Origin of the sequence: Avibacterium gallinarum (assembly GCF_002921135.1) — a bacterium.
Taxonomy (GTDB): Bacteria; Pseudomonadota; Gammaproteobacteria; order Enterobacterales; family Pasteurellaceae; genus Avibacterium; species Avibacterium gallinarum.
Genome location: NZ_PQVJ01000013.1, coordinates 1 through 45,522 on the forward strand (window position 1 = coordinate 1; position 45,522 = coordinate 45,522).

Sequence of the window (45,522 nt, forward strand, 5' to 3'; positions counted from 1 at the left end):
GGTTATCTTAATTTATCTTCTCTTTCGTTTTCTAGCTTATTGAATATCGCATTTTTTTATCATTTATTTTAATAATGATGTAAGTGAATTTGTAAGTAAGAGTAAAATTAAATAAGACAGAAAACATATAAAAACTTAGCAAAATTACACCGCACTTTGGTTTTATGTTTTTTCAGTAAAAGCCTTATAACTGGCTTGAAATTAATTTTTGAAAAGTTAAAGTAAAATCTCTATTTTTCTTAAGAAGAACGAAAAAGATTTTATCAGAGCGATTTTGTTATTTTTTACTAGGTGTGTCTTTATAGATAGATATAGCGATTAAATTATCCCTTATACCCACTCAAAACCTCATCCCAATCCTGTTCTGTAAATTTTATTGCCAGCTTATTTACTTCTTTAATGAAAGAGCGGTGTAATCTGGCGAGATTTTGGGCTTTCCAGTTATTACCTGATTTTTCGGCGCATTTGTCAAAATCAATCAACCAGTATTTTTGTTCTGGTGTGGCGAAATGTTGGACTAAAATATTATGCGCGTTAAGGTCGGTGTGGCAGATTTGTCGATCGTGTAATTGGCGGATTAAACGGCCGATTTGCTGCCAATTTTCAGCGGATAAAGAATGATGTTGTAAAAGTGCGGTGAGATCTTGCGCATTTTCGATTTTTTCACTCAGTAAATCCGCTTGATAGCAAATGCCCGCTTTGCCTTTAATCACTCTTGCCCCAATAGGTTTTGGCACGGGGAGTCCATCTTTATGTAATTTATTTAACAAATGAAATTCGGCGAAACTGCGCGTGTGCTGAAGATTACGGAACCCATAACGATCTTTATTCAACTTACCAAATAAACCACCGCGATAATAATGGCGTAAGGCACAATTTACGCCAAAAAGATCCGCACTTTGCACAAACCAAGTTGTCCCCCTCCCTTTGGCTGAACCAAGAATACGGCTTTGTTGCTGCCAAAATTGCGGATCAAAATAAGCGCAGGGATCAACAGGTTGTGTTTCCAGATTAAAAATAAAATATTGGTTTTGCTGTTGCAGTTCAAGCATATTCGGCAGATTTCTTATAGAATAGATCAATGAAAATATTCTACTGAAAATAAAAAAGAATGCTACATTAAGCAGAAAAAGTAAGGTAAATCTATGGCACTTTTTTCCACGCCCCCTAAATCTATTTGTATTTTACGCCTTTCCGCCATTGGTGATGTGTGTAATGCGCTGTCAGCGGTACAACAAATTCAGCGTTATTGGGAAGATACCCAAATCACTTGGATTGTGGGCAAAACCGAAATGCAGTTATTGCAAAATGTGAAAGGAATTCGCTTTATTCCTTATGACAAAAAAACCGGCTGGAAAGGTATCTTAGCTTTATGGAAAACCTTGCGTGGTGAGCATTTTGATGTGCTATTAAATATGCAAACGGCCTTGCGTGCTTCAATGATTTCCTTAGGCATCAAAGCCACTTATAAAGTGGGTTTTAGCAAAAATCGTGCGCGAGAAGGGCAATGGTTGTTTACCAATCGTAAAATTAATGAACCAACTAATCAGCACGTTTTAGCGGGATTTTGGGCATTTGTGGAATATTTAGGCTTGCCTGTGGAAGCGCCCAAATGGGATTTAGCCATTGGCGAAAAAGAAATTTCCGCAGTTAGGCAATTTATTGATCCGACAAGAAAAAATCTGCTCATTTCCCCTTGCTCAAGCAAATCAGAAAAAGATTGGTTGGCTGAACGCTATGCAGAAATTGCCAATATCGCCCATAGTCAAAATATTAATGTGATTTTGTGTGGCTCGCCTGCGCCAAGAGAGCAAGCAATGATCGAAAAAATCATCGCATTGTGTGATTTTCAGCCTGTGAATGCGAGTGGCAAAACCTCACTGTTAGAATTAAGTGCCTTAATCGGAATGGCGGATTTACTGCTCGCTCCCGACAGCGGCCCTGCACATATTGCCACAGCTCAAGGCACACCTGTGATCGGTTTGTATGCCTATCATAACCCGCTGCGCACAGGGCCTTATAACAATTTGCCCGAAGTGGTTTCCGTGTATGAACAAAATGCCCTGCAAGAATTTGGCAAACCGTCTCGCCAATTACCTTGGGCAACCAAATTGAAAGGCAAAGATTTAATGGCGCAAATTTCTGTGGCAGACGTATTAGAGAAAATGCGCCAGATGGGCTTTATTCAATAAAACTGTTAAAAAATAGCCAAGCATTCGCTATAATACGCCGATTTTTGTGTTCGCGAATCGACAAAAATAAAGTGCGGTGGAAAATTCTGTAATTTTTCACCGCACTTATCCTTTTATTTTACCTTGCGAACCTTTCTTTTTATTTCTAGGAAAAACAATGTTTAATAAAATTTTTGAATGGTTTGAAAGCCGCCTAAATGCCTATCCAGAGCAATCACCGAAAACGCCCGAAAAAGGTTTAATCCGCTTTATTTGGTCGAATATGGAAGGAATGCGTGGCTGGATTTTGCTACTTGCATTGCTCACTGTGGGAACGGGGGTGATGGAAGCCGTGTTGTTCCAGTTTATGGGGATTGTGGTGGATTGGCTTGGCAAGTACACGCCAGCCACCTTATGGCAAGAAAAAGGCCATTGGCTTTTGGCGATGGCAGCTTTGCTGGTGTTTAGCATATTTTGGTCGTTTACTGCCTCTGCGGTACGTTTGCAAACCTTGCAAGGTGTATTTCCAATGCGTTTGCGTTGGAATTTCCACCGTTTGATGCTAGGGCAAAGCCTGAGTTTCTATCAAGATGAATTTGCTGGACGCGTATCGGCGAAAGTTATGCAAACCGCCCTTGCGGTGCGTGATACCGTGCTGACCATTGCGGATATTATGGTCTATGTGGTGGTGTATTTCATCACCTCGGGCATTGTGCTTGCCGCGTTAGATGCGTGGTTCTTGCTACCTTTTGCCTTGTGGATTGTGGCGTTTATCACGATTTTACGCATTATCATTCCCAAATTAGCTAAAACGGCAGAACGTCAAGCAGATGCGCGTTCTTTAATGACGGGGCGAATTACCGATTCTTACGCCAATATCGCCACCGTGAAATTATTTTCCCACGGTTCAAGAGAAGCCAGTTACGCCAAGCGTTCAATGGAAGAATTTATGGTTACCGTACACGCCCAAATGCGTTTAGCGACCTCTTTAGATACCATCACTTACGCCACTAACATCACCTTAACACTCAGCACGGCAATCCTTGGCATTGTGCTATGGAAGCAAGGCAGCGTTGGCGTGGGAGCGATTGCCACCGCCATTGCAATGGCATTGCGGGTGAATTTTATTTCCCGTTGGATTATGTGGGAATCAGCACGTTTATTTGAAAATATCGGTACGGTGAATGACGGAATGAACACGCTCACTAAACCGCATACTATTGTGGATAAACCGCAAGCCTTGCCATTAAAAGTAAGCAAAGGGGAAATTCGTTTTAATGACGTGAGTTTTTCTTATGATCCACAAAAGCCGTTGCTAAGCCACTTTAACCTCACCATTAAACCGGGGGAAAAAGTGGGCTTGATCGGTCGTTCAGGGGCGGGGAAATCCACCATTGTAAACTTGCTATTACGTTTTTATGAAGCGAATCACGGCGACATCACCATTGACGGACAAAACGTGTGTGATGTTACGCAAGAAAGTTTACGCAGCCAAATTGGCTTAGTGACACAAGATACCTCATTGCTGCACCGTTCCGTGCGCGAAAACATTATTTACGGCCGCCCAACTGCCAGCGATGAAGAAATGATCTCCGCTGCACAGCGTGCTGAAGCATCAGAATTTATTCCTTATTTGAGCGATTCAGAAGGCCGAACAGGCTATGATGCTCACGTTGGTGAGCGGGGTGTGAAACTTTCTGGCGGACAACGTCAGCGTATCGCTATTGCCCGCGTGATGCTAAAAGATGCGCCAATTCTGCTGTTAGATGAAGCCACCAGCGCGCTGGATTCCGAAGTGGAAGTGGCGATTCAAGAAAGCCTCGATAAAATGATGGAAGGCAAAACCGTGATTGCTATCGCCCACCGCCTTTCTACCATTGCCGCAATGGATCGCTTAATTGTGCTAGATAAAGGTCATATTGTGGAACAAGGCACACACAATGAATTGCTTGCTCAAAATGGGCTTTACGCCAAACTCTGGCATCACCAAAGCGGTGGTTTTTTGAGTGAAGAATAGATAGCATTAAATATCAAAGCAAGATTGCCGAACAATCTTGCTTTTTTTGTATTTATATTATTCCAACACTTTCCACGTGCGATAACCATAAATTGCAATGGCGACAAAGCAGATAAGTGGTAGTACGAAAGAAACATTGACTGCTGGCATTCCAAAAATTTCGCCTTGGTCAATAAGAATGCCTTGCAATGGTGGCATTAACGCGCCGCCGACAATTGCCATTACTAAACCAGCTGCACCTAAGGTGGCTTCTTCTTTTAATCCATAAAGTGCGATGCCGTAAATGGTTGGGAACATTAGGGACATAAAGGCTGAAGTGAGAATTAAGCAATATAAACCGCCCACGCCGTCAATAAAGATAACACCAAGGATACTGAAGAAACCGCCTAATGCGAAAAGGTATAACATTAGTTCCGCTTTGAGATATTTCATAATACTGGTGCTAATAAAGCGGCTTACGATAAAAATACCCATTGCGATAATGTTGTAGTTTTGTGCTTCTGCTTTGGTAAAGCCCAAACGTTCAGCATATTGAATAATGAAAGTCCAGCACATAATTTGCACACCAACATAGAACACTTGCGCAATCACCCCTTCGCGATATTTTGCTTTTGCAATTAAGCGGTTAAAGGCTTCACGGAAAGAAAGTTTCGTGCCTTGTTCAATTTTGGTTGCAGGCATTTTGTATAAACCAATCACTAACATAATCACGACTACCACAAATCCCACAACTAAATAAGGATTGCGGATAATTTCTAAATCATGAGTACGCACGGCGGCTTTTTCTGCTGCGGATAAAGTGTTGAAAATCAGATTACCTGCTGCATCACGTTTGTCAGATTCCAAATTTACTAACACGATTTGTGAGGCAACAAACATTCCTGTAATCGAACCGAGCGGATTAAAAGATTGCGCTAAATTCAAACGGCGAGTTGCAGTTTGTGGATCACCCATTGAAAGGATATAAGGATTCGCTGTGGTTTCCAAAAATGCTAAGCCAAAAGTTAAAATGTAAAGCGAGAATAAAAAGAAGGTAAATTGTTCATAGCGTGCCGCAGGATAGAACAAAAATGCGCCCACAGCATAAAGGGCTAAACCCAGTAATACCCCCGATTTATAGTTATAACGGCTAACAAATAATGCGGCAGGAATGGCCATTGTGCCGTAACCACCATAGAAAGCAAATTGCACTAATGCCGCTTCTGAGGCGGGAATTTCCATCACAGTTTGGAATACCGCAACCATTGGATTGGTAATATCATTGGCAAATCCCCATAGCGCAAATAGCGTGGTAATGAGGATAAATGGAACAACAAATTGCTTTTCAAGAATTTTTGCACTCATAATGTTCTCCTTGTTTGAGGTGCAAACTCACCGCGAGTTTCTTTTTGCGGTAAGAAAATAAGTTTGCTTAATCATCAACTTTATGTGAAGCAACTGCGCGATAAACTCGCTACTCCTCAATGCGTAATCCATAGGATTTGAATTTTTCTAATACCACTGCCATATCTTGTTCTGATAACAATGGGATAGGTTGTTGGGTTGAGAGTAATTGGATATACCATTTCGCTAACACTTCCACTTCCTGTGCTAACCATAAGGCTTTATCTAAATTTTCTTCAGCCGCGATTAAACCGTGGTGGGCAAGTAAAATCGCCTTGCTTTGCTTAATTCCTTCCCCCACATATTGGGCTAATTTTGCCGTGCCGAAAGTGGCATAAGGGACGCAAGGAATATGATCCGTGCCACCTACGGCAATCATATAGTGAATGGGTGGAATCGGTTTTTCCAAGATTGACACTGCTGCGCAATAAGTCGCGTGGTTATGCACCACTGCATTTACATCAGGACGTGCTTGATAAACGGCCAAATGGAAATGCCACTCGCTCGAAGGCAATTTGCCTTCTTCGTGTTGCCCTTGATTGCTAACAAACACAATATCTTGTTCTGTCATTTGCTCATAAGGCGTTCCTGTTGGGGTAATCAACATTCCATCTTGGTAACGCACACTGATATTGCCCGCAGTGCCTTGATTTAAACCTAATCTTGTCATTTCAAGGCAAGTATCAATAATTTTTTGTGAGAGCTGTTGTCTGTTCATTTTATTCTTCTCCTTACTACAATTTTTTAGGGAAATACTGGGGTTACCCCTTTTTTCAAAATAATATTGCCGTATTTTGCACATTCGCCTGTAACCACCACGGCATAGGCTTGTTTGGCCCGATCGTAAAAATCAAAACGGTCAATACGGGCTAATTTCGGCAAATTTTGCACCGCACTTTGAGTTTGTGCAGATTTCTGTAATGCCGTTTCAATCGCGTTGAGATAACGAGCTTCCACGCTGGGGTCAAGGCTATCCCCTTGCACGGCTTGCATCATAATCAGTGGCGCATCTACATAGCTATCAAATTCAAATAACGGTGTGATCCCTGCTAATAACGTATCAATACCAATGCCATCAGCACGCAAAATACGATGGTGGACTTGGTGTGCGGGGAAATGCGCATCAGCAAGTACAATTTCTTCGCCGTGCCCCATTTCAGCAAGCACCTTCAATAATTCTGGGGAAAGGGCTGGGTGAATACCTTTTAACATTGTTTATCCTCCATCAGTTGTTGATAAAGTGCGGTGTGATTGGTAGGAAAAATTCGCTGTTTGCTTGGTTGCATTTCGGTTTGTGCTTGTTGTACGTTGTCATAGATGCCGACGGCCGCCAGGGTAAACATTGCCGCGCCTAACACGGTGCTTTCTGCCACATCTACAATATCAATAGGCAAATTCAGCACATCAGCACGAATTTGATTCCACAGACGATTTTTAGAACCGCCACCCACGCAAATTAAGCTCTCCGCTTTGAAATGGCTGACTTGTTGCAGAATATCTAAGCCTGCTTTAAGTTGATAAGCCATATATTCCAACGCCGCACGATAAATTTGCCCACGCGAGCTGTGCATTGAAAGCCCGACAATTTGCCCGAAACCTTGTCCGTTATCCGCAGGGTTAAACTTGCCACCAAAGCGAATGCCCTGTGATCCCACCGGCGCTGCTGAGCCTTCTGCGATCATTGTTGGGTAATATTCTTCAGTATCTTTTACATCGGCAAAGAAAGTTTTGCCCACCCATTCCATCACGCCAGAGCCAATCCATTGCACTGCAGGATTAAAGCAACGAGATAGTGCGTCAAATTCCGTGGTTAAGCCTTGTGGCACAAATTCAATGTGTGGCTCGGCTTTTTCGGTGCGCGCCATTAAAATCTCCCAAGTGCCTGAACTTAGCACCGGTTGATTTAGCCCTGCGCCTGAGCCAAAAACCGCAAATTGGGTATCGTGTCCGCAAGAAATCACCGGAATAGGATTTAACCCTAGCTGCTGACAAAGTGCGGTGGATAACACGCCAATTTTTTCACCTGCACTCACCATTGGTGGAAAATGTGTTTCTTGTAGCCCTAATACATTTAGCACTTCCGTATCCCAAGTTTGGCTTTGCAAATCGGTCATCATTGAGGTGCCAGCCATTGTGCGATCGGTGCTAAAAACGCCTGTTAAACGTTGGTTAAGCATTGATGAAATGAACACAAATTTATCCATTTTTTGCAAAATTTCAGGTTCATTTTCTTTTAGCCATAACAGTTTAAATAGGGTGTTAAAACTGTATTGCCCAATTCCGTTCCGTTGATAAAGTGCGTTCACATCAAGGTATTGCGCAAGATTTTCCATAATGGAAATGGTGCGTGGACATTGCCAAGAAATAATCGGGTAAAGCTGATTTCCAGCCTTATCGAAAGGTGCGCCATCCACCCCAAAGGTGGTAACGCCAATCCCTACAATGTCTTGTAAAGAATGGGATTGTTTGAGCTGAGTTAAGGTTTTTTCGGCACAAATTAACAACTTCTGCCAGATTTCTTCAATATCCCAAATATAAAAATGCGGATACTGCGGATCAGGTTGAGCGCGATTTGGCTGATGATGAGAAGCCAAAATCTTGCCCTTTTGATCAATAGCAATAGTGCGTAAATTGGTTGCGCCACAATCAAAAATCAGTGCGATTGCCATAAAACCTCCGAGAGTTCTATTTCAAAAGTGCGGTCAAAAACACCGCACTTTTCCTTTAGCGATTATTTATAAAGTGGCCCAAAGTTTGCGCAAGCGCGGTAATCTTGCCCTTCTTTGTCTTGACCAAAGCTATTCCACGCACTTGGGCGGAAAATATCTTGTTCAGCCACATTGTGCATACACACAGGAATGCGCAACATTGAAGCAAGGGTGATGAGATCCGCACCAATATGACCATAAGTGGCAACGCAGTGATTTGCGCCCCAGTTCGCCATAACAGAATACACATCAGTGAATGCACCTGTGCCTGTTAAGCACGGTACGAACCAAGTGCAAGGCCAAGTTTCGTTGGTGCGTTTCATTAGGGTGTCGTGAACCTCAGCAGGTAAATCAATTGACCAACCTTCCGCAATTTGTAGTACAGGGCCAATGCCTCGAATAATATTTAAACGGTGCATCGTAAATGGCATTCCGCCTTTAGTGAGATATTGTGATGAGTAACCGCCGCCACGGAAATATTCATACACCGCAGGACACCAACGGGTGTTTTCCACACAGCGTTTGCCATCTTCTTCCGTTACCTCCCAAGCAGGCTTAATGACAGGATTGCCTTTGTCATCTGTATGCTGACCTGTGCCGTCTAAGGCGGCAGAACCGGAGTTAATCAAATGGATAAAGCCACTTTCTGGGCGGAAGCCAGTGGCACGTTCCACTGCATCAGGACTCCAATAGGTACGCACATCGGCAAAGATTTGAGCTTGCCCAGTAAGCTGATTACCAAACAGCATACATACGCCATTGAGGGAGTCATTTTCCGTAGCAAGAATGTAAGGTGGGCGAACACCATTCCAGTCGAAGGTAGAGTTAAGAATGGCTTCCATAAAATCGCCATTTGGCATATGGTCTGTCCAATGACGTTGTCCTTGGAAACCTGCTGCAATCGCGTTATGTCCAAGGGCTTCTTCACCATAATTGAGCTGCGCTAATTTTTCATTGCCTGCCATCAGATCACGTGTGATGATTGCCATTTTCACCACATTTTCCCAAAGCTGCGCTTTTTGTTCTGGGCTATCTTGATGATCTGGGTGATTGACATCAACGCCTTCTTTGCAATAGGTTTTCACCCATTGAAGTGCCAATTCCACTTCTTCCTCATCATAAATTTTGCGGTCAAGACGGCGTTTAATTTCGCTCATATCCACATATTCATTGCGCATTCCTAAATATTCTTGGAAGAATTTTTGATCCACGATAGAGCCCGCAATTCCCATAGAAACAGAACCGATAGAAAGATAGGATTTGCCGCGAATGGTTGCCACAGTCAGTGCGGCGCGAGCAAAGCGTAGGAGTTTTTCTTTAACATCTTCAGGAATACTGGTATCAGAGGCTTCTTGCACTTCTGTGCCATAAATAGAAAAGGCAGGTAAGCCCATTTGTGAATGGCCGGCTAATGCGGCCGCTAAATAAACAGCACCAGGGCGTTCTGTGCCATTGAATCCCCAAATGGCTTTTGGCATATGCGGATCCATATCAATGGTTTCTGAACCATAGCACCAGCAAGGGGTAACGGTAATCACTGCGCCTACATTGGCGAGTTTAAATTTTTCTGCACAAGCAGCGGCTTCGGCCACGCCACCAATACAAGTATCTGCGATAACACATTCCACAAATGAACCGTCCGTATGGCGAATATGGCTTTCTAATAAATTGGCAACGGATTTAGCCATATTCATCGTTTGATCTTCGAGCGATTCACGCACGCCCATACGGCGGCCATCAATGGTTGGGCGAATACCAATTCTAATTGGGGCTGATTTTAATACTGTCATTGTGTTTTCCCTCTATACTAAGCCGAGCTTTATTCCGCTATGGGTATTGTGTTGAATAAAGTCAGCAAGATTTATTGAAAAAGTACGACTTGGGTAAAATGAATTGCTTTCATCGCGCATACGGCAAGAATGGAACGGTGGAGCAATATCGTTATGCAATGTGCTGCATCAACTTTATTGTTCAATAAATCAGAAAAAGAGAATAGTTTTTTAGCAAGTTTGTGTGATTTTTGCGGAATAGATCACAAAAAATGACCGTTTATAGCAAAATAAAATGCCCGATTTAATATTTTATTATTAAATCGGGCATTTTTGCTTTAAAGAGCAGTCAAAAAGCGAGATGAATTTCTTGTTCTTTACAATAATTTTGTAAACTTTCATTCGGCGCTTGATCGGTGAATAAAATGTCTAACTGAGAAAGCTCACCTAATTTTATAAGATTTTTACGCTCAAATTTAGAGCTATCCAATAATAAGAATTTCTGCGCTGAGGCATCAATTAATTTGCGTTTGATGGACGCATTCAGTTCATTAGACTCCCAAATTGCCCCACTGCTATCCACCCCAGTACAAGAAAAAACACATAAATCAATATGCAAACGAAGCAAAAGCTGTTCCGAAAGTGGACCATAAAAAGCAGCATATTTTGCCGAATAAACACCACCTGTGGCAATGGTTGTAACATTAGGTTTATTAACTAAGGCATTGATATTATGCATAGAATTAGTAACAACAGTGCAAGGAATATCAGGAATCAGCTGCGCAAAGTGCCAGCTACTGGAACTCGCATCTAAGCCGATTACTGCCCCCTCAAACACATAATCCACCACCTGCTGTGCAATATACTTTTTAGCTTCAGAATTTAAACGTTGTCTTGCTTGAAATGAGCGACCAATATCCTTTGATTGGCTGCTCATTGCACCTCCGTGTACACGATGTAACAAGCCTTTTTGATTTAATGCTCGCAAATCTCGGCGAATGGTTTCCACCGACACGCCAAACTGCTGAGCAAGCTCATTAACATTCACTTTCCCTACTGAATTGACAAGCTGTAAAATTTGCGACGTTCTTGTTGGCATTATTCCTCCAAACGGTCAAAACAGTCATTCGGGCATTGTAAATTAATACCCATTCCCCTGCGCATTTATTCCTTTCACAATGGCAACGCCAGCGCTTACGCCTAGACGGGTTGCGCCAGCATTGAGCATTGCTAGTGCGGTGGCGGTGTCGCGGATGCCGCCTGAGGCTTTTACTTCCACCTTGTCGCCGACGGTTTGCTTCATCAGTGCAACGTCTTCAACCGTTGCGCCGCTAGTGCTAAAACCTGTGGAAGTTTTGACAAATGCCACGTTGAGTGCTTTGCAGATTTCGCAAGCCTTGATGATTTCTTCTTTGGTTAGTAGGCAGGTTTCTAAAATCACTTTTAGGGTTTTGCCTTGGCAAGCTGCAAGCACGGTGGCAATATCTTGTTCCACCGCTTGCCATTGATGGGCTTTGGCAAGGCCAATGTTGATCACCATATCAATTTCATCAGCCCCTGCATTAATGGCTTGTTTCGCTTCAAAGGCTTTCACTTGGCTTAAATTTGCCCCTAAGGGAAAGCCAACAACGGTGCAAATTTTCACCGCACTTTTCTCTTGGCCATTTTGTGTGAGTGCCTGCTTAGCCAGTGGAATATAGGCGGAGTTTATGCACACGGAACAAAATTGGTGTTCAATCGCTTCTTGGCATAAGTTAAGAATATCTTGTGGGGTTTTATCTGCGCCAAGGGCAGTGTGGTCAATGTATTTGGCAATATCTTGTGGTTGCATTGTGTGTCCTTAATCTTGTCTGGATTTGTGCTATATCATAACCTAAAAGCGGTGGTGAGCGCGAAATTTCTTTAGCCCTTATGCGCAAAATCCTTTAGAATAAACAGCAATATTGAAATCAAATGAGGATTGAAAAATGATTATTGTAACTGGCGGCGCAGGCTTTATTGGCAGTAACATCGTAAAAGCGTTAAACGAGATTGGACGCACAGATATTTTAGTGGTGGACGATTTAAAAGACGGCACAAAATTCGTCAATTTAGTGGATTTGGATATTGCGGATTATTGCGATAAAGACGACTTTATTGCGTCCATTATAGCTGGCGATGATTTAGGCGATATTGATGTGATCTTCCACGAGGGCGCTTGCTCGGCCACCACCGAGTGGGACGGCAAATTTGTGATGGAAAACAATTACGAATATTCCAAAGAGCTATTACATTATTGTTTAGATCGCCAAATTCCGTTCTATTATGCGTCCAGTGCCGCCACCTATGGCGACAGCGATACCTTTGTCGAAGCGCGAGAATTTGAAAAACCGTTAAATGTATATGGTTATTCTAAATTCTTATTTGATGAATATGTGCGTAAAATTCTGCCAGAAGCTCAATCACCTGTGTGCGGCTTTAAATATTTCAACGTTTATGGCCCAAGAGAACAACACAAAGGCAGTATGGCCAGTGTAGCTTTCCACCTGAATAACCAAATTTTGAAAGGGGAAAATCCAAAATTATTCGCCGGCAGCGAACATTTCTTGCGTGATTTTGTCTATGTTGGCGATGTGGCGGCGGTAAATATTTGGTGCTGGCAACACGGCATTTCGGGCATTTACAACTGCGGAACGGGCAAAGCGGAAAGTTTCGAGGCAGTCGCGCAAGCGGTATTAAAATTCCACGGCAAAGGGCAAATTGAAACCATTCCATTCCCAGAGCATTTAAAAAGCCGTTACCAAGAATACACCCAAGCGGATCTCACCAAACTGCGCGCCACAGGTTATGACAAACCATTCAAAAGCGTTGCCGAAGGTGTCAGCGAGTATATGGCGTGGTTGAATAAATAACATAACTGCGTAATTAAATCAGATGTAAGGGCGAACCTGCGTGTTCGCCCAAAATAAACAGGATTAGTCGTAAAAATTAACAAAATTTTCACCGCACTTTTATTTTTAGCCAAATAAGTATGGTGGAAAAAGCGTAATTTTTGAGTGGGCGGACACATAGGTCCGCCCCTACGATATGAAATTATTCCGCGATTAAATAAATAATTTTGACTATTTTTGCAGATAAACATAGCAAATTGTAGGGGCGAACCTGCGTGTTCGCCCGAAATAACAGGATTAGTCGTAAAAAATTAGCAAAAATTTCACCGCACTTTTATTTTTAGCCAAATAAGTGTGGTGGGAAAATCGTAATTTTTGAGTGGGCGGACACATAGGTCCGCCCCTACGATATGAAATTATTTCGTGATTAAATAAATAATTTTGATTATTTTGGTAGATAAACAAAGTAAATTGTAGGGGCGAACCTGTGTGTTCGCCCGAAATAAACAGGATTAGTCGTAAAAAATTAGCAAAAATCCCACCGCACTTTTATTTTTAGCCAAATAATAAGTGCGGTGGGGAAAAGCATAATTTTTGAGTGGGTGGACACATAGGTCCGCTCCTACAATATGAAATTATTTCGTGATTAAACAAATAATTTTGACTATTTTTGCAGATAAACATAGCAAATTGTAAGGGCGAACCTGTGTGTTCGCCCAAAATAAACAGGATTAGTCATAAAAATTAGCAAAATTTTCACCGCACTTTTCTTTTTAGCTAAATATAAGTGCGATGGGAAATTGGCGATTTTTGAGTGAGCGAACATAGCGTTCCCCCGACAATTGATATAATTCACACATTAATGAGAACCGCAGAATGAACATCTTAATAATTGGCCCATCTTGGGTTGGCGATATGATGATGTCGCACAGTTTATATCAATGCTTAAAACAGCAATATCCTGATTGCCAAATTGATGTGCTTGCGCCCAATTGGTGTAAACCCTTGTTGGAAAGAATGCCAGAAGTCAGACGCGCGCTCACAATGCCCATCGGACACGGCACCTTTGGTTTGAAACAGCGTTATGAAATTGGGAAAAGTTTAAGAAATCAATATGATATGGCGATTGTATTGCCAAACTCGCTCAAATCTGCGTTTATTCCTGTGTTTGCCAAAATTGCCCGCCGCCGTGGTTGGAAAGGGGAAAGCCGTTATTTCTTTTTGAATGATTTACGCGCCAATAAAAATGATTACCCAATGATGGTGCAGCGCTATGTGGCATTGGCTTATGAAAAAAACGCCGTGCCAACGGCAGCACAAATGACCTTTCCTTACCCTTATTTACAGGTGAGCAGCCAACAAATCGAGCAAACCAAAAGCCATTTCCACGCACAACTTGCACAGGCAGAAAATCGCCCTGCGATTGGTTTTTGTCCGGGCGCGGAGTTTGGCCCTGCCAAGTGCTGGCCGCATTATCATTATGCTGCGCTTGCTCAAATGCTAATTGAAAAAGGTTACAGCATTCGTCTGTTTGGTTCAGCAAAAGATGAACAAGTGGGCGATGAAATTCGTGCCAGTCTGCCAGAAAATTTACAGCCGTACTGCTTAAATTTAGCGGGGCAAACCAGCCTTAATCAAGCGGTAGATTTAATCGCAGATTGCCAAGGCGTGGTTACCAACGATAGCGGATTAATGCACGTTGCGGCGGCAGTCCAGCGTCCACTTGTGGCACTTTATGGCCCAACTAGCCCACAATACACGCCACCATTATCCCATCAAGCGGTAATTATTCGCTTGCAAAAAGGCGGATTAGAAAAAATTCGTCAAGGCAAAGATAGCGCCGAAGGCTATCATCAAAGCCTTATCGACATCACGCCTGCGATGGTAATGGAAAAATTAAGCGAAATTTTACCGCACTTTAATCAGGCATAAATAAGGCAGAACGATGCGAATTTGCTTAGTAAAAACTTCTTCAATGGGCGATGTGATCCACACCTTGCCTGCATTGACCGATGCGCAAAAAGCTTTGCCTAATTTACAAGTGGATTGGGTGGTGGAAGAAAATTTCGCGGAAATTCCTACTTGGCATTCGGCAGTGAAACAAGTTATCCCCGTTGCCATTCGCCGCTGGCGCAAACAGCTTTTACAACGCAAAACTTGGCAAGAATGGCAAACCTATCGTCAATTATTACAACAAAATCAATATGATGCGGTGATTGATGCGCAAGGCTTAGTGAAAAGTTCATTGTTCGCCGTGCGTCTAGCGCAAGGGGTAAAACACGGCTATGATAAACATTCTGCACGCGAGCCTTTGGCAGCCTTATTTTATGATGAGCGCTATGCCATTGATTATCAGCAACACGCCGTAGAACGCATTCGCCAGTTATTTGCACAAGCCTTGGGTTATGCGCTTCCGAACCAACAAGGGGATTATGGCATTGCACAGCATTTTCCCGTGCAACAAAGCCTGCCGCCTTATGTGTTGTTGATTCACGCCACCACGCGCGCGGATAAACATTGGTGTAATCAAGAATGGAAAAAATTAGTGCAAAATCTCACCGCACTTGGGCTTGCCGTGCATTTGCCTTGGGGAAATGAGAAAGAAAAACAGGCAGCAGAATGGATCGCACAAGGCATTAAAAATGCCGTTGTTCTGCCGAAAATGGATCTCACCGCCTTAGCCCAGCATATCGCCAATGCCCAAGCGGTGGTTTCCGTGGATACTGGGTTGGCGCATCTCACCGCCGCCTTGGATAAACCGAACATCACCCTTTATGGCGCAACCAACCCAGATTTAATCGGCACTTACGGCAAAAATCAATATCACTTACAAGCGCCTACAATGGCACAGATTTCTGCCGAAGCGGTGTTGCAGCGCTTGCGCCCTTTGCTCTAATTTGATTTTAACGCCCCTTGCAAGCGCCCTTGATTTTCACGCAATAATTGCACCGCACTTGGATAATCCAAATCCGCCAGTAACATTAAGATGGCCACTTTTGCATTGTTGTGCGCGGCGTTAAGGGTCTGTTCTGCTTGTTCAGCGGTGCAATCTGTCGCCTGCATTACGATACGCACAGCGCGCGCCACTAATTTTTGATTGCTGGCTTGCACGTCCACCATTAAATTTTGGTAGCATTTCCCTATTAGCACCATACTGGCAGTGGTGAGCATATTCAGCACCAGTTTTTGCGCCGTGCCAGATTTTAAGCGGCTTGAGCCAGTTAGCACTTCCGCGCCTACCGCTGTGATGATGGCAATTTCCGCCGCCTGCGCCATCGGTGAATTGGCGTTGCTAGCAATGGCTACCGTGGTCGCGCCTAAGGATTTCGCATAATCCAAGCCGCCTAGCACATAAGGCGTGCGCCCGCTGGCAGCAATGCCAACCAAAATATCTTTCTCATTAAAATCAATTTCTTGCAAATTTTCTACCGCACTTTGTGGATTATCTTCCGCCCCTTCAATAGGGTGACGCAAAGCACGTTCGCCCCCTGCGATAATGCCTTTTACCATTTCATTGGAAACGCCAAATGTAGGCGGACATTCTGACGCATCAAGCACGCCCAAGCGCCCACTTGTGCCAGCCCCGAGATACACCAAACGCCCCCCTTGCTGAAACGCCTGCACGATTTTTTCCACCGCTGCGGCAATTTGTGGCAAGCATTTTTCAATAGCCAATGGCACGTTTTTGTCTTCCGCATTCATTAATTGCACGATTTCCAACGCCAAAAGCTCGTCCAAATTCATTGAGTTCGGATTACGCTGTTCCGTGCTAAGTTGCGAAAGTTGATTGAGTAATGGGTTGTTTTTCATTTTTTGTCTCTTTGGTTTTTTGAGAGGATTTGCGTAGGGTGGGCTTTAGCCCACCAATGGGAAAATCACATTAAATGGTGGGCTAAAGCCCACCCTACACTGTAATGGCGTATTATCTCGTAGGGGCGGACCGATGTGTCCGCCTATTTAAAATCGCGATTTATTCTATTAAAAATAAAAGTGCGGTGAAATTTTGCCAGTTTTTCCTACGATTAATTCTGTCCATTTCGGGCGAACACATAGGTTCGCCCCTACGAAAATTATTCTTTATAAAATAATGTGTTACAGTTACTTCTAGGTTCTAGCCCTATTTATTATTTAACAATCCTTAGGATAAATCACCCCTAAACTCACCGCTTTTGTTGCGCCGGTAACGCTCGGTTCGTTGGAGGGTAAATGTTCCATTCGACGGTAAGCTAGCCACGCAAAGGCAGCGGCTTCTAAATAATCTGCGTCTAAGCCATAATCTGTGGTGGTGGCGATTTGCCAATGGGGTAATAAATGTTGCAAGTGAGCCATAATAACAGGGTTTTTCGCGCCGCCGCCGCAGACTAATAATAAACAAGGAAGCGTGTTGTGTTGGCTTAAATGTTGCAGATCTTGCGCGCTGCATTGTGCGGTAAATTCCGCCAGCGTTGCTTGCACATCTTGGGGGAGAAGTGCGGTGTGTTTTTGCAGAATTTTTTCTAGCCAAGCCAAGTTGAATAACTCTCGCCCCGTGCTTTTCGGCGCAGGCAAGGAAAAATAAGGATCTGCCAACAAATCTTGCAATAATGCAGGATTGCTTTGCCCAGACGCTGCCCATTCGCCATTTTTATCATAGCTTTTCCCCTGATGTTTGGCGATCCAACTATCTAGCAACGCATTGCCCACTCCTGTGTCGTAACCTAGCACAGGTTGGTTTGGGAGCAGCACAGAAATATTGCTAATCCCACCAATATTCAGCACCACGGTGTTTCGCGTAGGATCAGCAAACACATTGTGGTGGAAAGCAGGCACGAGTGGTGCGCCCTGTCCGCCATAAGCCATATCTTTACGGCGAAAATCAGCCACGGTAGTAATGCCTGTACGAGCAGCGATAATATTGGCATCGCCTAATTGCCAAGTGAAAGGGAATTGCCCTTGCGGTGCGTGCCAAATGGTTTGTCCGTGGCAGCCTACCGCCTGAATTTGTTCTGCGCGAAGAGAATGTTTCGCCAAAAATCGGTTGATACTTTCTGCATAAAGTACGCCAAGTTGATGATCCAGCTCACCAATTTGCTGTAACGTGCCTTGCCCTTGCTGGCAAAGTGCGGTGAGATTTTGACGCAAATTTTGTGGCATTGGCACAAAATCTGTGGCGACCACTTGCGCAGGCTGAGTGGAAAAATCCATTAGCGCGAGATCCACGCCGTCAAGGCTCGTGCCAGACATCACGCCAAGGTAATAATGGGGTTGCATAAACATTTCCATAGAAAATTTGAATTGGCGATATTCTATTATAAAATAGGACAGATTTTTATCTTAAACCGACAGAACAAGGATTTTTATGAAAAATTTAAGCGTAGTGATTTTGGCCGCGGGCAAAGGCACAAGAATGTATTCCGACTTGCCAAAAGTGTTGCATAAAGTTGCAGGCAAGCCAATGGTGAAGCACGTTATTGATACAGCCAAACAGCTCAATGCCGATAATATTCATTTAATTTATGGCCACGGCGCAGAATTATTACAACAACACCTTGCCGATGAAAATGTAAACTGGGTGCTACAACCTGTGCAACTTGGCACAGGACACGCAATGCAACAGGCTGCACCATTTTTCGCTGATGATGAAAATATCGTAATGCTGTATGGCGATGCACCGCTTATCACCGCGCAAACCTTGCAAAAACTGATTGATGCCAAACCAGAAAACGGTATTGCCTTATTGACTGCACATTTGGAGGATCCAACAGGCTACGGACGGATTATTCGTCAAGACGGCAATGTGGTTGCCATTGTAGAGCAAAAAGATGCCACGCCAGAACAATTAGCCATTCAAGAAGTAAATACAGGCGTAATGGTTTCCAGTGGTGCAAGTTTTAGAAAATGGCTAGCAAAATTGGATAACAACAATGCGCAAGGCGAATATTATATGACCGATGTGATTAAATTCGCCAACCAAGACGGCTGCAAAGTGGCTGCTGTGCAAGCGCAAGATTTAATGGAGGTTGAAGGCGCAAATAACCGCTTACAACTGGCTGAGCTTGAGCGTTATTATCAACGTAAACAAGCGGAAAAATTATTGCTAGCGGGCGTAAGTTTGCGTGATCCAAACCGTTTTGATTTGCGTGGTGAAATCACCCACGGTAAAGATGTGGAAATTGACGTGAATGTAATTATCGAAGGCGCCGTCAAATTGGGTAATCGCGTCAAAATTGGCGCAGGTTGCGTGATCAAAAACTGCGTGATTGGCGATGATGTAGAAATCAAACCTTATTCTGTATTTGAAGATGCCGTGATTGGCGAAGAAGCGAAAATTGGGCCTTTTGCCCGCCTTCGCCCCGGTACAGAACTTGCCGCACAAACTCATATTGGCAACTTTGTCGAAGTGAAAAAATCGCAAATTGGTAAAGGCTCGAAAGTGAACCACCTAAGCTATGTAGGCGATAGCGAAATTGGTGCAAATTGTAATATTGGTGCCGGGGTGATCACCTGTAATTATGACGGTGCGAACAAATTTAAAACTATTATTGGCGATGACGTGTTTGTTGGCTCAGACAGCCAGCTTGTTGCCCCTGTTACCATTGCACAAGGCGCAACCATCGGCGCAGGCACAACAGTTACTAAGGATATTGCCGAAAACGAACTGGTGATCTCACGGGTTCCACAACGTAATATCCAAGGTTGGAAACGCCCAGAAAAACTCGAGAAAAAATAACGTGGTTACTATCATTGCTGGTTATGATGATTTTTTAGCCAAAAGTGAAGGTGAACGGAACATCTTGCCAATCTTTTTGACTAAGTAGCGATGCCGTTATGCAATGTGCATAAATAATAAGCAATGATGCCCTGCGATAAAGTGCGGTGCATTTTGTCGCAGTTTTTTATTTTTAATGATCTAAAGGAAAGTTTATGACAACTGAAAATGTTCAAACCGCTGAAAATACAGTGGATATTCAAGCGCAAACTTCAGCGTTGATTGAGAAAGTTCATTCAACGGATATGAACACGCTCTTGAATGATTATGTGATCCCTTATGGCACAAAAATTCTGCTTGCGATTGCCATTTATGTGATTGGTAAAAGTATTGCGCGCTTGCTTAGTCGCCTGCTTGGCAAAGCCGTGTTGCATTCCAGCAAAGATGAAATGCTACAAAGTTTCGTTTCCTCGATCAGCTATTTTTTATTTCTCTTAATGGTGATTATTGCCTCGCTGTCCCAACTTGGCATTAATACTTCTTCACTGGTCGCCCTAATCGGTGCGGCGGGTTTAGCGATCGGCTTGGCATTACAAAATTCATTACAAAATTTTGCTGGGGGGGTGATGATTTTGATTTTTAAACCTTTCCGTAAAGATGATGTAATTGAATCTAGCGGAATAGTGGGAAAAGTAGAGAAAATCGGGATATTATTTTTGGAATTACGCACTGGTGATAACAAAACCATCTTAATCCCAAACGGCAAAGTGTTTGGCGACAGCATTACCAACTATTCCAGCAACGCCACACGCCGAATCGACTTTATTTTCGATATCGCCTACAAATCTAACATTGAACAAGCGAAAGCCATTGTAGCCGACATCTTGGCGCAAGATCCACGCGTATTGAAAGACCCAGAACCCACCATTGCAGTGGGCGCACTTGCCGCAAACAGCGTACAGCTGGTGGTTCGCCCTTGGGTAAACACCGCGGATTATTGGGCAGTGCATTTTGATGTCACGGAAAAAGTCAAACTCGCCTTTGACCAAGCTGGCATCGAAATCCCATTCCCACAAATGAATATTCACTTACCTGAAAACGCGGAATTGAAATTGGGGCAGAAGTAATTTCCTTATATCCCTTATATAAAGAAAAAACGTATTTGGGGTTTGCTCAAATACGTTTTTTATTTCCTTGGTATTCTACATTAGCATTCCACATTTTTTGCCAGCGTAAATCTTGCCACTTTAGGCATTCTTAATTGAATGCGTTCGCGGTTGAGTGTTAAGGCGTTTTCTGTGGGCTGGTAATCTTGCCATAGGCTAGGATCTTGCGGTAAATCTTCTGGCCAGAAATATTGCACGTTAAAGCCGCGCGCTTTACATTCTTGGTGGAGAAGATCGTAACGGTTTTTGAGAAATTGCAGTTTGTTGAAAAAGAATCGGACGTGTCCTTCGCCTAATTTGTAATCCGCAGGTTGCCCAGCAAGATTGTATTTTCCTTTGGCAACCGCGTTGGGAATGCGAGTGAGTTCGCGATGTTCGGCGAGCAGGTGTTGATCACAAAGTTCTTGTGGCGGGACAACATTAATCCTTGTCATTATTTTTCCTTATTTATGAAAAGGTTAGCCCTAAATCTAATTCTTTTAATAATTTGTTTTCTGCGATGAGATCATTGCGCACTAAGGGGTTATGCGCTAAATAACTTGGCTCAAATTGGATTGTCCATTGCGCTAAAGTGCGGTCGATTTTTAATGAAATTTTTTCACTCCATACGGTGGCTTGGCGCGATTTATTCAGCAAAATGGCTAAGCGCAGCAAACGCACAAGGGCGAGAATATCTTGCTCGGTATAACGAGAAAATTTCGCAAAATCAGTCTGTTTAATATTGTTGATTTGGTAACGTACCAAGGTGGTGAGCAGGCGTTGTTGCTCTTTATCAAAGCCCGGCAATTCCATATTTTGCAGAATGTAGGCGGAGTGCTTTTGCAAGCCTTTATGATTGATCACGATGCCCACTTCGTGCAGCCGTGCTGCCCAAAGGAGAATGTCCATCATTTCATCTTGTAGTTGGCTGTTTTGCCAAGCGCTGTATTGTGCGGCAAGGCGTTGAGCGCTTTGATAGACTCGCTCAGATTGCGCCATATCAAGGTTAAATTGTTCGGCCAGGGCAAGGGCGGTGCGTTGGCGGATATTGCTCACTTGGAAGTTTTTTTCTAGGCTGTACATCACGCCTTCACGCAATGCGCCGTCTGAATAACGCATTTGTTCAATGCCGAACACCTCAAATACCGCGCTGAGAATAGCCAGCCCCGGCACGAAAACATCGGCGCGATCTTCGTTTAAACCCTCCAAATGCAGATCGTCAAAATGGCTGACTTGTAGCACTTTTTCACTGAGTTGCGTTAAACGGGCTGCGGTGATAATGCCATTAGGATCAAGATTTGCCGCAATCACTTGATAGACGGTTTTGATCGTGCCTGATGAACCCAGCACCGATTGCCAGCCTAATTTACGGTATTCAAAGGCTAAATCTTCAATTTTATTCACCGCACTTTGTTTGGCGCGCTGAAAATTTTCGGCAGAAATTTCACCTTGCGGGAAGAATTTTTTGGCGAAGCTCACGCAGCCCATATGACGGCTTTCTGCAATGAGCGGATGAAAATCATCACCGATGATCATTTCTGTTGAGCCGCCACCAATGTCCACCACAAATTTTCGTCCTGTTTCAGGCTGAGTGTGAGAAACGCCGGCGTAAATGGTTTTGGCTTCCATTTGCCCGCTGATAATGTTAATCGGGTAAGGGAAAACCTGTTCCGCTTGGCGTAAAAATGCTTCATTGTTTACCGCGGTTCGTAGGGTAAATGTTCCGACCACATTGACATTTTCGGCAGGAAATCCTTGTAGCCGTTCCGCAAACAGCGCTAAACAATTTACTCCGCGCTGAATGGCTTCTTGGCTTAGCTGGTTGTTCTCATCTAAGCCTTCAGCCAGTTGCACTTTCTGTTTTAGGCGTGAAAGCACTTGGATTGAGCCATTGATAATGCGGGCGATGATCATATGAAAGCTGTTTGAGCCCAAATCAATGGCGGCGATTTCACGCGCTTCGCCACGCTGATGTAAATAATCAGAGGCTTTGGCTAGAAGGTTTTCGTTATTCATAAAATTGCCCTAAAAATCAAAGTGATAAAGTAGGTCAAAGGCCTGATTTACGCCCGAAACCGATTGTAAATAAAGTTGTGGTAACAATTTGTAGCGTACCGTAAATTCGGCTAAGCCGTCAAATAAGCCTACGCCGTATTTGAGCTGCAAGCGTGGTGTAATGTTGCCGCTCACCGTAACTTTGGAACTGTCTCCCACCCCTTGCGTGCCTAGGCTGAGATCTTGCACACCAAAGGCTTCGCCAATACCGCCGACTAATTTACCGCTTTTCGCTAAGCCCATTCCAAGCAGTGCCGCCCCGATTGAACCGCCTGAGCCTGCTTCACCGCTATTTTCCAGTGAACGCCCTGTTAGCAAGTAGGAAAGGGCTTCATCTTGCGAGCTAGCAGGATCGGAGAACACCGTAACTTGTGGGGCAGTGGCAATGCCGATCACTTTCACCCCAGCGGTAATATTGCTGTTTTCCATTGCCGTTGGGTTGCGAATGGCTTCAATATTCAGCATTGGTTGAGATGGCAAGCCAGAAAAACTGATTTGCCCTTTGCGAATTAGCAAGTCTTGTCCATAAGCGGCATAGCGCCCATTTTTCAAGTAAATTTGCCCAAATAAACCCAGTTTGCCTTTGTCTTGTTTGACTGAAAGCAAGCCGTTTAAGCTGGTGTTTAAGCCGTAAGCGTTGAGAGTAACATCATCACCAATATTAATTTTCAGATCGGAACGAATTTCCATACCGCTTTTCGTACGCGCTTTAATTTCACCGTTTTTTACCCCCACTTTGGTTTTGTCTGGGCCGTCTAAAATCACTTCATCACCGCTTACGGCAACGGCACTGTCTGGCAATTCTTCAATGGCAATTCTTGCCCAAGGAATATCTACCGTACCAGAAATATCAAGCAGTTTTGGATTGGCTGTGAGTTCCACATTTGGGCTAATTTTTAATTTCGCCATTGACGGAATATTCACATTAAAGCGATCTGCTTTGGCTTGCACACGCGTGTTCCAGTGTTCCACATCTTTCCAATCCGCTTCGCCAGTAATATCTAAACGGCTTTCAGGGCTTTGCACATAGCCTTGCAAGGTGGAACGATTGCCGGCAAAACGCATAGATAAATTGCCGTCTTTAATGGTGAACGGCAGGGATTTCATTGTGGCGCTTAAGCGATTGACATCAAAATTACCGTGAATAAGCGGTGCATTGAGATTGCCACCTAAGGTAAGATTGGCAGCAATTTCGCCATTGATTTTTTCACCACTTGAAAGCAGTTGTTTGGCTAAATTGAGATTTAAGCGCTGAATGCTAATGTTTCCCCCTAAGGTGCGAGATTTTGCCAAATCTTGCAGTTTAAGTGCGGTGGTAATTCGGCCATTTTCCACTAAATCAATGGCGGAATCCAAATTCAGATTGTTGTTTTCCATTTGGGCTTTAATGTCCACTTTCGGAATAGCAAGGTTGAAGGTGCGATAATCAATTTTCTGCGCCACCGATAAATGATTACCAGCCACTTGCACATTGAGTTTCAGCGGCTTATCGCTAAACCACGCCACCGTTCCCTGACTTTGTAATAGCCCTTTGATTTGCGTTTGGCTCTGTTCTTTATCCAATAATTTGTTGATTAAGGCTAAATCCAATTTACGCACTTGGAATGGCACTTCGCCGTTTTTCCCTGCGGTGAAATTTTTGGGGAAACATAGCTCAATATCGCTGTTTAACCAACAATGTGCGGAAATCGCGGCTTCGATTTTGTTTTGATTATAAGTTACTGCAACGCCTTGATTGGTTTGCCATTTTCCAACTGGGGATTGAATATCCACACCGCTAATTTGCCCTTTCCAGATTTGCGAAGTGCGGTCGAAATTTCCTGCAATTTTTAAATTAGCCGCCACAGGTTTGCCCTGTGATTGCAGTTGTAACTGGTGATTTTTTTCATCACCCGCTAACGCAAGGGTGGCTTGGTTAATTGCCACATCGGCATATTTCAAGCCCGTTACATTGGCGTTTAAATCACCGCTAATCACTTGCTGCGAACGAATATCCCCTTTAACAGCGAATTTATTCAGCTGTAATTGTTGGAAGCGAATGTTGTTCCCCGTTAAATCCACGTTTAAATTTGGCTCGCGAATGTCCCCTTTCAATTTTGCATAGCCAAACAGGGTGGCGGAAAGTTCAGGCAGCAATCCACGCAAGTTTGGCGCGTGAATATCAAGGGATAAATCGGATTGTTGGCTGATTTCCCCTTGCATTGCAATGCGGTTTTCACCGTAATTAAGCAACAGATTTGGCACTTGCAGCCATTTGTTGTTGTCTGCGCTGAGCTGACCTTTTAGGCTTAAAGGCTGACGAGAAAGTGTGCCGTTAATGTCTAAATCGGGGACGTTAATTGTCCAATTTTGCCCATCAACTTGCCCTTGCGAGCTGAAATGACCAGACAGCACCGCAGGCATTGCAGGCAAATATTGAGTGATATTTAATTGTGAAAAATCCACCGCACTTTGCCATTGCACGCCTTTTTGCCAGTTTACTTCACCGCTTAAATTCGCCTTGCCTTGTAAGGTGCTAAGCGCAAATTGTGCAATGTTGGCCTGCCAAAGTTTGCCGTTAATTTGACTGGTAATTTGCGTTTTTGGCGTACTCATTCCAGAAACATCGGCATTCAGTTGTGCTTGGTAAGCCAGCAAATCGCCAGTCAGATTGAGCGTTAAATTTTGTACTTTCAGCGGATCTTTTTCTTTTTTATCAAAAGGATATTGCAAGCTTTTACTGGTGAGCTTGAGATCAAAGGGCGTTTTTTCTTGGTTAAGCGCCACATTACCCACCAGCTCTGCATTAATATCCCCTTTGCTTTGCAAATGAAGTTGGGTTTGCCCACGCAGTTTGCCTGAAAGTTGTAGGCTGAGATCGCCCTGTGGGATATTCAAGGGCGCATAGCCTTTCAGTTGGCTGTTAAGCTGAAAATCAAGAGGGAAATCTTCGTCCAGCTGCATTGTGCCTTGCCCTGCCAGCGTTCCCACTGAACTGGCGATATTCAGGTTATGCAGCTGAACTTGATTGCCTGTGGCATCAGCGTTGATTTGCAAAGAGGACACTTCAATTTGCTGTGTAGGGGCAGGTGTTGTTTCACTTTTCGCTGCCTTATTTTGTGCATTATCTTGCCCCTTATTTGCGCTGTCGAAATGCTGTTGATATTGCCAATTTTTGCCTTGAATATCGGTGATATGGAGATCAAAAGGCAGCTCGATTTTATTTAAATTGCCGAGCAGGGCTGGGGTAAGTTTTTGTTCTAACTGTTGCCAATCAATGGCTTGCTCTGTTGGTTGAGTGGCTTTGCTTTCCGTTTTTTGTGCGGTTTTTTCTTCTTCTGGAGAGCTGTAAGTTTGTACTAACAAATCATTAATCTGCGTTGGCGCAAGGGTAAAACCGCTTTCATTGTTTAGGCTAAGTGCGGTGGAAAAATGGGCTAAATTGATCTGCGTTTGATCGATAGTTAAAGCTAAATCCTGCACTTGCACATTATCTGCTTGCACCGCCACAGGCAGATGAATTTTCTTCATTGGGCTAGGATCTTTGTCCTTTTCTTCGGACGGCGGCAGCTTTGTCGTGTCAATATGAATTTGTGGTTGTTGAATGCTGAGATCTTGCAGGCAAACTTTGGCTTTCAGCAAGCAAGACAAATCCAGTTGCAAATGGGCTTGCTGAATTTGGGTATCCACGCCCTCTGACTGAAATTTGACATTATGCAAGGTTAGCCCATTTTGCAAGCCGCCTTCCACCTGCTCAATAGAAAGGCTATCCATTAGCTTATCCACCAGCTGAATCAAACCACGCTGCCCTTGATTGGTGGCAAGGGTGGCGAGCAAGGCAAAAATCGGCAAAAAAATCACCGCACTTATACACAGCAGTTTTTTCCATAACGGACGTTTTTTCTTCACGGCAGGGGAGTGTTCCGCCTGATTTTCTGTACCTTGCTTTTCAGTGCTTTGGTTTGCCATATTTTGCTTTTCAGTATTTGGGGTGGATTGCGCTTCTTTTGTCATTTTTGTTGCCTATAATTCCGAACCTAAACCAATGTAAAACTGCACGTTTTTGCTGTTGTCTTTATCACGAATTGGGGTGGCGATATCCAGTTTTACCGCGCCGATAGGTGATGCCCAGCGCACACCCATTCCCGCACCATAGCGCAGTTCTTCTAAATTGAAACTGTTCGCCGCGAGCCCTGTGTCGGCAAAGGTGGCGAGCCACCAGTTTTCATAAACTTGGTATTGATATTCCAATGTTCCCGTGGCAAGACGGGTTGCGCCCACCAATTTGCCCTCGGCATTTTTTGGTGAGATTTTTTTATAGCCGTAACCGCGCACGCTACGATCGCCCCCAGCAAAGAAACGAAGTGCGGGCGGAATTCTCTCTAAATTTTTGGTCTGTAACCAGCCGATTTCACCACGCACTAAGAAACGGTGATTATCGGCAAAGGTGCGAATCCACGCACTGGACGCTTGTACTTTGAAGAAGTTCGCATCAGAAAGCCAGATTTTATGCCCAAAATCCACGGTTAAACGTTGTGCATCGCCCCAAGTTGGGAATAAACCGCCTCTTAAGCGGGTACGGCTAATAGACGCCGTGGGGTAAACTAACCAAGTGCGATCAGAATGATTGGCTTGGGTGAAAGAATCATAACGCACACGCAACCCAAGGGCGTGCTGCCAGCCTGATACGCGATTCCAATAACGCAATGCCGCAAAGGTGCCTGATGAGGTTTCTGTGTCGTTAGTTTTTTCCCGTTCGTAACCAGTGGAAAATTCATAATAATAACGCAGCGGATTTTTCAGCAGTGGCATTTTATACACCGCTTCCACCGTTTGTTTTGGCGCAGAGGCGTAAAGATTAAAACGGAAACTATGCCCACGGCTGTTGATCCAAGGTTTTGTCCAGCCCCATTGAAAGCGCGGGCCGACATCGGTGGAATAACCTATCCCCACATCCATGGCATTTTTTTTACGCGGCGTGAGTAGCACATCAACATTAACGACTTTATTTTCTTCATCAAGGTTAGGCTGCACTAACACCGAGCTAAACCAGTTGGTGGAGGTGTAATCGTTGGTAAAACTGGAAAGATCATTGATGAGATAAGGTTGCCCTTCTTCAATTTCCATCATATTACGCAAATAATCTTCACGAATTTGCGAGCGTTGAAAGGTGAATTTGCCGAAGCGATAGCGTTCGCCACTATCAAAGGTGATTTTCCACCAGCCTTGATAAGTGGAAGGGCGCACTAATAATTGGGAAACATCAAAATCCGCATCAAAATAACCACGTGCCAGAGCAAGGGATTGCAGATCGCTTTTGTAATCTTCGTATTTGGAGTGATAAAGCAATTCGCCAAGTTTAGGCAGTTTTTTATCTAACGCTTTGAAGGCTTCATCGTCTTTTGCTTGGCCCAGAATTTGAATATCCATTCCTGTGAGCAAAACAGGTTTGCCAGCATTGACATCAGCGATGAGTACAGGGCGTTTGCCCCCTTTAGCAGGTTGCAGGCGGAAATCAATTTTAATGTTGTAATAGCCGTAAACACGCAAGGCTTTTTTGATGGCTTCACTCACAATATATTGATAGCGATCTGAGCCGTCCGCTTCTTCAGGATCGATCATCTTGGTGTAAATATCCACGTTTTCAATGGCTTTTACCCCTTTTACCCCAATCACTTTGAGATCTACGGTATGCTCAGCGTAAACATTTAAACTGGTTAAAACACAACCCGCCAGCAAACTTAGTGCGCTGAGTAAATGGCGTTTTTTCTGTTGTAATAATTTCATAATGTTCCCCAATAATCTTGCCCTAGTTTACGTTTCCGCAACGCGCTGCGCAAATATTCCCACATTAAAGTGCGGTGAAATTTTTCATTATTTTTATAATGCGTTTATGAATGGACTAAATGGCGTTTGCGAATGCCTAAAAGTAACAGTGCACCCCCATAAATTACTGCCGCAACGGCAATCAGCCACACGAGCCAGTGAATGCGCTGAATAAACGCCATTTGTTGCCACTGGATTAAACTTGGGCAATAGTGCCAAACCACAGCCCCCATTGCTAGCCCTGCGGTGAAAACTTTGGCAAAAAACACCGCACTTTGTTTGCTAAAGTGATAGACATTGGCCTGCGCTAGCCCGCGGTAGAGCAAATAGGCGTTTAAAGTGGCAGACATCGCCGAAGCAATGGCAAGCCCCACATAGCTAAACGGAATGGCAAGCAGGTTAAATGCCATATTGCTCACCATAGCGATAATGCCGATTTTCACCGGGGTTTTGGTGTCTTGGCGTGCGTAATAGCCGTTGGCAAGAATTTTGATCAGCATAAAACTGAGCAAGCCCATATTAAATGCCCACAAGGAATAAGAGGCCGCTTGCACATCAGAAAATAAAAATTCACCACGCATAAATAGCACCAACAACATCGGCTGTGCCAACACACCAATGCCGATCATCGCTGGTACGCCGAGTAATAAAATCATTCGCACGCCCCAATCCATTGTGTTGCGAAAATCCACCGTACTTTGTTCGGCATTATCCGAACGATTAACGTGGTGGCGGGCGAGGGTTGGCAAGATCACAGTGGAAATGGCGATACCAAAAAGCCCAAGAGGAAATTCGAGCAAGCGATCGGAATAATACAGCCAGCTAATCGATCCCGTCATTAAGAAACTGGCGATAAAGGTATCCAATAATAAATTGATTTGGCTCACGGAAACGCCGAATAGAGCTGGGATCATCAGCGTACGAATTTTCTTCACTCCTTCATCATTCCACGCCCATCGCGGTTTCACTAAAAGCCCCGCTTTTTTTAAGAACGGCAGTTGAAATAAAAATTGTAGCAACCCGCCGATAAAGATCCCGATAGCAAGAGCAAGATCGGGGCTAGGGGTGTGCGGTGCGAGAAAAAGTGCGGTGCAAATCATCGCCACATTGAGCAACACAGGGGAAAACGCCATTACGCCGAACTTGCCCAAAGTGTTTAAAATCGCCCCAGATAAGGCAACAAAGGTGATAAACCATAAATAAGGAAAGGTGATTTTGAGTAGCAATGAGGCTTGTTCAAACTTCACGCCGTTTACCCCATCATTGAGCCAATCAATAAACCAGCCCGTACCGAAAATGGCGGCAACCACAGGGGAGAAAATCATCGCAAAGGCGGTAACGATAGTGACTAATCCGCCTAATGTCCCCGAAACTTTGCTGATAAATTGCTGGGTTTTGTTGAGATCGCCGGCTTTTTGGTATTCTGCCAAAACGGGTACAAAGGCTTGAGAAAATGCGCCTTCAGCAAATAAACGGCGTAAAAAATTAGGAATACGGTTGGCAAACAAGAACACATCAGCACTTAATCCCGCGCCGATGATTTGTGCGATAATCACATCACGCACCAATCCAAGTACGCGCGATAATAAAGTCATTGCACTGACAATAATGCCAGATTTTAATAATCGTTTACTCAAAATAGCTTTCTCATCAAGAAAAATTTGGCTTAATTGTATAGAAATTTTGTTTTTAAGCTATATTCTAGGCAAAAAAACTGATAAAATTCGCTCACATCGTTTGGGTGGGCTACATTGAAAGCCGCATTTTCAGCGAACGATGCAGACTTTCGGTTGTGTCTCACCGAGTAATCAAGCTAAATTTTGCTAATTGTTTATTGACAATTATGGAACGGAAAGGCATAGTTTACGCCTTTATTTATCTCATAAACTAACAGAAATTTTTAGGAGTTTGACCTTGGCTAATATCAAGTCAGCTAAAAAACGCGCGGTTCAATCAGAAAAACGCCGCCAACACAATGCAAGCCAACGCTCTATGATGCGTACTTACATTAAAAAAGTTTACGCCGCTGTAGCAGCAGGTGAAAAAGCTGTGGCTGAAGCCGCTTTCGTAGAAATGCAAAAAGTTGTGGATCGTATGGCATCTAAAGGCTTAATCCACAAAAACAAAGCAGCGAACCACAAATCTAAATTATCTGCTCAAATCAAAAAATTAGCGTAATTTCAGATTAAAAAATTCAGAAAAATAAAACCGCACTTTAAAAGTGCGGTTTTTTTATGATTTATTTTTAAATCGTCTGCGTCTGCTGTGATAGGTTAAACGACTGGCTGTTTGAGGTTGTTTCTTTTTAGCAGGCTGGGAAAGCTCAAGTTGTTTGCGTTTCACTCGGCGATAACGGCTTAAAAAATAATGAATGGAGCTGGCAAATAATATTCCTGTAAGAAACACGATAATGATCTCACCGTAAAGACGGTTAAAAATCAGATTGATTTTACTTTGCGTGGTTTGTCCATACTTATTATTAAAGGTTACGCGCAAAAAACCTTCCACGCCGTCAGAAGAATAAATCGGTTCAACAATTTGTTGATTGATGATTTCTTTTGCCACGGGCTGATCAAGCCCTAATTGCAGACGTAATAATGAAGCATTGGAGCTCTGTGCTAACAGCTCACCCCGATTAGAATAAATTGAAGCATCAAGGATAAAATCCTCTTTCACAAAATTATCTAAGTTTTCTGTCAACTGTTCTGATTTTGCATTATTAATCAATAACATTGAAAATAAATTGGCTTGCTGACGCACCAATAAATGAGAAAGATTTGTTACTTGGTTGACGCTGGCTAATTGTGATCCCAGTTTAAATTGTTGCACACCGAATAAAATCACGCCCATTATGCCAAGGCAAAATAAGATTATGATAACAATCATCGTGATTTTCAGTGCTTTTTCTTTGATGAGTTGCACGTTATTTTCCCCAAGATTTCGCAAAATAGGCTAGAATAAGGCGTTATTTTAGTCTATTTATGCGTTCACGGCACAATAAATCGTAAAAATGCCGATAATTTACAGGATTTTCTATGCAAACACAAAATCTCAACCAATTACAACAACAGTATCCAAATCTGCCTTGTCCAGTGCAGCAGACGCAACCCCTTGCCGCAGGACAGGATTATTTTTTGCTTTATGGCGAAAGCTTAGATTTGGCCAAATTGCAGCTATTTCAGCAAAAGTGCGGTGAAAATTTCACGCTTTTTGATTATTGGATTGAAGCGCACAACCTTGCGGTGCTGTTGCAAGGCAATTGGCAAGCGCAATGGCAAGAATATGCCCATCAGCTAGAAGTGGATATTGCGCGGCTCAATTTTTCCGCTCGTTTGCAGAAAAAAGGCTTGTTGGTGATGGATATGGATTCTACAGCTATTCAAATTGAATGTATTGATGAAATTGCGAAATTGGCTGGCACAGGTGAATTGGTGTCTGAAATCACCGAGCAAGCAATGCGCGGAGAGTTAGATTTTGAGCAAAGCCTGCGCCGCCGTGTGGCAACCCTAAAAGGCGCACCAGAAAACATTTTACAACAAGTGCGAGAAAAATTGCCGCTGACTTCAGGTTTAGTGGAAACCATTCAAGGCTTGCAGAAATACGGTTGGCGAACTGCCATTGCGTCAGGTGGGTTTACTTATTTTGCGGATTATTTAAAAGCAGAATTAGGGCTTGATGCGGCGGTTTCCAATCAATTCGAGATTGTGGACGGCATTTTGACTGGCGAAGTACAAGGTGCGGTGGTGGACGCACAATATAAAGCGGATACCTTGTGTCAATTGAGCGAACAATATCATATTCCAATGGAAAACACCGTTGCCATTGGTGATGGCGCTAATGATTTGCCAATGATGAAAGTCGCCAATCTCGGTGTGGCATTCCACGCCAAGCCGAAAGTGCAACAACAGGCGCAAATTGTGGTAAACTTTGCCGACTTAACCGCACTATTATGTATTTTAGGTGCGAATGACCGAATAATGAAAAACGAGGAGTAATTATGCCTTCATTTGATATTGTTTCTGAATTAGACGCGCACGAAGTGCGTAACGCCGTGGAAAATGCCAATCGTGATTTAGCCAACCGTTGGGATTTCCGCAACGTGCCTTCTTCTATCGAATTAAACGAAAAAACGAAACCATTAAAGTGTCGAGCGAGTCCGATTTCCAAGTGGAACAGCTGGTGGATATTTTGCGTAATGCGTGTATTAAGCGTGGCATTGATTCTGCGTCATTGGATATTCCAACAGAATATGAACACAGCGGTAAAACCTTCAGCAAAGAAATTAAGCTGAAACAAGGTATCGAAACGGATATAGCGAAAAAACTGACCAAGTTAATCAAAGAATCCAAGCTCAAAGTGCAAACTCAAATTCAAGGGGATCAAGTGCGCGTAACAGGGAAATCCCGTGATGACTTGCAAGCGGTGATCCAACTGGTGAAAAATGCGGAATTAGGGCAGCCATTCCAGTTTAATAATTTTAGAGATTAATCAATATCTCATCTAAAGCGGCAAATCTAGCCGCTTTTTTTATAGAGAACGTTTATAGACTTCGCCAAAATATTTTGTTTGCGAACCGAAAAGTTTATGGATCTGCGCTAAAAATAGTTCTCCTGTGGCGATGGCGTCAATTAAGGCGTTATGGTTGATGTAATCAGGCAAGCTATAATTTTTGCGAATAGTTGCGAGCTGATAATTGGGGCTGACATTTGTTTGTGGCGACATAAAAGAACGCTCAATTTTTAATGTGTCTAGCCAAATGAGGGGAAAATGCGTGATCTGATAGCGTGTGGCAAGATAATGCTGAATAAAACGCTTTTCAATATTGGCTCCGTGGGCAATGACAATTCGTCCAGCCATTAGGCTAAAAAGTTTGTGCATCGCCTCATCGAGTTGTTCGGCACCATTGAGCATTTGTGGCAAAATATGATTAACCACGACCGTTTCAGGATTGACTTGAGGTTCATCAATAAATAAATGCCAAGCTTGGGAGAGATCTAAGCGGAGGTGATCAATTGGTAGAGCGGCAATACTTAAAATATTGTCGATCATTGAATTAAGCCCAGTAGTTTCAAAATCGATCACAAGGTAAGTGAGTTTTTCAAGTTCATCTTCAATATTAGGGCAAGGAAATTGGAGTAAAGGCTGTAAAATAGCAGGGCAATCTTTGTGCATTAAATATTGTTGCCGTGCGTGTTGCAATTTGCTGAGTGGGTGAAAACGCTGAAAAAATTGAGAAAATCCTTTCATCGCATTATTCCTCTTTGTGAAAAGCGAAGCTGGGCGGCTTCTTGGAATTGTGCAATTAAACGGAATACATCTTTTAAATGCTGCCGTTCAAAGGTGGTGAGCTCACTGGGGTCAATATGATTGCTGATCGGCTGCTGATTTTGCAGAGAAATTCGTTGATATTTAAAGCGAATATCACACACGCATTCGTAAGCACCTAGCGCATTATCTAGCGTGGTTTTGTCAATCAATGCTAATTCTTGGCAGCGAATAAAACGTTGCTCCGTAGAAAGTGCGTTGGAAATGCCCGCTGCCAAGGCGTAGATACGCCCAAGATCAACCAGTAAACTAATAGCACGTTTTTTTAAATTGAGTTTATTTTTATTTTCCCCTTCTTTAATGGGAACAAAATTACGGAAAATGCTCAAAGGTGGGGTGATTTTCGTTGAATTTGCGACTAAAAATGATAAAAAACGTTTATTATTCTTTACTAATTCTGTAATGTGATCTTGTAATTGTTCAACTAAATTCGTTTCACCATAAAGTGCACGCATATCCATTAACACGCTGGTATTTAATAGACTCTCTAATTCAGGCGTACGAACCCATTGATTAAAATTTTCTTTCCATTGCGTTAATGAAATGCACCATTTAGGGTTTGATGCCATAAAGTTTCCCGAGCAATAAGCATAACCGCACAAATCTAAGCCTTGATTAACAAACTCGGCAAGTTGAGCAAAATAGGCTTGTTCCCTTTCATTTAGCGATCGTTCGGTAATAATGAAATTATCCTGATCTGATAATAAGTGCATTTCATAACGAGCCTGCGAGCCAGATACCACCCACGCATAAGCACAAGGTGGTTCGCCAAATTGATGCTCCGCCATCATCAATAATTTTCGGTTAAAGGCATCTGCTATTAAGGTCATCACTTTCATAATGGTGTTATAAGGTGTACCATTTTGCATAAGCGCGATAAATAAGGTTTTTTGTTGCTGCGCTGCTTCAATCAATAACGGTAACGTATTAGCTTGAAAAATGCGATTGATGATAAAAATTGATTGAATGCTGTTATATCTCACCAAATCGGTTGCGGTTAAAATCCCTAAAATTTGCCGATCGATGACAATAGGTAAACTGCGAATATTGTGTTGCATCATCAAAGACACCGCATCAAGAATTAAGTCGGAAGGCGCAATCGTTGGAGGATTTGGAGTCATAATTTGGCGAATAGATTGATGAATATCTAATCCCATAGCGACCACTTTTTTAGTCATATCTCGATCATTGACGATCCCGATTAATTTTCCATTTTCCAGCACTAAAGCGGAAGAACGGCGCTGCTTTTGCATTTCTTGCGCCGTTTGTTGAATGGTGCTGCTTACATCAACAAGAGCGACTTTAGGGTTAGCTACTTCAATAGCTTTTTTCATAAAAATATTATCATCATTCTTGAGATTTGCACTGCGCGCAATACTGGTTAATCTTGTGCTAGTGCGGGGAGAAAAGTAAGCAGCATATTCGGGATATTCTTGCAATATTTTGCTCAAGCAAGGATAGGGGATTTGATAAATCAAACTATTTTCTAAAGCATAAGCACAATATTTTTCTTTTTCGTGTGGTGAAAAAATACTGAAACCGAAAATATCCCCTTGTTCTAACTTAGCCCGCAGTTCACCGTCTTGATGAATTTGCTCAACTTCACCAATACGAATAATGTAAAGAAAATCTACCGCATTTTGTTCGTCAATTACCGCTTCCCCTTTAGGGATATAACGAATCATAATCTGACTTGCTATGCGTTGTACCAAAGAAGAAGGGAGCTGATTAAAAGGGAAAAGTGTCGCAATAAAAAGCTCAATATTCGGAATGAGAGATGTATCCATTTATTCCACCTTTTTGAAGATCGGCGATGGTTTTAGTATAACTTTATCTTTACGGAATGAAAGCCTAAAAAGCAAAGTGCGGTCATTTTTCTTGGCGTTTTTCCTGAAAATCGTTAAACTATGCCGACTTTTTTAGCAAAGGAATAATGAATTTATGGCATTACTTGATGTGTTGATTTACCCCGATGAGCGTCTTAAAACGGTGGCGCAGCCGGTGGAAAAATTTGATGAAGAATTACACACTTTGATTGATAATATGTTTGAAACAATGTATCACGAGCAGGGTATTGGCTTGGCGGCAACCCAAGTTGATGTGCATCGCCGTTTGATTGTGATCGACATTGAAGGTACGAAAGAAAATCAAATTGTGCTAATTAACCCTGAAATTATCGAAAGTTCTGGCGAAACGGGCATTGAAGAAGGCTGTTTGTCTTTGCCCGGAATGAATGGTTTTGTACCGCGTAAAGAAAAGCTGACTGTGCGTGCCTTGGACAAAAATGGTAAAGATTTTTTACTTAATGCTGATGGCTTATTGGCGATTTGTATCCAACACGAAATTGATCACTTAAATGGCATTGTCTTTGCGGATTATCTTTCTCCGCTCAAACGCCAGCGTATGAAAGACAAACTCACTAAGTTGAAAAAACAGCTACAAAAAGCCTAATTTTTACCATTAGAAAGAAAACCTGCGTTTAAGCAGGTTTTTTTATGAGAAAAATTTACGAAAAAAGCACCGCACTTTATTTTAGGGGCTTTTCCTTTTGGGCTGCGTAGGCCGCCCCTTTAGCGAGCATACGCAGTTGTAAAATCACCCGTTCTTTAAGCAACTCACGTTCTTCCTTATTCATATCCAAAGCATTCGCACCAGCGGTGAACACCAGTGTAACGATGCCCTCTGCTTGAATATAAGCAATATGGCGGGAATAGCCATTGCGTTCGGCAATATATTCAGCCAGTTCGTCAATAAAATGCTTAATTTCCCGTGCGGCGGCGGTACGGAAAGCGTGCGATGTTCCAGAGCTTTCACGCAACAATAAGCGGAAAACGTTGGTACTGTGGGTGATAAATTCAAAAAATGTATTTACGGAAATTACGATAACACTACCGCCATTTTCCAACCGTTTTCGTGCTTGGCGCATTAATTGGCGCAGCATTAGGCCTGCTTCGTCCACCATTTCTAAGCCGAGTTCGTCCATATCACGAAAATGGCGATAAAAAGAGGTGGGCGCGATGCCCGCTTCTCTTGCCACTTCACGCAAGCTCAGATTGGAAAAACTTTTCTCCGCACTGAGCTGATTAAACGCCGCGCTGATTAACGCACGTCTAGTTTTTTCTTTTTGAATTGCACGAACGCCTGCCATTTTGCCCTCTTATTTTTGTTGAAGGATCGGGGTGATGATATTGCTAATGGTGTTTGCCACCCGTTCATAACGCATTCTTAATGGAGAACCAGGGCGGTAAATTAATGCTACTGTGCGTGAGGGTTCTGGCACACAAGGGAGATATTTTACCCCTGTGCGATTGCCTTCATTTAACACCGCAAGCTCTGGCATTAAGGTTATTCCTGCGTTGGCGGAAACCATATTGCGTAAGGTTTCAAGGCTGGTGGCTTGGAAATGGGGATTTTCCTTTGCCCCTGCGGTGAAACAATAGCCTAGCGCTTGATCTCGCAAGCAATGGCCGTCATCAAGCATTAGCATTTCGCAGCCTTTGAGTTTGTCCATTGGGATACTTTTCTCTTTCGCCCAAGGGTGATCTTGCGAAATGGCCAGCAACATTTTTTCTTTAAATAATGGCACTTCAATAAAGGCTTCGGTTTCTGGCACAGTGGCAAGAATGGCACAGTCTAAGCGTCCACTTTCCAGTTGCTCTAACAGCTGGTGGGTTTGCGCTTCATATAAAAATAGCTCTAAATCAGGAAACGCTTGTTTCAGTGCTGGCATAATATAAGGCAAGAGATAAGGCCCAAGGGTTGGGATCATTCCTATATGCAATGGCCCAGTCATTTCTTTGCCTTGATTGCTTGCCATTTCTTTCAGCACTTTGACTTCGCGCAACACGGTGCGAGCTTGTTCCACAAGGAGCAAGCCCGATTGGGTAAATAACACTTTACGGCTAGTGCGTTCTAATAAAATGATGCCTAGTTCGTCTTCCAATTTGCGGATTTGTCCGCTTAGGGTTGGTTGGCTAACGTGGCAAGCATCTGCAGCTCGGCGAAAATGTTTGTGTTCGGCGAGTGCCACTAAGTATTCTAAATCACGGATATTCATATTTTCTCTGCTTCCTCCATCATAGAAAGGAACAATTAAAAGGATAGGTATTAATCGTTTGTAACTATATCACGATTTTCACTATAATTCACCCCGTCAATAAGAAATCATTATTTTAATCGCAATAGGAGAAAGATTATGACAGCAACAATGGAAGGAAAAAAAGTTCCTCAAGTAACATTCCATACTCGTCAAGGCGATCAATGGGTTGATGTAACCACTTCAGATTTATTTGATAACAAAACGGTCGTGTTATTTTCATTACCGGGTGCATTTACCCCAACTTGTTCATCAACACACTTACCACGTTATAACGAATTAGCGTGCGAATTCAAAGCCTTAGGTGTGGACGATATTATCTGTTTATCTGTAAACGATACTTTCGTAATGAACGCGTGGAAAGCAGATCAAGAAGCAGAAAACATCACAGTAATCCCAGATGGTAACGGTGAATTTACTGAAGGTATGGGTATGCTTGTTGATAAAGATGACCTTGGCTTTGGTAAACGTTCTTGGCGTTATTCAATGCTTGTGCGCAATGGCGTGGTGGAAAAAATGTTCATCGAGCCAAACGAGCCAGGCGATCCGTTCAAAGTGTCTGATGCAGATACAATGATCAAATACTTAAAACCTGATTGGCAAGCAAAACCTTCAGTGTCTATCTTCACTAAACCAGGCTGCCCATTCTGTGCAAAAGCAAAAGGTTTATTAAAAGTGAAAGGTTACACCTTTGAAGAAATCGTATTAGGCCGCGATGCAAGCACCATCTCTGTGCGTGCGATTACGGGTAAAACCAGTGTGCCACAAGTATTCATCGGTGGGGAGTACATCGGTGGAAGCGAAGATTTAGAAAAATACTTCGCGAACGAATAAACCATAGACTCCATAGCATAAATTAGAAACTTCCTATAAAAACCTTTGGCTAATCCTTGTGATTAGCCTTTTTTATGCCGTTAATAATGCGGCGGCGGGGTTTCTTCAGCTTGGCTTGCAATATTAGACGGTTGTAAATCTTTTAACTTCGCCGCTAAATGACGCAGCTGCAACTGCATTTTCTCAAGCATAAATTGTTGTTCCACCAAGGCTTGGTTTAATTCTTCAATGGCGTGTTCCTGAAACGCCACTTTTGTTTCTAATTCGGCAATTTGTTTTGCTTGCTCAAGTTGAATTTGCATAAATAATCCTTAGCGTTATGTTTAAAATGCACAATGAATTATCAACAGACCCATAAATAATGGTTGTTAAATTGCGCAATACGATTTAACCTATCAAAAATTTCGATTCATTATAAAGGATGATAAACAATGTTAAAAATTCAAAAATTCTCTCTTATCACACTTGCATTAAGTGCGGTGGTTTCTGGCTCAGTTTTTGCTGATCAAGCAGCGAATAAAAAATTCAATGATGAAGCCTCTTATGTGGTGGGCTATGCCACAGGAAAACAATTCCTTGAAACCTTAATCAACGATCAAAAAGATGTGATCAGTTACGACAAAGCTCGCGTATTACAAGGCGTGAACGATGCCTTAGAGGGCAAAGGTGATTTAACGGATCAACAAATCCAAGAAAAATTAAAAGCCATTGGCGACAAAGTGTATGAAGCGCGTCAAGCGAAAGTACAAGCTGAAAACGAAAAATTCACCGCGGACTTTATGAAAAAAGAGGGCGCGAAAAAAGAGGGCGCGAAAAAAACCGCTTCAGGCTTAATGTACCGCATTGAAAAAGCAGGTGAAGGTGCGGCAATCAAACCTGATGATATGGTCAAAGTGCATTACACAGGAAAACTGGCTGATGGCACGGTATTTGACAGCTCAGTGCAACGCGGTCAGCCCGCAGAATTCAAATTAAATCAAGTGATTAAGGGCTGGACAGAAGGGCTGCAATTAGTCAAAAAAGGCGGCAAAATTGAATTGCTCATCCCAGCAGATTTAGCCTATGGCAAACAAGGTGCGGGTCCAATTCCGCCTAACTCTACCCTTTATTTTAAAGTGGAAGTGCTAGACGTAACGCCAGCGAAAAAATAACCCACAAAACCACCGCACTTTTAGCATAATGAAAGTGCGGTGCATTTTTGTCCTACTTTTTTGAGATGAACCCAATGCTAACGGATAGACGCCCTTTTACTGACGAAGATCGTGCGATTTTACATTCCTATGTAGCGGTGGTGGACGGCGTGAGCGCCTTAATTGGCGGCCATTGCGAAATCGTGCTACATTCTCTTGAAGATTTTGAACATTCTGCCATTTGCATTGCCAATGGGCATAACACCCACCGCAAAGTGGGATCGCCAATCACCGATTTTGCCCTAAAATCCCTCAAAACAATGCAAACGGAGAATGTTTCCAAGCCTTATTTTACCCGGGCAAAAGGCACGGCGTTGATGAAATCCGTCACCATCGCCATTCGTAATCAAGAAAAACGCATTATTGGTTTGCTGTGCATTAACATTAATTTAGATGTGCCAGTAACCCAATTTATCCAAGCCCTTATGCCGCCTGAGGAGCAACAGTCTGCTTCTGAAGTGAATTTTGCCAGCTCGGTGGAGGAACTGGTTAGCCAAACCATCGAACAAACCGTGCAAGAGATCACCGCTGATCGCTTGGTGGCAAACAATAATAAAAATCGCCAAATTGTGCTTTCGCTCTATGAAAAAGGCATTTTTGACATCAAAGATGCCATCAACCTAGTGGCTGAGCGGCTGGATATTTCACGCCATACGGTGTATTTGTATATTCGCCAAATCAAGCAAGATGAGATGAAATAATGCGTTATGTGATCGCAGTAAAACAGCCAGTTTATGGCTCGCAAGGGGCATTTTTAGCCTATCAACTTGCCCACGCCTTGCTTGAAAAAGGCCATCAAATCAGCCAAGTTTTTTTTATGCAAAATGGCGTAAGTAACGGCAACGGTTTTGTGTATCCTGCTAATGATGAATTTAATTTACAAGAGCATTGGCAAGCCTTGAGTGAACAGCACCATATCCCTTTGCATCTTTGCATTGCAGCTTCGCAACGCCGTGGCGTGGTGGACGCGTTAACGAGCAAAGTTAAACAGCAAAATAATCTGGCAGAAGGCTTTGTGTTAGCAGGATTAGGCGAGTTTAGCCAAGCTGTGCTGCAAGCAGATCGAGTGATAACCCTATGATTAAACTGGCTTTTGTGTTTACCCAACCACCTTATGGCACGGCCGCTAGCCGCGAGGGCTTAGATGCGCTCCTTGCTGCCACCGCCTTTTGTGATGAAAGTGAAATTGCGGTGTTTTTCCTTGATGACGGGGTTTTCAATCTCATTGCCAATCAACAAAGCGAAAGAATCTTGCAGAAAAATGTCAGCCAGCCTTTCAAATTACTGGAATTATACGACATCGAACAGCGTTACCTGTGCCAACAATCCGTACAAGCCTTACATCTTGAAAAAGCAAATTGGCTATTGGATTGCGAAATATTGCCCCGTGCGGCGTTAATGGAAAAATTACAACAAGCAGAAAAAGTACTGACTTTTTAGCGTGCTTTTTCATTCTTTTTGCAGGAAATGATGATGCTTTACACCTTCGCCAAAGCTGATTACGACAGCCAAACCCTCACTCGCTATTTTGCCCATTTTACTGAACAAGATTGCCTTGTGCTATGGCAAGACGGCGTGCTACTTCCCTTCAAACACCAAGAACTTTTCACCCAACTCACCGCGCCTTGCTATGCGCTAGAGAACGACATCTACGCCAGAAATCTACAAGAAATCGCACCGCACTTTGTTAATTGCGATGAAAATGATGAAAGTAAAGTGCGGTTGATTTCTCTGCAAGATTTTGTGGCGCTGACTGAGCGGTATTTCCCACAGGTGGGGTTGTAAGCAAATTAATAATCAGACAAAGACTTTGTCCTTTGCCTGTTCTATGACTTGACATTCTTAGTGTCCAAGATTAAAATTCGGCGTCTATCTATTCTAAGGTAGAACAAAAAGTAAACATTCTTTTATGAATAACAACTATTAAACTGGAGCTTTTTTAATGGCAACTATCAACCAATTAGTACGCAAACCGCGTGTGAAAAAGGTTGTAAAAAGCAACGTTCCTGCATTAGAGGCTTGCCCGCAGAAACGTGGCGTGTGTACTCGTGTGTACACAACTACACCTAAAAAACCGAACTCAGCATTACGTAAAGTGTGCCGTATTCGTTTAACAAATGGTTACGAAGTAACTTCTTATATCGGCGGTGAAGGTCATAACCTTCAAGAGCACAGCGTTGTGCTTATCCGTGGCGGTCGTGTTAAAGATTTACCGGGTGTGCGTTATCACACTGTGCGTGGTGCATTAGACTGTGCCGGCGTTAAAGATCGTAAACAAGGTCGTTCTAAATACGGCGTTAAACGTCCTAAAGCTTAATGGTTCTCCGTTAAGTAAGGCCAAACGCTAATTAAATTAAATAATTATCATAAACTCCAGTAAACGTAAGATCTCTTACACAAAGAGTTTTGGATAATCCTGAAGATTAAAAAACGGAGAAATTGCAATGCCACGTCGTCGTCGTATTGAACCACGCAAAATTCTTCCAGATCCAAAGTTCGGATCAGAATTACTTGCGAAATTTATTAATGTATTAATGGTAGATGGTAAAAAATCTATCGCAGAATCAATCGTTTATGGTGCGTTAGAAACTTTAGCTCAACGTACAGGTAAAGAAGCTTTAGAAGCATTTGAAATCGCACTAGAAAACGTACGTCCAACCGTTGAGGTTAAATCTCGCCGTGTTGGTGGTTCTACTTATCAAGTGCCAGTTGAAGTGCGCCCAGCTCGTCGTAACGCATTAGGTATGCGTTGGATCGTTGAAGCAGCACGTAAACGTGGTGATAAATCAATGGCTTTACGTTTAGCAAATGAATTATCTGATGCATCAGAAAACAAAGGTGCAGCAGTGAAAAAACGTGAAGACGTTCACCGTATGGCTGAAGCTAACAAAGCGTTTGCTCATTACCGTTGGTAATCAGTTAATCAAACGATTTTTAGGCTTCATCACATTTTGCTATGCGGTGAAGCCTTATCCATATTTAAAATTTTAATTTATTGAATTCCAAACAAGGAAATAATAATGGCTCGTGTAACTCCTATTGAGCGCTATCGTAATATCGGTATTAGTGCTCACATTGATGCTGGTAAAACAACAACCACAGAGCGTATTCTATTCTATACAGGTGTTAGTCACAAAATTGGTGAGGTGCATGATGGTGCAGCTACCATGGACTGGATGGAACAAGAACAAGAGCGTGGTATTACCATTACTTCTGCGGCAACAACGGCTTTCTGGTCTGGTATGTCTCAGCAATATCCACAACATCGTATCAACGTTATCGATACTCCGGGACATGTTGACTTTACTATCGAAGTAGAACGTTCAATGCGTGTTCTTGATGGTGCGGTAATGGTTTACTGTGCGGTAGGTGGGGTTCAACCTCAGTCTGAAACTGTATGGCGTCAAGCAAACAAATATAAAGTACCTCGTATCGCGTTCGTAAACAAAATGGACCGTACTGGTGCAAACTTCCTACGCGTTGTTGAGCAAATCAAAACTCGTTTAGGTGGTAATGCTGTTCCTTTACAACTTCCAATCGGTGCAGAAGAAAACTTCAAAGGTGTTGTTGACTTAATCAAAATGAAAGCAATCAATTGGAATGAAGCTGATCAAGGTATGACCTTTACCTATGATGATATTCCTGCGGATATGGTTGAATTGTGTGAAGAATGGCACCAAAACCTTGTTGAAGCAGCAGCAGAAGCTTCAGAAGAGTTAATGGAAAAATACCTAGGTGGTGAAGAGCTTACTGAAGAAGAGATCAAAGGTGCGTTACGTCAACGTGCGTTAGATACCGAAATCATTCTTGTAACTTGTGGCTCAGCGTTCAAAAACAAAGGTGTTCAAGCAATGCTTGATGCGGTAATCGACTACTTACCAGCACCAACAGACATAGCTTCAATCAAAGGGATCAACCCAGATGAAACTGAAGGCGAGCGTCACGCAGATGATAATGAACCATTTGCAGCACTTGCATTCAAAATTGCAACTGACCCATTCGTAGGTAACTTAACCTTCTTCCGTGTATATTCTGGTGTGGTTGAGTCTGGTGCGACAGTATTGAACTCTGTAAAAGATAAACGTGAACGTTTTGGTCGTATCGTTCAAATGCACGCGAACAAACGTGAAGAAATCAAAGAAGTTCGTGCGGGCGACATCGCAGCAGCAATCGGCTTAAAAGATGTTGGTACAGGTGATACGTTATGTGCAGTTGATGCACCAATCATTCTTGAGCGTATGGAATTCCCTGAGCCAGTCATCTCTGTTGCGGTAGAACCAAAAACTAAAGCAGACCAAGAGAAAATGGGCTTGGCATTAGGTCGTCTTGCACAAGAAGACCCTTCATTCCGTGTTCACACTGATGAAGAATCAGGTGAAACCATCATTTCAGGTATGGGTGAGTTACACTTAGACATCATCGTTGACCGTATGAAACGTGAGTTTAAAGTGGAAGCGAATATCGGTAAACCACAAGTATCTTACCGTGAAACTATCCGTACTGCGGTGAAAGATGTTGAAGGTAAACACGCAAAACAATCTGGTGGTCGCGGTCAATATGGTCACGTTGTTATCGACTTGTATCCATTAGATCCAGAAGGTCCAGGTTACGAATTTATCAACGAAATCAAAGGTGGTGTAATTCCTGGCGAATATATCCCTGCAGTTGATAAAGGTATCCAAGAGCAACTTAAATCTGGTCCATTAGCGGGTTACCCAGTGGTTGATATCGGTGTTCGTTTACACTTCGGTTCATACCACGATGTGGACTCATCTGAGTTAGCGTTTAAACTTGCTGCATCATTAGCGTTTAAAGCAGCGTTTAGCAAAGCAAACCCAGTATTACTTGAGCCAATTATGAAAGTGGAAGTTGAAACTCCACCAGAGTATGTGGGTGATGTAATTGGTGATTTAAGCCGTCGTCGTGCTATGGTAAATGGCCAAGAAGCAAGCGAATTTGTTGTTAAAATCAATGCAGAAGTTCCACTTTCTGAAATGTTTGGTTATGCAACAGATCTTCGTTCACAAACTCAAGGTCGTGCATCATACTCAATGGAACCATTGAAATATGCTGAAGCACCTGCAAGTGTTGCAGCAGCAGTTATTGAAGCACGTAAAAAATAATTGAAAATTAAACTCCGTAGTACAGCAATGTGCTACGGAACTTTACTTAAAGGAAACATCAAAAATGTCTAAAGAAAAATTTGAACGTACAAAACCGCACGTAAACGTGGGTACAATCGGCCACGTTGACCATGGTAAAACAACTTTAACAGCAGCAATCACCACAGTATTAGCAAAACACTACGGTGGTGCAGCACGCGCATTTGACCAAATCGATAACGCGCCAGAAGAAAAAGCGCGTGGTATCACCATCAACACTTCACACGTTGAGTACGATACGCCAACTCGTCACTACGCACACGTTGACTGTCCAGGACACGCGGACTATGTTAAAAATATGATC

Annotated in this window: 41 protein-coding genes and 1 pseudogene; 21 read left to right on the forward strand and 21 right to left on the reverse strand. The window is 43.0% G+C overall.

Translation table 11 applies throughout. From position 1 onward, the window contains the following. Window positions 1-323: 323 nt before the first annotated feature. On the reverse strand, window positions 324-1,052 hold the full coding sequence (locus C3007_RS05385; RefSeq protein ID WP_103853475.1) for a 3-deoxy-D-manno-octulosonic acid kinase: 729 nt from the start codon (window positions 1,050-1,052) through the stop codon (window positions 324-326). 93 nt (window positions 1,053-1,145) lie between these two features. On the opposite strand from C3007_RS05385, the gene C3007_RS05390 reads away from it, so the two are divergent. Together C3007_RS05390 and C3007_RS05395 are read left to right on the forward strand one after the other, a co-directional pair. Beyond that, complete coding sequence (locus C3007_RS05390) at window positions 1,146-2,192, forward strand: glycosyltransferase family 9 protein (RefSeq protein WP_103853476.1); 1,047 nt, start codon at window positions 1,146-1,148, stop codon at window positions 2,190-2,192. A gap of 157 nt (window positions 2,193-2,349) precedes the next feature. After that, on the forward strand, window positions 2,350-4,188 hold the full coding sequence (locus C3007_RS05395; RefSeq protein WP_103853477.1) for an ABC transporter ATP-binding protein: 1,839 nt from the start codon (window positions 2,350-2,352) through the stop codon (window positions 4,186-4,188). 57 nt (window positions 4,189-4,245) lie between these two features. Here the strand turns inward: C3007_RS05395 and fucP are convergent, their stop codons facing one another. The 7 genes from fucP to deoC all read right to left on the reverse strand — a co-directional run bounded on the left by fucP (window position 4,246) and on the right by deoC (window position 11,879). After that, the gene (gene fucP, locus C3007_RS05400; RefSeq protein WP_103853478.1) at window positions 4,246-5,532 is read right to left on the reverse strand and encodes an L-fucose:H+ symporter permease; all 1,287 of its coding nucleotides are present in this window, start codon (window positions 5,530-5,532) and stop codon (window positions 4,246-4,248) included. Between the two features lie 109 nt (window positions 5,533-5,641). Beyond that, window positions 5,642-6,289: an L-fuculose-phosphate aldolase gene (fucA, locus tag C3007_RS05405; RefSeq protein WP_103853479.1), complete on the reverse strand. Its 648-nt coding sequence runs from the start codon at window positions 6,287-6,289 to the stop codon at window positions 5,642-5,644. Window positions 6,290-6,315: 26 nt separating this feature from the next. Next, complete coding sequence (gene fucU / locus C3007_RS05410; protein ID WP_103853480.1) at window positions 6,316-6,783, reverse strand: L-fucose mutarotase; 468 nt, start codon at window positions 6,781-6,783, stop codon at window positions 6,316-6,318. Further along, the gene (gene fucK / locus C3007_RS05415; RefSeq protein WP_103853481.1) at window positions 6,777-8,240 is read right to left on the reverse strand and encodes an L-fuculokinase; all 1,464 of its coding nucleotides are present in this window, start codon (window positions 8,238-8,240) and stop codon (window positions 6,777-6,779) included. The genes fucU and fucK overlap by 7 nt, the downstream gene beginning before the upstream one ends. A gap of 62 nt (window positions 8,241-8,302) precedes the next feature. Further along, window positions 8,303-10,069, reverse strand: a complete 1,767-nt coding sequence (gene fucI, locus C3007_RS05420) for an L-fucose isomerase (protein ID WP_103853482.1) — start codon at window positions 10,067-10,069, stop codon at window positions 8,303-8,305. 328 nt (window positions 10,070-10,397) lie between these two features. After that, window positions 10,398-11,147: a DeoR/GlpR family DNA-binding transcription regulator gene (locus C3007_RS05425; protein WP_103853483.1), complete on the reverse strand. Its 750-nt coding sequence runs from the start codon at window positions 11,145-11,147 to the stop codon at window positions 10,398-10,400. Window positions 11,148-11,189: 42 nt separating this feature from the next. After that, the gene (gene deoC, locus C3007_RS05430; protein ID WP_103853484.1) at window positions 11,190-11,879 is read right to left on the reverse strand and encodes a deoxyribose-phosphate aldolase; all 690 of its coding nucleotides are present in this window, start codon (window positions 11,877-11,879) and stop codon (window positions 11,190-11,192) included. Between the two features lie 136 nt (window positions 11,880-12,015). Here deoC and rfaD point away from each other — a divergent pair, with 136 nt between their 5' ends. The 3 genes from rfaD (at window position 12,016) to rfaC (ending at window position 15,814) form a co-directional block, all read left to right on the forward strand. Then, a complete protein-coding gene (rfaD, locus tag C3007_RS05435; protein WP_103853485.1) occupies window positions 12,016-12,939 on the forward strand; it encodes an ADP-glyceromanno-heptose 6-epimerase in 924 nt (307 codons plus the stop codon). Between the two features lie 855 nt (window positions 12,940-13,794). Continuing rightward, complete coding sequence (waaF, locus tag C3007_RS05440) at window positions 13,795-14,850, forward strand: lipopolysaccharide heptosyltransferase II (RefSeq protein WP_103853486.1); 1,056 nt, start codon at window positions 13,795-13,797, stop codon at window positions 14,848-14,850. 13 nt (window positions 14,851-14,863) lie between these two features. After that, on the forward strand, window positions 14,864-15,814 hold the full coding sequence (rfaC, locus tag C3007_RS05445; RefSeq protein WP_103853487.1) for a lipopolysaccharide heptosyltransferase RfaC: 951 nt from the start codon (window positions 14,864-14,866) through the stop codon (window positions 15,812-15,814). Here the strand turns inward: rfaC and murQ are convergent. Together murQ and C3007_RS05455 are read right to left on the reverse strand one after the other, a co-directional pair. After that, window positions 15,811-16,728, reverse strand: coding sequence for an N-acetylmuramic acid 6-phosphate etherase (gene murQ, locus C3007_RS05450; protein WP_103853488.1), 918 nt, complete (start codon window positions 16,726-16,728; stop codon window positions 15,811-15,813). The genes rfaC and murQ overlap by 4 nt on opposite strands. Window positions 16,729-17,046: 318 nt before the next feature. Then, window positions 17,047-18,180, reverse strand: a complete 1,134-nt coding sequence (locus tag C3007_RS05455; RefSeq protein ID WP_103853489.1) for an anhydro-N-acetylmuramic acid kinase — start codon at window positions 18,178-18,180, stop codon at window positions 17,047-17,049. Window positions 18,181-18,256: 76 nt separating this feature from the next. Here C3007_RS05455 and glmU point away from each other — a divergent pair, with 76 nt between their 5' ends. Together glmU and C3007_RS05465 are read left to right on the forward strand one after the other, a co-directional pair. Next, a complete protein-coding gene (gene glmU, locus C3007_RS05460; RefSeq protein WP_103853490.1) occupies window positions 18,257-19,627 on the forward strand; it encodes a bifunctional UDP-N-acetylglucosamine diphosphorylase/glucosamine-1-phosphate N-acetyltransferase GlmU in 1,371 nt (456 codons plus the stop codon). Window positions 19,628-19,821: 194 nt separating this feature from the next. Next, window positions 19,822-20,733, forward strand: coding sequence for a mechanosensitive ion channel family protein (locus C3007_RS05465; RefSeq protein WP_103853491.1), 912 nt, complete (start codon window positions 19,822-19,824; stop codon window positions 20,731-20,733). 80 nt (window positions 20,734-20,813) lie between these two features. Here C3007_RS05465 and C3007_RS05470 read toward each other — a convergent pair whose 3' ends face one another. The 5 genes from C3007_RS05470 to murJ form a co-directional block, all read right to left on the reverse strand. Continuing rightward, on the reverse strand, window positions 20,814-21,206 hold the full coding sequence (locus C3007_RS05470) for a pyrimidine dimer DNA glycosylase/endonuclease V (protein ID WP_103853492.1): 393 nt from the start codon (window positions 21,204-21,206) through the stop codon (window positions 20,814-20,816). A 13-nt stretch (window positions 21,207-21,219) separates the two neighbouring features. Next, window positions 21,220-22,767, reverse strand: a complete 1,548-nt coding sequence (ppx, locus tag C3007_RS05475; protein ID WP_103853493.1) for an exopolyphosphatase — start codon at window positions 22,765-22,767, stop codon at window positions 21,220-21,222. Between the two features lie 9 nt (window positions 22,768-22,776). Next, entirely contained in the window at window positions 22,777-26,754 is a 3,978-nt protein-coding gene (tamB, locus tag C3007_RS05480) for an autotransporter assembly complex protein TamB (protein ID WP_103853511.1), read from the reverse strand. A 54-nt stretch (window positions 26,755-26,808) separates the two neighbouring features. After that, entirely contained in the window at window positions 26,809-28,572 is a 1,764-nt protein-coding gene (gene tamA / locus C3007_RS05485; RefSeq protein ID WP_103853494.1) for an autotransporter assembly complex protein TamA, read from the reverse strand. A 104-nt stretch (window positions 28,573-28,676) separates the two neighbouring features. Continuing rightward, the gene (gene murJ / locus C3007_RS05490; protein WP_103853495.1) at window positions 28,677-30,248 is read right to left on the reverse strand and encodes a murein biosynthesis integral membrane protein MurJ; all 1,572 of its coding nucleotides are present in this window, start codon (window positions 30,246-30,248) and stop codon (window positions 28,677-28,679) included. 277 nt (window positions 30,249-30,525) lie between these two features. Here murJ and rpsT point away from each other — a divergent pair, with 277 nt between their 5' ends. After that, window positions 30,526-30,789 (forward strand): 30S ribosomal protein S20, encoded by a 264-nt coding sequence (gene rpsT / locus C3007_RS05500; RefSeq protein ID WP_017805402.1) that lies wholly within the window; start codon window positions 30,526-30,528, stop codon window positions 30,787-30,789. Window positions 30,790-30,843: 54 nt separating this feature from the next. Here rpsT and C3007_RS05505 read toward each other — a convergent pair whose 3' ends face one another. Beyond that, entirely contained in the window at window positions 30,844-31,533 is a 690-nt protein-coding gene (locus tag C3007_RS05505; protein ID WP_103853496.1) for a YtjB family periplasmic protein, read from the reverse strand. A gap of 113 nt (window positions 31,534-31,646) precedes the next feature. On the opposite strand from C3007_RS05505, the gene serB reads away from it, so the two are divergent. Both serB and C3007_RS05515 read left to right on the forward strand, forming a co-directional pair. Continuing rightward, window positions 31,647-32,606, forward strand: coding sequence for a phosphoserine phosphatase (serB, locus tag C3007_RS05510; protein WP_103853497.1), 960 nt, complete (start codon window positions 31,647-31,649; stop codon window positions 32,604-32,606). A 2-nt stretch (window positions 32,607-32,608) separates the two neighbouring features. Then, a pseudogene (locus tag C3007_RS05515) lies at window positions 32,609-33,099 on the forward strand (YajQ family cyclic di-GMP-binding protein). A gap of 39 nt (window positions 33,100-33,138) precedes the next feature. Here C3007_RS05515 and C3007_RS05520 read toward each other — a convergent pair. Together C3007_RS05520 and C3007_RS05525 are read right to left on the reverse strand one after the other, a co-directional pair. After that, complete coding sequence (locus C3007_RS05520) at window positions 33,139-33,858, reverse strand: exonuclease domain-containing protein (RefSeq protein ID WP_103853498.1); 720 nt, start codon at window positions 33,856-33,858, stop codon at window positions 33,139-33,141. Beyond that, window positions 33,855-35,723 (reverse strand): DUF294 nucleotidyltransferase-like domain-containing protein, encoded by a 1,869-nt coding sequence (locus C3007_RS05525; protein ID WP_103853499.1) that lies wholly within the window; start codon window positions 35,721-35,723, stop codon window positions 33,855-33,857. Before C3007_RS05525 ends, C3007_RS05520 begins: the two co-directional genes overlap by 4 nt. 154 nt (window positions 35,724-35,877) lie before the next feature. Here C3007_RS05525 and def point away from each other — a divergent pair, with 154 nt between their 5' ends. Beyond that, the gene (gene def / locus C3007_RS05530) at window positions 35,878-36,387 is read left to right on the forward strand and encodes a peptide deformylase (RefSeq protein ID WP_103853500.1); all 510 of its coding nucleotides are present in this window, start codon (window positions 35,878-35,880) and stop codon (window positions 36,385-36,387) included. A gap of 76 nt (window positions 36,388-36,463) precedes the next feature. Here def and fabR read toward each other — a convergent pair whose 3' ends face one another. Continuing rightward, window positions 36,464-37,084 carry an HTH-type transcriptional repressor FabR gene (gene fabR / locus C3007_RS05535; protein ID WP_103853501.1) on the reverse strand — a complete coding sequence of 207 codons (621 nt, stop codon included), beginning with the start codon at window positions 37,082-37,084 and terminating at the stop codon, window positions 36,464-36,466. A gap of 9 nt (window positions 37,085-37,093) precedes the next feature. Then, complete coding sequence (oxyR, locus tag C3007_RS05540; RefSeq protein ID WP_103853502.1) at window positions 37,094-37,993, reverse strand: DNA-binding transcriptional regulator OxyR; 900 nt, start codon at window positions 37,991-37,993, stop codon at window positions 37,094-37,096. A 138-nt stretch (window positions 37,994-38,131) separates the two neighbouring features. Between oxyR and C3007_RS05545 the strand changes: the two genes are divergently transcribed. After that, on the forward strand, window positions 38,132-38,866 hold the full coding sequence (locus C3007_RS05545; RefSeq protein ID WP_103853503.1) for a glutathione peroxidase: 735 nt from the start codon (window positions 38,132-38,134) through the stop codon (window positions 38,864-38,866). Between the two features lie 80 nt (window positions 38,867-38,946). Here C3007_RS05545 and C3007_RS05550 read toward each other — a convergent pair whose 3' ends face one another. After that, the gene (locus C3007_RS05550; protein WP_103853504.1) at window positions 38,947-39,168 is read right to left on the reverse strand and encodes a SlyX family protein; all 222 of its coding nucleotides are present in this window, start codon (window positions 39,166-39,168) and stop codon (window positions 38,947-38,949) included. 129 nt (window positions 39,169-39,297) lie between these two features. Here C3007_RS05550 and C3007_RS05555 point away from each other — a divergent pair, with 129 nt between their 5' ends. From C3007_RS05555 to C3007_RS05595, 9 genes are all read left to right on the forward strand, one after another. Further along, window positions 39,298-40,017, forward strand: coding sequence for an FKBP-type peptidyl-prolyl cis-trans isomerase (locus C3007_RS05555; protein WP_103853505.1), 720 nt, complete (start codon window positions 39,298-39,300; stop codon window positions 40,015-40,017). A 74-nt stretch (window positions 40,018-40,091) separates the two neighbouring features. Further along, complete coding sequence (locus tag C3007_RS05560; protein WP_103853512.1) at window positions 40,092-40,757, forward strand: helix-turn-helix transcriptional regulator; 666 nt, start codon at window positions 40,092-40,094, stop codon at window positions 40,755-40,757. Next, window positions 40,757-41,137, forward strand: coding sequence for a sulfurtransferase complex subunit TusD (tusD, locus tag C3007_RS05565; protein ID WP_103853506.1), 381 nt, complete (start codon window positions 40,757-40,759; stop codon window positions 41,135-41,137). Before C3007_RS05560 ends, tusD begins: the two co-directional genes overlap by 1 nt. Further along, a complete protein-coding gene (gene tusC / locus C3007_RS05570) occupies window positions 41,134-41,496 on the forward strand; it encodes a sulfurtransferase complex subunit TusC (RefSeq protein ID WP_103853507.1) in 363 nt (120 codons plus the stop codon). Before tusD ends, tusC begins: the two co-directional genes overlap by 4 nt. Window positions 41,497-41,529: 33 nt before the next feature. Next, a complete protein-coding gene (locus C3007_RS05575; protein ID WP_103853508.1) occupies window positions 41,530-41,841 on the forward strand; it encodes a DsrH/TusB family sulfur relay protein in 312 nt (103 codons plus the stop codon). A gap of 157 nt (window positions 41,842-41,998) precedes the next feature. Continuing rightward, window positions 41,999-42,373 carry a 30S ribosomal protein S12 gene (rpsL, locus tag C3007_RS05580; RefSeq protein WP_013745731.1) on the forward strand — a complete coding sequence of 125 codons (375 nt, stop codon included), beginning with the start codon at window positions 41,999-42,001 and terminating at the stop codon, window positions 42,371-42,373. Window positions 42,374-42,500: 127 nt separating this feature from the next. Then, window positions 42,501-42,971: a 30S ribosomal protein S7 gene (rpsG, locus tag C3007_RS05585; protein ID WP_103853509.1), complete on the forward strand. Its 471-nt coding sequence runs from the start codon at window positions 42,501-42,503 to the stop codon at window positions 42,969-42,971. 105 nt (window positions 42,972-43,076) lie between these two features. Next, on the forward strand, window positions 43,077-45,179 hold the full coding sequence (gene fusA, locus C3007_RS05590; protein ID WP_103853510.1) for an elongation factor G: 2,103 nt from the start codon (window positions 43,077-43,079) through the stop codon (window positions 45,177-45,179). A 64-nt stretch (window positions 45,180-45,243) separates the two neighbouring features. Then, window positions 45,244-45,522, forward strand: a 279-nt coding sequence (locus C3007_RS05595) for a GTP-binding protein (RefSeq protein WP_243397667.1), incomplete at its 3' end; no start/stop codon positions are given.

Bases quoted from the DNA above. Each gene is read 5' to 3' on its own strand.
- C3007_RS05385 (WP_103853475.1), bottom strand. From the start codon at position 1,052: ATGCTTGAACTGCAACAGCAAAACCAATATTTTATTTTTAATCTGGAA.
- C3007_RS05390 (WP_103853476.1), top strand. From the start codon at position 1,146: ATGGCACTTTTTTCCACGCCCCCTAAATCTATTTGTATTTTACGCCTT.
- C3007_RS05395 (WP_103853477.1), top strand. From the start codon at position 2,350: ATGTTTAATAAAATTTTTGAATGGTTTGAAAGCCGCCTAAATGCCTAT.
- fucP (WP_103853478.1), bottom strand. From the start codon at position 5,532: ATGAGTGCAAAAATTCTTGAAAAGCAATTTGTTGTTCCATTTATCCTC.
- fucA (WP_103853479.1), bottom strand. From the start codon at position 6,289: ATGAACAGACAACAGCTCTCACAAAAAATTATTGATACTTGCCTTGAA.
- fucU (WP_103853480.1), bottom strand. From the start codon at position 6,783: ATGTTAAAAGGTATTCACCCAGCCCTTTCCCCAGAATTATTGAAGGTG.
- fucK (WP_103853481.1), bottom strand. From the start codon at position 8,240: ATGGCAATCGCACTGATTTTTGATTGTGGCGCAACCAATTTACGCACT.
- fucI (WP_103853482.1), bottom strand. From the start codon at position 10,069: ATGACAGTATTAAAATCAGCCCCAATTAGAATTGGTATTCGCCCAACC.
- C3007_RS05425 (WP_103853483.1), bottom strand. From the start codon at position 11,147: ATGCCAACAAGAACGTCGCAAATTTTACAGCTTGTCAATTCAGTAGGG.
- deoC (WP_103853484.1), bottom strand. From the start codon at position 11,879: ATGCAACCACAAGATATTGCCAAATACATTGACCACACTGCCCTTGGC.
- rfaD (WP_103853485.1), top strand. From the start codon at position 12,016: ATGATTATTGTAACTGGCGGCGCAGGCTTTATTGGCAGTAACATCGTA.
- waaF (WP_103853486.1), top strand. From the start codon at position 13,795: ATGAACATCTTAATAATTGGCCCATCTTGGGTTGGCGATATGATGATG.
- rfaC (WP_103853487.1), top strand. From the start codon at position 14,864: ATGCGAATTTGCTTAGTAAAAACTTCTTCAATGGGCGATGTGATCCAC.
- murQ (WP_103853488.1), bottom strand. From the start codon at position 16,728: ATGAAAAACAACCCATTACTCAATCAACTTTCGCAACTTAGCACGGAA.
- C3007_RS05455 (WP_103853489.1), bottom strand. From the start codon at position 18,180: ATGGAAATGTTTATGCAACCCCATTATTACCTTGGCGTGATGTCTGGC.
- glmU (WP_103853490.1), top strand. From the start codon at position 18,257: ATGAAAAATTTAAGCGTAGTGATTTTGGCCGCGGGCAAAGGCACAAGA.
- C3007_RS05465 (WP_103853491.1), top strand. From the start codon at position 19,822: ATGACAACTGAAAATGTTCAAACCGCTGAAAATACAGTGGATATTCAA.
- C3007_RS05470 (WP_103853492.1), bottom strand. From the start codon at position 21,206: ATGACAAGGATTAATGTTGTCCCGCCACAAGAACTTTGTGATCAACAC.
- ppx (WP_103853493.1), bottom strand. From the start codon at position 22,767: ATGAATAACGAAAACCTTCTAGCCAAAGCCTCTGATTATTTACATCAG.
- tamB (WP_103853511.1), bottom strand. From the start codon at position 26,754: ATGGCAAACCAAAGCACTGAAAAGCAAGGTACAGAAAATCAGGCGGAA.
- tamA (WP_103853494.1), bottom strand. From the start codon at position 28,572: ATGAAATTATTACAACAGAAAAAACGCCATTTACTCAGCGCACTAAGT.
- serB (WP_103853497.1), top strand. From the start codon at position 31,647: ATGCAAACACAAAATCTCAACCAATTACAACAACAGTATCCAAATCTG.
- C3007_RS05520 (WP_103853498.1), bottom strand. From the start codon at position 33,858: ATGAAAGGATTTTCTCAATTTTTTCAGCGTTTTCACCCACTCAGCAAA.
- C3007_RS05525 (WP_103853499.1), bottom strand. From the start codon at position 35,723: ATGGATACATCTCTCATTCCGAATATTGAGCTTTTTATTGCGACACTT.
- def (WP_103853500.1), top strand. From the start codon at position 35,878: ATGGCATTACTTGATGTGTTGATTTACCCCGATGAGCGTCTTAAAACG.
- fabR (WP_103853501.1), bottom strand. From the start codon at position 37,084: ATGGCAGGCGTTCGTGCAATTCAAAAAGAAAAAACTAGACGTGCGTTA.
- oxyR (WP_103853502.1), bottom strand. From the start codon at position 37,993: ATGAATATCCGTGATTTAGAATACTTAGTGGCACTCGCCGAACACAAA.
- C3007_RS05545 (WP_103853503.1), top strand. From the start codon at position 38,132: ATGACAGCAACAATGGAAGGAAAAAAAGTTCCTCAAGTAACATTCCAT.
- C3007_RS05550 (WP_103853504.1), bottom strand. From the start codon at position 39,168: ATGCAAATTCAACTTGAGCAAGCAAAACAAATTGCCGAATTAGAAACA.
- C3007_RS05555 (WP_103853505.1), top strand. From the start codon at position 39,298: ATGTTAAAAATTCAAAAATTCTCTCTTATCACACTTGCATTAAGTGCG.
- C3007_RS05560 (WP_103853512.1), top strand. From the start codon at position 40,092: ATGCTAACGGATAGACGCCCTTTTACTGACGAAGATCGTGCGATTTTA.
- tusD (WP_103853506.1), top strand. From the start codon at position 40,757: ATGCGTTATGTGATCGCAGTAAAACAGCCAGTTTATGGCTCGCAAGGG.
- tusC (WP_103853507.1), top strand. From the start codon at position 41,134: ATGATTAAACTGGCTTTTGTGTTTACCCAACCACCTTATGGCACGGCC.
- C3007_RS05575 (WP_103853508.1), top strand. From the start codon at position 41,530: ATGCTTTACACCTTCGCCAAAGCTGATTACGACAGCCAAACCCTCACT.
- rpsL (WP_013745731.1), top strand. From the start codon at position 41,999: ATGGCAACTATCAACCAATTAGTACGCAAACCGCGTGTGAAAAAGGTT.
- rpsG (WP_103853509.1), top strand. From the start codon at position 42,501: ATGCCACGTCGTCGTCGTATTGAACCACGCAAAATTCTTCCAGATCCA.
- fusA (WP_103853510.1), top strand. From the start codon at position 43,077: ATGGCTCGTGTAACTCCTATTGAGCGCTATCGTAATATCGGTATTAGT.